Genomic DNA, 57,671 nt, shown 5'->3' on the forward strand with positions numbered 1-57,671 from the left:
GCTAGAGATGGGCTTTTTTGTATAAGCATGGATTTTAATCGTTGATGTTGAGGGTAAAGGAATGGCAAAGTTTTTAAATAGCAGTGGTACAACTTATCACTTAGAAGAATTGATTAAAAATGCTTCTGACCGCTTGATTATTATTAGCCCGTATTTAAAGCTAAATGAGCGTATTAAAGAGCTATTAGAAGACCGTAATCGTCTTAAAATTGATATACGTATTGTTTATGGCAAAAATGATTTACACCCTGAAGAAATAAATTGGCTTAAAAACCTAACATTTATTCGTACCAGCTTTTGTAAGAATCTACATGCTAAATGCTACCTCAATGAAAATGAATGCATTATTACTAGCTTGAACCTGTATGAGTTTAGCCAAGTGAATAATAATGAGATGGGTGTGCTGATTTACCGTAACGAAGACGCGAAGCTCTATGCTGATACTTACGAGGAAGCCCAACGTATTATTCGTATCAGTGATGAAGTGCGCATGTCGCTTGAAAAAGTAACTGAATCTGATAGTAGTGTTGATAATAAAGCCACTGCCAGTAATACAACCGTTAGCCATAATACTAATACAACGGTTAAACCTGCGGCAGAAACGGCAACACCTAATTACTCGAAGCTGACAACTGCAAAACTTGCTAAAGAGTTGGGCTTTAAGACCCAAGAGTTAAATGATAAATTGCTAGCAGCTGGCTATGTACAAGAGCAAGAAGGAGAGTTTACATTAACAGATGCTGGACGTGCCGCTGGCGGTATAAGTAAAAAAGGAAAGTTTGGTGAGTTTTGCTTGTGGGATTCAGGAATGGTGATTTAATTACTCTGCTAACAATACATTCATTCAGTTAGTGATAAATGGAATAAGCGCATTACAATCCGTCACAAGACATTCATAACCAGTTTGTTAATATAAAGTGAGTTTTTACTGATGTGCTTAGCGCTATTTTGATACTTGAGCATATCGATGATAATAATAGAGCGCATGGATACTTTATAGCATTAGATACTTTGTGGTATTAATGGGTATTAACGCTCATCACAAACATAAATAAGGAATTAAGTATGGCAAATTTACGTCTGGGTGATACTGCACCAAATTTTGACGCGACAACCACTGATGGTGATATCAATTTCCACGAATGGGCAGGGGACAGTTGGGTTGTTTTCTTCTCACATCCTGCAGATTATACGCCAGTATGTACCACTGAGCTTGGTCGTACCGCAGCACTAGGCGGTGAGTTCCAGAAGCGCAATGTTAAACCAATTGCGCTATCGGTTGATGGTTTAGAAGATCATAAAGGTTGGGTAAGTGACATTGAAGAAACCCAAGGTACTGCTGTCAATTTCCCTATCATTGCAGACCCTGAGCGCAAGGTTGCAGATCTTTATGACATGATTCATCCAAATGCTGACAATACAGCGACGGTCAGAAGTGTGTTTATTATTGATCCTAAGAAAAAAGTACGCTTAACACTGACTTATCCAGCCAGCTGTGGCCGTAACTTTGATGAGATTATTCGTGTGATTGATGCGATGCAATTGTCTGATGAATATAACGTAGCAACGCCTGTTGATTGGAAAGATGGCGACGACGTTATCATTCCTCCAAGCGTGAAAAACGAAGATATCGCTGCTAATTATCCTAAAGGTCATACCGAAATTAAGCCTTATTTACGTACCACACCTGCGCCTAACAAATAAGTTAAGCATATCTGATAGTTGTAATAGATGAAAAGTGAAAAGCCCTATAACGGAATGTTATGGGGCTTTTTGTTATTCAAACTCTCATCAGAACAGCGAGCTCAATAAGGTTTTGCTATGATGAGCAGAGTAGGCTATAACTGTTATATAGCGTGTTGATATTCTGAGCCATACGCTATATGCAATAACCATAATAAAGCCTATCAGCGCTAAGTCGCTTTGAGTCCAACTTACAAGGAGTTTGCCATGAAAAAACTATACGTTACCCGTACTGCGCCCAATCCACGTAAAGCCCTTATTTTATTAGCGTCAAAAGGTATCGACGTTGACGATATGGATGATGTCGATGTGGTCGATATAGATTTTGCTACTAATGAGCAGATGTCTGATGAGTTTACCAAGATAAATCCGATGCAGACAGTGCCAGTATTAAAATTGGATGATGGCACCATACTAAATGATTCGCAGGCCGTGTGCGAGTATCTCGACCGTGTTTATGGCGAGCGTTCGGTGATGGGTAATGATGTGGTACAGCGGGCGCAAGTATGTTCTATGCGCCGTATTGCTGAGTTTGAGGTGCTGTATAATTTTATGCTGGCGTTTCAGCACAGTCATCCCTCCAAAGCGCAGCGGGTTGAACAAGTACCAGAATTTGTCGCACCATCTATCGCGCGCGCTGTTAAAGCATTGCCCTATTTTGAAACTATGTTAGATGGTCACGATTACTTAGTTGGCGACCAGTTAAGTTTTGCTGATATTGTGCTGTATTTAGGTTTGGACTTTGGCAAAATACTCAAGGTTAACCCGAATGAGCAGGGCGAAAATCTGGCGCGGTTTTATCAAATGATGAACGAGCGTTTTAGTATTAAAAATATGGCAAAGGCCAAGCCTGCTCATGAAAGTGAGTAAAAACGGTATGGTGTTATAAATTTAACAGCAAATTTAGCAATAAATAACGCCGATAGCCTTGGTTCGCTAATATCATTGTTAGCGACCCGAGGCTTTTTTAATCCACAGCTTAAATGAGAAATCAAACGATAATAGTTACTATTGATATATAGAATTACACACTTCGTTACAAAACCTACCATCATCGGCGCTATAGTGGTCAAATTATGAACACTTTACAAAAATAGATATAATCACTCCTTGTATAGGCAACAGTGAATTATGAAAAAGTTTAATCATAAGGTATGACGCTCATGACATCATCTTTTACCACGCTATCTTCTATCCGCTCATTCTCTAGGTTTGCCTTAGTGCCAAGTATTTTAGCAGCAAGTTTGGCCTTGGGTGCTTGTCAAAAAGACCCTGCGCCTACTGGCGGTGACGCACCAGACAACACTGAAGCGGGCACAGTAACTGATGCCACATTAAACCCCGATACGGCATCTGACACAGCTAATGATACGAAACTGACTGCAGAGCAAGAGATGATTAAAGATTTAGCGCGTTATCGCTGGACATTATTGGATATCGATGACAAAAGTGGTGGACCTGTCATAACGACGCTTGTGGATATCAAGGAGCAAGTCACGCTGCTGTTTAATCAAAATCAAGGTCAAAACACGCTGAACTATAGTGTGGGCTGCAACACAATAAGTGCCGTGTATCAGTTGCAAGGTCAGACGCTAACGACCGAAGAGAGCATGAGCACTAAAATGCTCTGCGAAGATCTCAATAAAGCAGAAAATCGTTTAAATACCTTGATGCAAGGTAGCAGTCAGCTGAGTTTGACTGAAGGTGAAAACCCAGTGCTTACACAAGTGACCAGTAATGCGATTACGTTGACTTGGGAAGGTAAGCTTACTTCACAAGCCAAATATAACAGTAAGGGTGAAACCGTATTTTGGGCGGTAAATGCTAAGAAAGTAGCGTGTGCTGATGATAGCTCAGAGATGTGTTTACAAGTGAAGCCCATCACTTATGATGACCAAGGTATTAAAGTGAGTGAAGGAGAATGGGCAGCATTTACTGGTGAAATTGATGGCTATCAGCATGACGGCATGCATGACGAAGTATTGCGTCTCCAGCGTTATGAGTTAGATGGTAACGAAAGCGCAGAAAGCGAAGAATATGCTTATGTGTTGGATGCGGTGATTGAGAGTGCGGTAGCAGAGTAACTTAGTTAGTTGCTTATACTATATAGTCAGTTCAATATAAAAGAGATACGTTCAAAATAACGTTCTGCTGAGATAAATTTTCCTCGCTTGCTGTGCGCTTCGCACTCCAGAGGCTTCGAAAAATTTATCTCAGCAGCACTGCATTCTTTTTAAATCGAATCCGCCATAGTAAAAACATAGCATAAATAGTCAGATAGTTTAAATAAATAACACGCGCCGTTTGGACGCGTGTTTTTTTATGGTGATTTGCTTTATGACTATATGTTTTTATTCTAACGCAAATTGCCTAAATCTTCTTCGGTTAAACGCCAGCGCCCTTTTTTCTTAGAAGCACCGCGTCCACGCATGGCACTATTTAAAATTAATTTGTTCATTGAATGGCTTGAGTGCGCATGACAAATGGCGCAGGCAAGACCATCAGCGGCGTCTTGTTGCGGAACCACGTCTAAAGACAGTATGCGGCAGACCATTTCTTGGACTTGCTCTTTTGCTGCTGCCCCATAACCACAAACCGCTTGTTTAATTTGGCGAGCGGTATATTCGGATACTTCTAAATCAAGAGCGACCATGGCAGCAATCGCTGCACCGCGTGCTTGCCCAAGCTTCAGCGCTGAGTCTGGGTTTTCTGCCATAAATACCTGCTCGATAGCGGTGTAAATAGGCTCATCGGCATATTTTAGATGATGCTGGGTGATACGGGTCAAGCCATTAAAAATACGCTTGAGGCGTTCAGGCATCTCTTTGGTATCCGTACGAATAGTGCCGGCATCAATATATGTCAGCTTGTCGCCCGTTTGTTGAACAATGCCATAACCGGTCATGCGCGAACCCGGATCAATCCCGATAATAATTGCCATAGTATTCCGTCTTGCTTACATTTTGTTTTATGGCTTAAAAATCAGCCTTAAGTTTGATAGTATAGCAATCAATCCCCATATACATCATATGTTAGCCATTTTAATTTTCATGGCGCTCAATTTTTTAGATTTTATCTTATAGGACGACACTTTATGGGTCAGATAGTTGGTATTGCCATCGTTTGGTTTATTATCGAGATGCTACTGTGGTATTTGCTTGCTCAATTTATGAGCGGTTGGTGGGTGTTTATGTGGTTTATCATCGCCGCCGTCATCGGTATCTCACTGATGCGTAAAGGGATGGCAGCACTCAATCCAATGGCACAGCAGATGAAAGCGGGCGGTATGATGAATCCTGCGATGCGTCCGCAAGAATCAACCATGATTAAAAGTGTCGCCATGGCAGCTGCCGGTATTTTGCTGCTGATTCCGGGCGTGCTGAGTGATTTATTGGCGTTATTGGTGATATTGCCGCCTGTGCAGAAAAAGCTTAAAGACTTTGCTAATAACTACGTCATGAACAATCAGCAAAAAATGATGGAGATGATGGCGAAACAGATGGGCGGCGGACAAAATCCGTTCGGTGGTGCTGGCGGCATGGGTGGTCAAAACCCATTTGGCGGTGCAGGTGGTATGAATAACCAAAACCCGTTTGGTCAGCAACAGCAAAACCCATTCGGCGATGTGTTTAAACAGCATACCACCGTTGATGGTACCGCAAAAACCATTCCGAAAGATGTGAAAAAAATTACCAAATCTGCCAATGATGAATAGCTCATTTATTGATAATTAGGTAGATAATAAGACATAAAAAAAGCCCCTTTCGTCAATGACAAAAGGGGCTTTTTGAGCGTTAAAACTATTTTTTATAAAAGTAATATTTATAAATAAAATAGCTAATAACTGAATGAAACAACCGAAGTGCCGCCGCAAGATGGTAACCCATGAACCGTGAAGTTCAGGGCGGATGCGTCACTGCCTCTGCAGGTTTCCTGAGACACCGCAAGCGGTGCAGGCATACACAATGAAGCAATAGGTACCACATCCTGGTAAAGCATTATCGGCTCAGGGAATAAACATCTACTAGCCAACACTTCAGAATATAATTATCTTAACCAATGATTTGAGTGATTGCAAGTACGATTTACAGATTACTACGTAGGTTAAGGTCTTAGCATTATTGTTGTCGAGTTTTAAGCACTTTTTCTAGCCAATAAAAACGCTCAAAACCTTTAATTACGGGCTTAAAGGGGCGTTTTTTCAGCTATTTGGAGATGTGTGGTAATATAGAGGGCTTTAAACATCCTAATATAGCATTATAGGCGTTCATTCACTTGAGGAGCGGTAATCCATGACCCATAACCAGCAACAATCAGAATTTATCGACGATAGTCAGGCCCAGCTCAATAATAAGCAGGATAGCGAGCAAAATAAAAAAGTGCCGCATGTCTTAATGATATTAGATGGTTTTGGGCATCGTGAAGACGACAAGGATAATGCGATTGCTGCCGCCGATATGCCAAACTTGGATAAGATTTATCAGCAATATCCGCATGGATTGATATCGGCTTCAGGAGAAGATGTCGGTCTGCCAGACGGACAGTTTGGTAACTCAGAAGTTGGCCATATGAATTTGGGCGCGGGCCGCGTGCTGTATCAAGACTCAACCCGTATCTCAAGTGAAGTGGCCAATCGTGAGTTTTATAAAAACGAAGCCTTGGTCAATGCAGTGAAAGCAGCAAACGAGCTTGGCGGAAACGTACATATTATGGGATTGTTGTCAGATGGTGGCGTCCACTCGCATCAAGACCATATCGAAGCAATGTGCCATTCAGCGTTGGTACATGGTGCCAAAAATGTCTTTGTCCATTGCTTCTTAGACGGCCGTGATACGCCGCCAAAATCTGCTGATAAGTATATCAATCGCTTACGGGAGCATATTGGGAAACTCAACGCCCATTACGAAGGCGGGCGCGTCCAGATTGCCAGTATCATCGGGCGCTACTATGCGATGGATCGTGACAATCGCTGGGATCGCGTGCAAAAAGCCTATGAGCTTATCACCGAAGGTAAAGCCGATCGCTTAGCGACGCGTGCAGATGGCGCGGTACAAGCGGCGTACAAAGCACGTGAAACTGATGAGTTTATCAATCCAACGATTGTCATTGGTCGCGATGAAGTGCCATATACCGTCGATGATAATGATGCGCTTATCTTTATGAACTTCCGCGCTGACCGTGCCCGTGAGCTTGCGCAAGCATTCGTGCTACCAGATCATGAGTTTTCAGGTTTTGCCCGTCATAAACAGCCAAGGCTTGCCGCTTTTGTGATGTTGACCAAATATTCTGACGTTTTAGCAGCCAATCCAAAAACCAGCATTGCTTATTATCCAACCTCATTGACCAATACGCTTGGCGAGTATTTGCAGAATAAAGGTAAAACCCAGTTGCGTATCGCTGAAACCGAAAAGTATGCGCATGTGACGTTTTTCTTTAGTGGTGGCCGTGAGGAAGAGTATAAAGGCGAGACGCGGATTTTAGTGCCCTCTCCTGATGTTGCCACTTATGATTTAAAGCCAGAAATGAGTGCCCCTGAGGTGACGGATGAGCTGGTGGCTGCCATTGAGTCTGGTAAATATGATGTGTTGGTGGTCAACTATGCCAATGGTGATATGGTTGGGCATACAGGTATCTTTGACGCGGCAGTTAAAGCGGTAGAGGCGTTAGATGTCTGTATTGGTCGCGTAGAGACCGCGGTACGAGCAGCTGGCGGTAATATGCTTATCACGGCTGACCATGGTAACTGTGAGCAGATGCAAGATTATGAAAGCGGGCAGGTACATACGCAGCATACCACCGAACACGTGCCATTGATTTATATTGGCGAGCAGTCAGTAACAGTACGTAGTGGCGGTAAGCTGAGTGATATTGCGCCAACTATTTTGGCGTTGATGGATATTGAGCAGCCAGATGAGATGACCGGTGAAAATTTATTGGTTCCAGCATCATAATACGGTCACGTAGTATTAATGTTTAAGGCTAGTGCTTAATGGCTAATGCTTAATAGTAAGGCTTTAACAGTTTATTAATACGGCTAAGCATTTTAAAAGAGGGAAGGATATTTATTATCCTTCTCTTTTTTTATGTGCTTTTTTAGATTTTTTCTGCTGCTTTGTCTTTAATGCATTTTGGCCGATACATTTTGCCTAAATTATTTGCAATACTATCCTAGTTTAAGGTAGCCGCTTGGTGTTATTTTAACGGACATTGTTGATTAATAACTCTATAATTTATTCATCACCCTATAATCATAAATAACCATATAATAATCTGATAGATCTAACAAAGTTATAAAAATAATAACCAAACCAAAATAACCAAAGCAAATTTTTTAAGGGGTTTCTTTTATGCGTCCTATTAGCTGTTTATCCTTATTGATGTTTAAAAGATTGGAAAACCCAATGCTGACACTATTTATGAGCGCTCGGTTTATGAATTCTCAATCTTTCGGCTTTAAATCTATTAGCTCGCAGGTATTAAAGCCAGCTATTCTTACAAGCTTACTGGGTTTAAGCGTTGTGATAATGCCTGCCCAAGCGGCTATAAACAATAACGGTAAAATCAATAATAATAAAAACCCTACTTCAAGTTTGCAATTAATCAGTCTTAATGCCGATGATGTGCCATTGGACAACGGTGCAGACGATTTTTCAGATATTGCAGATATGCTCGAATCAGCCGATCAAGTTGATGACTCAATAGATGCTGTCGCTGATGAGAGTGCATTGGATAATGGCTCAGATGCGATTAATACTGATATTCCCGATGAGGTGGCGCAGGTGTCATTAAATGCCATTTCGCCTGAAACCCTAAAAACCTTTGTTGCTGTCGTTGATTTGGTACGCCGTGAATATGTTGATGCGGTGAAGGATGAAGAGTTATTTAACAATGCTATGAGTGGCATGTTGACCAAGCTTGATAGCCATGCTGAGTTTTTGGATGCAGAGGCGTATGAGAATTTGCGCGCTTTTACCGAAGGAGATGTCGGTGATATCGGTATCAAAGTGCAATATCAGCCAAAAGAAGGTTATTGGGTGATTACGGAGGTGATTGATGGGTCACCTGCTGATAAAAAGGGCATTGCTGTTGGCGATTATTTGCATCAAGTCGATGAGTTTAAGCTTGGCGAAGAGGAAGAAAGTAATGATATCGAGCAACTCTTGACAGGGATTGCTGGTACGCAAGTGGATGTGGTGACGTCAAAAGCAGGTCGCCGTAAACACACCACGACTTTGCAGCGTAATAACAATCATCCGCAGATTATTGAAACTCGATTTGTTGATGGTATGGCGATTATTAGATTGCCCGCCTTTCAAAACAACAGCCGTGAGAAATTACTACAAAGTTTGATTGATTTAGATGCGCCCGTCACCGGAGTATTATTAGATATGCGCGACAATCCAGGCGGTGTACTGGCGTCAGCTGTAAGCGTTGCTAGCTTGTTTATGACCGATACCGATGTGGTACAAGTAAAAGGTCGTCAAAGTGACTCGCGCACGCTATCGACGCAAGGTGCCGCGTTATTAGAAGCGTTGCCCGTCGTGGTTTTGCAAAACCGTTATTCAGCATCTGCCGCCGAGGTATTAGCCAGCAGTTTGCAAGCGCAGAAGCGCGCCACTATTTTGGGCGAGGTCAGTTATGGTAAAGGCTCAGTACAGTCCGTTATCCCGCTGAATGATGAGCAGGCGGTCAAGCTGACGGTTGCCAACTATATGACCGCATTGGGTAAAAAGATAGATGGGGTTGGGGTAGAGCCTGATGTGACGTTGTTGGGTAATGAGAGCACATGGGAGCAACAGGGGCTTGATTTACTCAGACAGCAAGCACTGCCTTCGGGTATTCGCTTTGTACGTAAGGCACAGGCAGACAGCGGTGCTAAGCAAGATAAGTCTATTAAAGACGAAGCGATTAAAAAGAAAGTCACTCAAAACAATACGGTCATCGACCATGTGATTGATAAACCGACTGCTAAAGACAAACGTTAATTTAAGTAGAGTTTAAATCAAGGCATCGCTTTAACAGTCGCTATTATTTATGATTCAGATTGATCTTCGGCAATCTCTAGCTTGGTCATGCGATAGCGTAAAGAGCGGAAGGTCGTACCCAATAATTCAGCCGCTTGGGTCTTATTCCAGTTGGTTTGCTTAAGCGCGGTAATAATCAGCCGTCTTTCTTGTTCTTGCAGATAATGCTCTAAGCCTTGGGCAGGTAAGTGACCAGCGGTAACATCTTCTTTATGCACTGACTTACTTAGACTGTCTTGCTTATCAGCTTGACTGTTTATTGACGCATCTAAACTACTAGCCACCGATTTATCAGCAGTTTTTTCGGAATTTTCTGCTAAGCGCGGGCTCGCTGGGCTTGTATTCATGGAAGGATAATGCTGAGTAGTGGTTCGATAAGGATGTATATTAGCTTTTGCTTGTTGCGTGCTGTCTGTTTCTACCTTACTTTTTATGGCATTATCTTGTATTGAGTCAGCTACCGAGCTTTCACTTTTATTTGAAACAGAGGCGTTCGAGATTGTTGCTTTATTGGTACTGATATTTTGACAGGCAGAGGTTATCACTTCTTGGTGGCTATCAATATTAGGTAGACCTAGATGACTGGCATCGATAGTCGACGTTTCTGCCAAGGTTACCGCGCGCTCAAGGACGTTACGCAACTCACGAACGTTACCAGCAAAGTCATGATCTTGCAGGCGCGCACAAGCGTTATCCGTCAGTGTTGGCGGCGATTCTAATTGCCATTCATCGGCGATTAGTGCCAAAAAGTGCTTAGCCAATACAGGGATATCATCACGCCGCGCGTTGAGCGTTGGCAGTTTAAGCTCAATCACATTAATACGATAATACAAATCTTGGCGAAAATTACCCGCCTGTACCAGCTGATTTAAATCCTTATGGGTCGCCGATAAAATACGAATATCGACCGGTACTTCTTTGGTATCACCGATTGCGCGCACGGTTTTCTCTTGAATAGCGCGCAGTAATTTAACTTGCATCGCTAGTGGCAAGTCGGCGACCTCATCCAAAAATAGCGTGCCGCCATTGGCTTGTTGAAACAGTCCTTGCTTATCGGCAACAGCGCCGGTAAAGCTGCCTTTTTTATGACCAAAAAATTCTGACTCCATCAGCTCTGACGGTATTGCCCCGCAGTTGACCGGCACAAAGCTACCATCGCGGCGCGGGCTTAAGTCATGAATCAAGCGCGCCACCACTTCTTTACCTGTACCTGAAGCCCCTGATAAAAAAACCGGTGCTTGTGAGCGCGCCAATTTTAAAATGGTATTTTTTAGCGGATGCATGACAGCAGAATCGCCAATCAAACGGCTATCGAGCATTTGCTGCTCAGGTGAACGCTCAGGCGTTGACTTGGACACATTATCTTGATGGATAACCTTAAGGGCGCTTTCAACCAATTGACGCAGGCGGGGCAGCTCAAGCGGTTTATTCACGAAATCAAAAGCGCCTAGCTTTAACGCTTCAATCGCCAAATCCATACTGCCGTGTGCCGTAATCACTGCAATGGGCGTCGTTGAGCTGCCGCTAATATGCTTAACCAATTCTAATCCTGAACCGTCAGGTAATTTTAAATCGGTTAGACAAAAATCATAGTCATTTTCTTGCCAATAGGATTTGGCTTGCGACAAAGTATAGGCCACATCACTTTTGATGCCCATCTTGGTCAACGTGATTTGCATCAAGCGGCATAAATCTACTTCGTCATCAACGACTAGCGCGGTTGTGGTCATACATCATCTCATTGTTTTCAAGTACTTCATTGTCTTCAAGTACTACAAGGGTGTTAAAAAGGTATTAAAAAATCATCGTATCAAAGTTTATAGTGCATAAGTATCAAGGTTTATAGCGCATAAATAGTAGCGTTTATGAGACATTTATAGGTTTTCAATTATTAGGCAAACGCTTCCTATATGCTTTCATCTGTACTTTCATCGACGTCATGCTGGATGGCAGGGGCAATCAAACGGAAGCAGGTTTTTTTATGTTCCGGAATATAAAGCAGGCGCGCATGATTGGCCTCACAAAATGCTTGCGATAAGTATAATCCCAAACCTGTGCCAGCTTTATCGGTGGTAAAAAACGGATTAAACAAATGGGTTAAATCCACATCACTAACGCCTGTACCATCATCCAACACATCAATTATAACATCGTTATCAGCACAATAAATCTCGATTTCCACAATAGCATGAGGGTTAGCATAGCTGCTATGACGTAAACCATTGTTAATTAAATTGATAAGAATTTGTTCTAACTGGTGCGTGTCAAACGAGATTGTCGGCTGCGTATGGCTGCGTAAAAAAACATCGTGACCTTGAAAGTAATTGTCTAAAAATGTTGGCATCCAATCCGCAAGGGCAATCATTTGCTGGTTGGCAATCTGCTGACGAGACAGCTTTAAGACATCTTCAATAATGCGATTGACGCGCTTGGTCTGCGTAAATATCATTTTATAAAGCTCATGGTTGCCAGCCATCTTGTCATTGGTACTTGTGTCGTTATCTGCTGTCTGACTTTCTTCGATATCTTCTATTAATAATTGGCTGGCTTGGGAGATTGCTGCTAAGGGATTTCTTATTTCATGGGCAATACTAGCGGTAAGCTGTCCTAAAGAGGCCAATTTTAATTGCTGCGCGCTGGCTTGTTCACGGCGTAAATCTTCTAATATGATTAGCTTGCTGTCATCTTTTAAAGGGATAATCTCGACACGCAGCTTACCGACGACTGAAGCATTGGCCACGGCTGGTAACTCATAAATAAAAGTGCGAGATTGACCAGCCTCTACCGATAAGCAGGCTTCGAGTAGTTGCAGATGTTGTGCGCGCAGCTGCTGCTGAAAATCAGATACAGGTTGATTTTCATTATAGTGTGAGGTTTTTTTCGCCGTCTCGCTTGGCGTATTTTTTAGCATCTGACTGGTATCGACCGCTTCTGTCGCCGCTAGTGGGGAAGGGTTTGGAATACTGAGCAGTTGATGGGCGGCAAGGTTTGCCAACACAACATGCTTAGAGTCGATGACGATAACGCCATTGACCATTTGCGTGATGACTTCTTGATTAATGACGTTTAAGCGTTCGACTTCTTTTGCGTGGCTTGCCGCTACTTTTTCAAGCTGGACCAAACGCTGTGAGATTGACCAACTTAAGCCTCCAACAGCTAAAAAGCTGGCAGACATCAGTAGCGCGTCACCCAAATTTGCCAAACTCATACTGTTGGCAATGGCATAAAAAAACTGCTGATAGATAACAAAAATAATCGCAAGCAAAGTAATAATAAGCGCTTGCGAGCTATGTAAAAGCATAAAGCTGGCGGCGACTACCACCATATATAGCATGGTCAACTGCAAATCGGGCGCGCCAGCGGTATAAAGTAATAAGCTTAAAATGATGACATCTACTACTAAACCAAAAGCCAGCTGTCGCCGTAGATGCTTGGTCACCACATAAAATAAACCAAGTAAAATCAGGCTCAGCAGGACATAAAAGCTGAGCGCGGTTTGCTGCAAAAAGCTTGGTAATGATGAGCCATCGCTAGAGCGAGCCGTGATATAGACCATCAGCATAGAAAACAGGCTGAGAATAAATCGATAGCTGCTATAGATCAAACCTAATCTGCGTAGCTGTGGCAACGGCAAGGTATCGTCGCGCTGCAAATAATCCGTGATAGCGGTTATAACGCTAGGAGCAGATTTCTTATGCTGCTCATGTTGCCCATGTTGCTTAGACTTTGACGATGGCACAGGCTTTGAAGGTTTCATAGGCTTTAAAGTTTTCACTGGCTCTAAAGCCTTTATAAGTTGAGAATAATAGAAGGAGAGGTACTTACTATGCTTAATAACTTATGCTTAGTAATTTACGGTTGAATAAGACCATGACGAATGGCCAGATGGGTCAATTTCACATCGCTATCGACGCCGACTTTTTCATAAATGCGATAGCGATAAGTGTTGATGGTTTTTACACTGACAAACAACTGATCAGCGATTTGCTGCGGACTTTGGCAGTTGACTACCATCATAGCGACTTGTTTTTCACGGTCACTTAATAAGTCAAAAGGCGAGCTGGCGTTATCAGATAAAAGCACGTCAGCCAATTGCTCGGCGACGTCTTGGCTAAAATAGCGCCCACCTTGATAGATTTTTTTGACCGCGCGTATCATCTCATCAAGCGGCGTACCTTTGGTGATATAACCATTAACGCCCGCTTTGATGAGCATCGAAGGATAAGGCTGCGCTGACATACTGCTGACGGCCAATATCTTGATACCCATATCTAACTGAACCAAGCGTTTGGTTGCTTCAAGCCCGCCAATATTGGGCATATTGACATCCAGCAATATTACATCAGGGCGTAGCTGTTTTGCCATTTTAATCGCCATATCGCCGCTATCTGCCTCGCCGACGACTTCGATATCGGCACTATCTGCCAACATACGGCTAATGCCCATCCGCACCAAATCATGATCATCTACTACTAATACTCGAATCATAGTTATACTCTTTTCTATCTGTCAGAATAAAGGGCGCACTGCTAATGTTAAGCTGTTTAGCGTGTCTTATTTTGGAGTGTTTTATTGAATTGCTTTATTGTATTGATTTATTGAAATACTCTAAAAATTCGCTACTATAAGTATATCAATTAACAAAGACACTGATATTATGCGTCATAGTTTAATATTAACTTTGCAATTAAGAGGTTATAAGCCTAAATGTAAGTCTATATTGCGCCAGTGTTAATAAATATTGCTGTAATATAAAGTAAATGTAGTAAAGTTTGAATGTGGCTAAAAAATGACATCTAATTGATTTAGTAGATTAAACTTAAATGCAAACCATGATACACTAAAAATACAAAAACTCTATGTGAGTATCTACAAACACATCCATAAACGCTACGTACGTGGTTGCTGTTAGTGAGTATGTAACTGACTCTCTAACTAATGGCAACGCGGCAGCAGGAGGCATAATGAAGCAACTACCATTAACCAAACAGCAATTAATCGCTGCTCTGATTTCATTGAGTTTGGGCAGTGTTGCACAAGCCGCACTTACAATTAATGGTGGTTCTAGCTCAGAGTCTAGCGCTCGTGTGAGCTGGGGCGGTGCCGATAGCCTGTCTGAAGCTCGCAGCATCATGTATAAAGCCAATAATAGTAATAATGGCTCGGCGATTAAAAAAGTAGATAACGGTCACGGTACCACCAATATTACCAATACCCGCACGTTTGGTAATAGTAATAACAGCTTTAACAATACGACTAACGCCAACAGCTATAACACCACCTATCGTGGCAGTTTTGGCAGCAGTAGTATGATTCCAATCAGCACCGATTCGCGCAGTGTTGCGGTCATCGATGCTGAAACGGGCGAATCTATCTACGAAAAAGACGCTGATATTGCTCGTCCAATGGCCAGTATCACCAAAGTCATGACCGCGATGGTGGTATTGGATGCTGGTCTCGACATGCGTGAAGAGCTTACCCTTGACCCAGAAGATTTCGTCGGTCCTAAACGCGCCAGCTCGAACCTTAAATCGGGCGACCGCCTAAACCGTGCTGAGATGTTACTGATGGCATTAATGAAATCAGAAAATCCTGCGGCAAAAAGTCTAGCGCGTAATTATCCAGGCGGTTATAGTGCCTTTATCCGTGCGATGAATCGCAAAGCGCAAGACTTGGGTATGACTACTGCTTTCTTCGGTGATCCAACGGGTCTTGATAAGCGTAACGTTGCTTCGTCAAATGATTTGGTAAAAATGGTGCGTGCTGCTGGTAATTACGATGTCATTCGTCGTTTTTCGACCACTAAAAGCTACGACTTTTATGTCTCTAACTTTTCAAGCGGCAACCGTACTTATAAAGCCAACAACACCAGCAGCTTAGTGCGTGATGGTAGCTATCCGATTGGTATCTCAAAAACAGGCTTTATCAATGAAGCTGGTCGTTGTGTGGTGATGGAAACTCGCGTTAATAATCGCCCTGCAATTATTGTGATTTTAGGCGCAAACAGCTCAGCGACACGTTGGGGCGATGCTAAAAATATTCTAAACAGCTTGGCGACTCGCCGTACGGTGTAAGCTTGCTGTTTTAGTATTTATAAAAAAAAGGCTGTTATGCGATATAACAGCCTTTTTATTGTGTTGAATTTAGGGCGTCTTTTAGGAAAAATCATATGACTCAAGCATCGACTGTTACGCGAGCTCCCAAACTATACTTACTGACTAATGACGATGAGTTTGCAGTTTTGTATGCCAAGCTAGAAGCAGCATTCGCGACAGGGTTGATAGCGTTATTGCAAATACGCCGTAAAAAGACTTTACAGCTGCCTGATGGCGCCGCAAAACTCTATGATGAAGCGCTGCAAATAGTCCGTTTGGCAAAAACCTATGATGTTCCAGTGATCATCAATGATGATATAAAACTTGCCGAAAAACTTGGTGTTGGGGTGCATTTAGGTCAACAAGATGGCGATATTAACGATGCCAAACGTCAACTTGCGCCCAAACAGATTATTGGTCGTACTTGTCATGGTGATGTGGAACTGGTCAAAGAAGCCAAAAAAGAGGGCGCAAGCTATGCGGCGATGGGGGCGGTTTTTGCCTCAAACACCAAGCCTAATGCCAATATTATCTCACGCCAAGAGCTTATTGATGGCTGTCAGCAAGGGATTGATATATGTGTGATTGGAGGCTTAAGCGCAGAAAATATCGTTGAGCTGGCAGGTTTGCCGATTGCTTATGTGGCGGTTGTTGGGGATATTATGGACTTACCCGTGCAACAAATCGCTGCGCGTTGTCAGCAATGGCAGCAGGCGCTCGATACTTGGCGTACGCCTGCTGGATAAAAAGTTAGTTTGATAGTAGCGATTTAGGGTTATTTAGCGTGTTCCATACAAAGAGTCGCGTAAGGTAATGCTTTTAAGCGTTGTTCTTCAATTTTCTCGCCGCAGACTTCACATTCACCATAAGTGCCGTTTTCAATACGGCTTAGTGCATTTTCAACATAGACTAAACTTTGACGTGCTTCGCCCATTAAGTTTGTGCGCATATCGTTTTGACGATAAGAGATGGCTTGATCTTCCCAATGTTCATTGAGGTCGTCTTGTGGGTTTTGGATATGATCCTCGATTTTATTGATACGAGTCTCATATTCTTCCTTGAGTTTTAATAGTTCTTGTTTGGCCGTTTTAAGGTCGATACTCATTGGGTTCTCCTAATGGGTTATTTTTATTGTTGGGGTCATTAATTATTACTAGCAGTTTATTATCACTAACTGCTTTATCATAAACAGCCTAACGATTGAGTACCACCACGAAATGTTACTGATTTTTATTGAAATTTCGCCCATTTTTTATCGTCTAAGCTTACTGGGTGAAATTTATGCAGGTTCTTTATGAGCATCTGCTAGAAAACTGCTAGAATACACCGCCGCAAATTCTTGTTGGGTTGTCTTTATAACACCACAAGTAACAACAGCCAAAGAGCAACCCATTAGATAATTTGAATAATATTATTTAGACATTAATAAAAAGCCACACGGCAGATTAACCATAGATGATGCATAGGAGCAGGTAATGAATTTTTTGCGTATGAGTGAGCTGAGCTTAACCGATAAAGTGGTATTGATTCGTGAAGACTTAAATGTGCCTATTAAAGACGGTAAAGTCAGCAGTGACGCTCGCCTGCAAGCCAGTTTGCCTACCATTAAAATGGCGCTAGAAAAAGGCGCGGCGGTGATTGTCTGCTCACACCTTGGTCGTCCGACTGAAGGCAACCCTGAAGCCATATATTCGCTAGCACCGGTCGCTGAGTATCTAAGCGATAAATTAGCCGCACAACTATCAAAGCCAGTAAGCTTAAACACTGACTATTTGACTGCAGGCGTGACAATCAACGCCGGCGAAGTCGTACTGCTAGAAAACGTGCGCTTTAATAAAGGCGAGAAGAAAAACGATGCCGATTTGGCGCAGAAATACGCTGAGTTGTGCGACGTATTTGTCATGGATGCCTTTGGTACTGCCCACCGTGCGCAAGCATCAACGGAAGGCGTTACCCAAGCCATGCACCAAGCAGGCAAAGTAGCTTGCGCCGGACCTTTATTGGCAGCAGAGCTTGATGCGTTGAGCTTAGCACTTGAAACGCCTGCACAGCCGATGCTAGCAATCGTTGGTGGCTCGAAAGTATCGACTAAGCTTGAAGTACTGCACAGCTTGGCTGAAGTATGCTCACAGATTATCGTTGGTGGCGGTATTGCTAACACTTTCCTAGCAGCACAAGGTCATAGCGTTGGCGCTTCTTTATATGAGGCAGACTTGGTGGATACTGCTCGTGACATCATGAGTAAAACTGAAATTTTATTACCTGAGTATGTAGTCGTTGCTGATAAAAACGACATCAACTTTGATGACTTTACCGGCTCATTACAACAAGCTACTGCAACTATCAAGTCTGTCGATGCGATTGGCGACAATGATATGATCTTAGACATCGCACCAGCAAGTGCTAAGCAATTGGCTGATGCTATCATCAAGGCAAAAACCATCTTATGGAATGGTCCGGTCGGCGTTTTTGAAGTCGATGCTTTCGGTCATGGCACCCAAATCGTAGCAAATGCTGTTAAAGACAGCCAAGGTTTCTCGATTGCTGGTGGCGGCGATACCTTAGCGGCGATTGATAAATATCAGGTGGCTGATGGTGTTAGCTATATGTCAACAGGCGGCGGCGCGTTCTTGGAATTTGTAGAAGGTAAGGTGCTACCTGCTGTTGCTGCCTTACAAATCCAGGAATAGCGCTTAACGATACTTCAGCAGTTGAGTAACAGTAGACGTACAACTTATCGTGAGCATCTAGGTTAGGCTATAAAAAGTTAGGCCATATAAATAATAAAGTATAAGGTGACCACTATGGTTGGCTTTCAATTGATGCTTAACCTGTCAATATGAAAGCAAGAAGTAAGAGTGGTCACTGATTATTATTAAGTGGTAATTATTTGTTTCTATACTGAAAATTGTTATTGCATGTCTAATTTGCACTCTATAAAATAGCGCAAATCATGTATTTGGCATGCTTTATTTACGAGAGGTTTATTATGTTAAAACGTCATTTATTACTTGCTAGCGTACTTGCTGGTACTTTTGCAATCACTGCATGTAGCCAAGAAACACAAGATAAAACGGCAGCTGCCGCTGATTCTGCTGCTGAAGATACTGCTGCTAACACTGATGCTGCCGCTGCTGAAACAGAAGCCGCTGCTGCTGAAGCTGAAGTTGCTGCCCAAAACGCTGGTACTGAAGTTGCCGAAGGCGCTGAAACTGCCGGTGCTGCTGCGACTGATGCACTAGCAAATACTGGCGAAGCGGTTGTGGTAGGCGCCAATGAAGCCGTGTCCGCTACTGCTGGCGTGGTTGCCGATGGCGCAGCTGCTGTTGAAGATAAAGCCAGTGAAAATGCAGTAGAAGCAGAGCAACAGTACTAAAGAGCAACAGTACTAATTAGTAGTTTTAATTTTAAGCATTGGTTGTCAATACTAATTGCTTTATAAGCCCTCAAAATATTTAAAAAGCTTTGGTAATAGCCAAGGCTTTTTTGTATTTAAAACATTTATCTAGCACAGCCAAATCAAAGACATAAGGTATTTGGTTTTATACATATTTTTAATAAACCTGTATAGGCGATAAGTCCTACCAAATAGATTCATAAAAACCGACCGTATTTTTTATAAATTAAGCAAAGAAATAAATAGTCGGCTAAGCGCTACGAAGCGGTGACAATTTTTGCTATAATCACGGCGTAATAATTACGATAAAAAACACCGGTTTTTCGCTGGTCTGGCTATATAAAGCTAGGATTTTAGGGCAATTGTTGCAACATCGTATTTTTAAGAATGATTTCTTAATATCATATTCAAAATTTAATCAGAGAGCGTCTTATGGCTTTAATATCGTTACGTCAACTTCTAGATCATGCCGCCGAGCACAGCTACGGTGTTCCTGCCTTTAACGTCAATAACTTAGAGCAGATGCGTGCAATCATGATGGCGGCCGACGCCTGTGACTCACCTGTCATCGTTCAAGCCAGTGCCGGCGCCCGTAGTTATGCAGGTTCTGCGTTTTTACGTCATCTGATTATTGCTGCGATTGAAGAGTGGCCACATATTCCTGTAGTGATGCATCAAGATCATGGTATGTCACCTGCTATTTGCCAGCGCTCAATTCAGCAGGGCTTTTCATCAGTGATGATGGATGGCTCGCTTGGTGAAGACGGCAAAACGCCAATGGACTATGATTATAATGCCAGCGTGACCCGCGAAGTGGTCAAAATGGCACACGCGTGCGGTGTTTCAGTAGAAGGTGAAATTGGTTGCTTGGGCAGTCTTGAGACAGGAATGGCAGGCGAAGAGGACGGCTCTGGCGCAGAAGGCGTACTTGATCACGAGCAGCTATTGACCAGCGCTGATGAAGCTGAACAGTTTGTTAAAGATACTAATGTGGATGCGTTAGCGATTGCTATCGGTACCAGTCATGGTGCGTATAAATTTACCCGTCCACCGACAGGCGATATCTTATCCATTGAGCGCGTAAAAGAGATTCATGCCCGTATCCCGAACACCCATTTGGTCATGCATGGCTCGTCGTCAGTACCGCAAGAGTGGCTAAAAGTCATTAATGAAAATGGCGGTGATATCGGTGAGACTTATGGTGTACCGGTTGAGCAAATCGTTGAAGCGATTAAGCATGGTGTACGTAAGGTAAATATCGATACTGATTTGCGTTTGGCATCAACGGGCGCTATCCGTAAATTCCTTGCGGAAAACCCAAGTGAATTTGATCCACGTAAATACTTTAAAGCCTCTATGGTTGCGATGTCAGATATCTGTACCAATCGCTTTGAAGCTTTTGGTTCTGCTGGTCAAGCACATAAGATCCGCCCAATCAGCCTTGAAGGTATGGTCGATTTTTATAAATAAGCGTTGCCAATAAGATATGCTCATTTAGTCATAGCGGCGCAGCGTATTTTTAGCACAGTTTCTATATTTAAGCTTGGTACTTATGTACTGTACGTCGGTTCTATAAAAGGTGGTAGATGATGATTGGATTGATTAGCGGACAGGTGCAGTATTTGATGGCGCCGACTGCCTGTGTCATGACCACCTCTGGCGTAGGCTACGATATAGAGCTGCCGCTACCGTCGTTTTGCCAGTTGCGCCTCAATGAGCAGGCGAGCATTTGGACGCATTTCCATGTGCGCGAAGATGCGCAGCTGCTTTATGGCTTTATCGATCGTAAAGAGCGTGATGTCTTTCGTCAATTGATTAGGATTAACGGCGTTGGGGCAAAAATGGCATTGGCTATGCTGTCTGCGATGTCAGCTGCTGAGCTAAAAATGCACGTCGAGCAAGAGTCGGAGGCGGCATTGACGCGGATTCCTGGTATCGGTAAAAAGACAGCGCAGCGTTTATTGATTGAGCTAAAAGACAAGCTAAAAAATATCGAGGTTGATAGTAGTAATTTAGAGTTTGCGATTCAGCCTGCGCCCATTTCTGCTGAAGGTAGTATCATCGCTGAGGTGGAAGGTGCGTTAATTAGCTTGGGTTATAAAGAAAGAGAGGCGCAGCAGGCGATTAAAGCCGCTAAGAGTAATGGCGCTACCTTTGCAGATACGCAAAGCTTACTAAAAGCCACCTTGCAACAGCTATCTGGCTTTTAAGTAATGTGAGCGCGTTATTCTATAGTATCAATAAGTCTTCAACAGATAAGCGACATTCATTGTCGCTTATTTTCGTTTTAGGCTGTGTTTTTTTGACTAGCTGCTTTATGATGTTTTGCATGACTTATACGCAGCGTTTGGTTATGCTGTTTATTACCTAGTCTTTTAAAAATAATTATTTTAATAAAATGATAAAACCTATGATGCAAGATCGTTTGATTAATCCGTTAGAAGGGGCAGGTGATGCGCCTGACTCTAATATTCGACCAGCATTATTGGCTGAATATATCGGTCAGCCGGTGGTGCGTGAGCAGATGGAAGTGTTCATTAGCGCTGCCAGAGGCCGTAACGAGCCTTTGGATCATACCCTTATCTTTGGTCCACCGGGCTTAGGGAAGACAACCCTTGCCAATATCATTGCTCGTGAGATGGGCGGCAATCTGCGCTCAACGTCAGGGCCAGTGCTTGAGCGTCCAGGTGATTTAGCCGCCATGCTGACCAATTTAGAAGAAGGTGATGTACTCTTTATCGATGAAATCCATCGCTTGAGCTCTGTTATTGAAGAAATCCTTTATCCAGCAATGGAGGATTTTCAGCTCGATATCATGATTGGTGAAGGGCCGGCAGCACGTTCTATCAAGCTTGATTTACCGCCGTTTACCTTGGTAGCAGCCACCACACGAGCAGGGCTGTTGACCTCGCCATTACGTGATCGTTTTGGGATTGTGCAGCGCTTAGAGTTTTATAATATCGCTGATTTGACGACGATTGTTAGCCGTGCCGCGCGTTTGATGCGAGTGCCAATGAGTGAAGATGGTGCGGTAGAGATTGCTCGCCGTGCGCGTGGTACGCCAAGGATTGCCAATCGATTATTACGCCGTGTGCGTGATTATGCGCAAGTGAGAGGCGATGGTAGTATCAATGGCGCGATAGCTGGTAGTGCGCTCGATATGCTGGCCGTAGATAGACGTGGGCTTGATCATTTAGACAGACGTTATATCGAGATATTGCAAGAGCGTTTTGATGGTGGTCCAGCAGGGGTTGAAGCAGTAGCAGCAGCCATGGCTGAGGATCGCGGTACGTTAGAGGATGTGATTGAGCCGTATTTGATTCAGCAAGGCTATGTACTGCGTACGGCGCGTGGTCGGGTATTGACGCAAATGGCGATTGATCAGATGTTATAGAATAGTCAATTCAAAACGCACGAGGTATATCTTTAATAACATTGTGCAGGTATAAATTTTTCTCGCTTGCTGTGTGCTTTGCACTCCAGAGGCTTCGAAAAATTCATACCTGCAGCCTCGCATTTGCTTCAAAATAAATGAACCATATTAAAACTAAAAAAGCGCCTACCTTGAATCTATCAATTAAAGGTAGGCGCTTTTTTATACTTATTCTTATAAGCTTATTAATTAGTGGGTAAAGCCTCAGGCCATATCTTGCCGGGATTTAAAATATTCTTAGGGTCAAGCGCTGACTTAATCGCCTGCATCAGCACTAATGCATTACCGTGCTCTTGTTGCATATATTTCTGCTTACCTTGTCCAATACCATGCTCACCGGTACAAGTGCCATCCATCTCAATAGCACGGCTGGCAAGGCGGCTGATAATACCGTCAGCTGTGGCGACTTCTTCAGGGTTGTTGGTATCGACCAATAATAAAACATGAAAATTACCGTCGCCCACGTGACCGACAATAGGTCCAACCATGCCAGATGCTTCGATGTCTTTTGCTGTCTCACTGACGCATTCTGCCAAGCGTGAAATGGGCACGCAGGCGTCAGTCGATAAGGCGCTTGCCTCAGGTCGTAGGGCACAGCTAGCATGATAGGCATTATGCCGTGCTTGCCACAAACGTTTGCGCTCAGCTTCGTTGGTATCCCAAGCAAAGTCCGTACCGCCGAATTCTTCGATGATATCGGTAAAGATTTGCGCTTGCTCAGCCACACCAGCTTCTGTGCCATGAAACTCTACAAATAGCGTAGGTGTCTCAGTTAAATCAAGATTAGCGTATTGATTACAGGCTTTTATTTGCATCGCATCGAGCAGCTCAATACGGGCAATGGGCAAGCACATTTGAATGGTCAACATCACCGCTTGACAAGCATCCTCAATCGTTGGGAAGTGACAGATGCCGCTACCAATACATTCGCTAATACCAAATAACTTGAGCGTGACTTCGGTGACGATACCAAGCGTACCTTCTGAACCGATCAGCAATCGCGTCAAATCATAACCAGCAGCAGACTTTTTAGCACGGGTGCCGGTGCGGACAATATCTCCACTTGCGGTAACGACTTCAAGGGCGAGTACCACATCTTTCATGGTGCCATAGCGGACAGCATTGGTACCTGACGCGCGAGTAGCGACCATACCGCCGATACTGGCATTGGCACCGGGATCTATGGGAAAGAACAAGCCGGTATCACGTAAATAATGGTTAAGTTGCTCACGTGTGACACCGGGTTGTACGGTAACGGTCAGGTCTTCATTATTAACCTGCAATATCGCATCCATGGCATGCATATCAATACATAGCCCGCCATAAGGCGCATTTAATTGACCTTCTAAGGATGAACCAATACCAAAGGCAATCACTGGCATCTGATACTGATTGCAAATCTCAACCGCAGCAGCAACCTCGTGTTTATCCTGTACCGTCAATACCGCGTCGGGTGGCTGATTGGCAAGCCACGTCATGGTATGACCATGCTGCTCACGTATTGTTGTATTGGTGCTCAGTTGTTTGCCAAAGCATGTTTGCAAAGCGGCAATAGCATCACTATGATTTGGTTTGACTGAATCATGAGACTGAGAAGGTGATGTAGATGATATGGTCGACATAGGTAAATTCTCCATATAAGACGTACTTTAACTAAGTAAATTAGATGGCAAATAAGATAAAAGTTTAAGCTCTAATTCCTTTTGATTGTNNACAATCAAAAGGAATTAGAGCTTATTAGATTAAAATTTAACTTTTATAACTATTAACGGGTATTTTTTGTCGTTAAAAAATCAGCAATCTAAGCTAGAACCCGCCAAATAACGACAATCATAGCCAATAAATAAAAGATAGGCGCAAACCAACCGACTTGTGTGGCGATGGCAATAAACACGGCAAAACCTGACAGCGCTAGCCAATCACGGCGACGATCATTGAGCATATCAGCGCGAATTTGTTGTATCTCTCGTAGCTGACTGTCTTGGCGCGACCCTTGTGAGGCAAGGCTTTGTAGACCTTGGTCTAGCAGCTTAGGAATATCGGTGGTTGATAATAAAATCTCTGGCAACTGCTGGCGTAAGTGTTGCAAATTACGCATCGGATCGAGCTGCTCTTTAATCCAGCCGCTTAAAATGGGCTTGGCGAGTGACCAGATATCAAGGTCAGGATATAAATCACGACCCAGTCCTTCGACATGCACCAAGGTTTTGAGTAGCAGCATTAATTGCGGTGGAATACTCATATGGTGGCGACGGGCGATATCTAAAATCTGCATCAACACACCAGCAAAGTCGATATCATTAATGGATTTTTGTAGCATTGGACCGACAGTGCGTTTCATATCGCGCATCAAGGCATGCTTATCGGTATTGGGCGGTATCCAACCAGCACGGCTGACGATATCAACCATCGCCGTAAAGTTATTATTCATTACCGCCAAAAGCATGCGCGCGACAATAAGTTGGTCGTCTTTTGATAGCGTACCCATAATGGCACAATCAAGGCCGATATAGCGTGGCTCATGACCCAAGTCAACCGCTGCCATATTTGCAGTGAGCGTTTTAACCGGCGGCGTTTCTACAAAGACATTACCCGGATGCATATCGGCATGGAAAAAGTTATCGCGAAATACTTGGGTGAAAAATATCGTTAAGCCTTTTTCTGCCAGTGCTGCACGGTCATAACCAAGCTTATCAAACACCTCAACCTGCGAGATAGGAACGCCTTGGATACGCTCCATGACCATGACGTTTTTGGCCGCATCATAAACTTCAGGCACATACATCAGTGCTGAACCCAAGAAGTTATTACGCATCTGCGTGGTATTGTCTGCCTCTAAGGTCAAATCCAATTCATTAAGCATGACTTGGCGATAGTCTTCGACAATATCAACGATATGGATGGCACGCGCCGCTTCGATACGCGCCGATGCCCAATTGGCAAGCTCACGTAATAGTTCAAAGTCAGCAACGATGGTGGTGCGTATATCAGGGCGAACGACCTTTACCACTACCTCACGTCCATCGTGCAGAGCCGCCGTATGTACTTGGGCGATAGAGGCTGCTGCTAACGGTTTAACGTCAAAGCGGGCAAATAGCGTTGCGATAGATTGACCCAAACCATGTTTCGGGTCTTGGATTTGGGCAATGGCAACGTCAGAGTCGAAAGGCTTGACTTTGTCTTGCAGTTGCACCAATTGCTCGATAATCTCAGGCGGCACCAAATCGCGACGCGTCGAGAGCAGTTGTCCCAGTTTCAAAAATAACGTACCCATATCTTCAAGCGCATATTTTATGGCATTAGGCTGATGTTTTTTACCCCAAGCAGCTGGATGCAAGCGAATTAAACGCGCTAAAGGTTGCAGCTGCGGCGCTTCTTCGACAGACAAATGGGTATCAATGCGATAAGCGGCGGCAATACGCCAAAGTTCAAGCAAGCGGGCGCGATGGGATAGTAGCATGGGATATAGGTACTCTAAAAATTCGAAAATAGGCTAGATATTGTATTTTTCATAACAGTAGATGTTTATAGAGAGCATTTAAACAATTTTAGCATCTACGTATTATTAGCTATTATTGCTTAAACGTGCTTGCTCATCTTTGATAGCAGCAAGCTTAGCTTCTTCTCGCTCAATATCAGCACGCAGCTTTAATAACTGCTGTTTTAGATCATTGACTTCGGCGGCTTCCATCGGGTCAGAAGCAACATTACCGGCTACATCATTGGCCCAGTCGCTGACATCATTAAAGGCGCGTTTGGCACTATGACGCCAGCTGCCTTTTAGCTGTGAGATGAGAAGATGCAGTTGGCTGGCCATCGGTTTACCAATAAAGGGCTCAAGCTGTCCGGCGACATCAGGGTCAAAACCTGCGACCAGTTGTTTAAGTTGCATCAGCACTTTGTAATCACCGGCGATAGGCAAGTTGCCCTCAGTGCCGCGCATCAGGTTGAGCAGCTGCGCAGGATTATCAACGGTAATGATGCAGTCTGGACGACTATGGCCAAGACGCGCACGCTCTAGACTGGCTTTTTGGCGCTCATTCATATTGCCGCTTGGCTCAAAGACACTCTCAGTCATGACCGGCTCAAAGCGCAAACGCTCATCGGTAAATAAGACGTCCAAATTCACCTCAGGCGTGCCCATATTTAGACGCAGCACTTTGCCCGCAAGCGGTGCCAGACCAGCTTTGGTAATCTCATCGCTGGCAATGGCGATATTAATCAGCTTTTCGGCACCCGCCAAAAGTAATACAGTCAGCATAAGGCTCTCGCATGTTTGGTTGAGCGCCATAAGCGTGGCGCATATTTCAAGATTGGCTGTTATGACGATCATTAAACGCCTGCCTAATAGCAGCCGTTTTTACATTATGAATAAGCTTGTATAGCCAGCTTTTATCACTAGATATTAAGCATAAATAACGTGTTTATGCTTTAAAGCCGCGATGGACCGCGACGATACCAGCAGTCAAGTTATGATAATCGCAATTTTCAAAGCCTGCTTGTTGCATCATCTGCTTAAGTGTCTGCTGATCAGGATGCATACGAATCGATTCTGCCAAGTATTGATAGCTTTCAGCATCATTGGCAATCAGCTTGCCCATAATTGGCAAAGCAGTAAATGAATACAAATCATAAGCTTTTGATAAAGGCTCAAAGACAGGTTTTGAGAATTCTAAAATCAGTAAACGCCCGCCTGGCTTTAGCACGCGATACATAGATTTTAGGGCCGCGTCTTTGTCTGTGACATTACGCAGACCAAAGCTGATAGTCACTAAATCAAAGCTTTCATCATCGAATGGTGCCAATGTTTCAGCGTTTGCTAAGACAAAATCAACGTTATTACAGCCAGCATTGATTAAGCGCTCACGACCGACTTCTAACATCGCTGCGTTGATGTCTGATAACACCACATGACCATTGCGACCGACTTCACGGCTGAATACTTTAGCCAAATCGCCCGTACCGCCAGCGATATCGAGCACCTGCTGGCCGGCACGTACACCTGATAAGCTAATCGCATAACGCTTCCATAAACGATGAATACCAAATGACATTAAGTCATTCATAATGTCGTATTTTTTGGCGACTGAGGTAAAGACATCAGCAACGCGCGCTTGTTTTTCAGCTTTATTGACCGTTTTATAACCAAAATGCGTTTGCTCATTACCATCAGTATCAGGCGTATGCGGGTTATTGATGTCATCACGTTGGTTAAATAGCGTTTGTTTGGCGGTTTGTGCTTGCGCAGCAGTAGGGTTGGCGCTGTTGTTTAATGTGGCGTTAGCGTTAGTGGTATGGTTTGGCATAGTCGTTTGTTGACCTTGTGGGGTTCCGGTTGGTAAGTCTTGCACTTGGGTGAAGTCATTATTGTTGTTATCGACTGCGGCATTTTCATTAAGCGTCGTATTAGAAACATGGTTTTGACGCGCTTTTACTTGCGCGGTGATATTTTGATTGTTAGTGATACTGTCTTTGACCAATTTATCTTGCAGGTGTCCATGAGAAGTCGCATCAGTTGCAGCATTGTTATTTGAATGATCAGTCATACGTTTATCCTATTATTCGTTTTTATGATGGCGTATTTTAGCGCTGTTTAAGCCTCATTTGAGCATTGTTGACTCATTATCTAAGTATAGTTTAATCAGTAACAGCGCCGTGAGCCACGTGCATTATTTGACCCTATCATACACCAAACGTTGCTGGCTTACCGCCATTATCCGTGTTGTGAACTTCGTCAATAATCTCAAGCTCACGCTCACAAAACGGTTCGATAAAGCTGCTGACGCTTTTTAGCGGTTTCATGGCTTTAAAGCCTGCATCAATAAAGTCGTAAAGCGGTTGGAAGTTATAGCGGTACGCGGCGCCTTTCGCCATTGCAAAGGCTTTTTTGAGCATAAAGGAGTTCAGATCTTTATCGGTACGATAGCAAACTTCCTTTAGGTTGTTAATTTGCACGCGGCGCTCATCTGCCTCATCGACAGCGCGATAGGCGGCAAGCATATTCTCTTCATTAACCGCTAAATCTTGAGCAAGCAGCCACTCAGCCAAATGCAAATCAAGCTCAATGGCTAAGATAGACGCTTGAATGCCCATGCTACCAGCTTCTAAAGAAGACTCTTTGGCAAGGCGCTCAAGTTTTTTGGCTTTAGGAAGGATGCGTCCTAATTGCTCTGCCAATACTTTAAATTCATCACCACCATACAGTTGGGTTAAGAAATAATCTGCCATTAATTGGTTTTTTGGTTGTTCAAATAGCGCGCTGTGCGTACGCTTAATACGCGCTTGTTGCCATGCTTGCACTTCTTTAAGTTTCGTGTTTAAGGCAGCATCTTCATGGTGTGGCAGCGCCCAAAAACGGTTTAAGTGCTGTTGTAAATTGGCTAAAGCAGTCATGGCAGGTAATCCTATAAAAAGTAAAAATAACAATCAATCAAATTGATGGTAAAAGGGCTGAGAGGGTACTAAATTTTATACTTATAGGCAGCTATTAAAGCATGCTCGCAAGATTTTGTTCACCTTAAAAGAAAATACCGCAGAATACAAATGCCAAACTGTTACATAGCAGGGTTATTTACTAAATTTACGCAATGCTATGATTAACTAAAATGGTGATTTTAAGCGCTGTGATAAGTGTTGTAATCAGTATTGTAATCAATGTTATAAAAACAAAGCACTTATAACATAGCTATGTAAATATGAAATGGCTAGGCAAAGAAAATCATTCATACAGAACATCCATAAAAATTGTATAACGCCGCATAACAAAGCATAAAACATTATCTAATAATAAAGCGAGTATGGACATGAGCAAAAAAAATGATACGACTGAGGACCAAGCGCCACAAACTGTGAGTGACCAATTTAGTAAGCAAGTCATCGAGCAGCGCTTAACACCCAATCCGTTAAATCTCTTTTCTATGGACAAAGATACGCTGCGATTGGCATTGGTCACCGCCCAGTTTGCTCTGCGTGCTACACGGCAGCAAACACCGCCAACTATTAATAAACCAACAGGATTATTGGTGCTGGTCAACGGTATGGAGCAAGCAGGCAAGGGCACAGCCGTCACCCAGCTGCGGCAATGGGTCGACCCGCGTTTACTGAAAGTCGAGGCAACCATTGGTGATTGTCCCTTAGAGCATCAGCCGATTTGGCAGGCACATACCAAGGCGCTGCCGCGTCATGGCGATGTCATGGTTTATTTTGGCAACTGGTATGCTGATTTGCTCTATAACGTCATGCGTATGGCAACCCTAGATGAAGATAATAAGGTTAAAAAAAGTAAGGATAAGAATAATAACCAGCTGAAAGATAAAGCGTTGCCTATCACTGAATGGCAAGACTATTTAAAACAAGCGCTGACTAAGTTACAAGCCTTTGAACAAGACCTTGCTGCTAATCAAACCAAGCTGCTTAAATGCTGGTTTCATGTCGATATCGAAACCTTGCAGGCGCGGCTTAATGACGACAAGGCTGATCCAGAGTTTTTATATCAAATTGATTGGAAAAACAAAAAGGTCGTCGAAACTTTTAATGAAGTGGCAACGGCGCTATTACGCCAGCAGGGAGATTGGATTATTATCGATGGTGATGACAAATCACAAGCAGCCATGCATTTTTGTCATCAAGTGTTGCAAGCGATGCAAACAGCGTTAGCAAGCAGTCGTATAGAGGAAAGCGAACAGCTAGAAAATGTTAAAAAATTCGAGCCAGTAAAAGTCCCTAAAATTTTGATAAATATCGACGATACCGAGGTAGATAAGTCTGAGTACCATGAAGCGCTTGCCGATAAACAAGCGCGCCTTGCTGAGTTGCTACGTGCGCGTAAGGGTCGGCATGTGGTCTTTGCCTTTGAAGGTATGGATGCGGCTGGCAAGGGTGGCGCTATTAAAAGACTGGTTGCGCCGCTCGACCCACGCGAGTATCAGATTTATAATATTGGCGCGCCGATGCTGTATGAATTACAACACCCTTATCTATGGCGATTTTGGACCAAGCTGCCCAATGAGCAGATCGATCGTATCAGCCGTATCGCTATCTTTGACCGTACATGGTATGGGCGCGTATTGGTCGAACGTATTGAGGGTTTTGCGACTGATGCAGAATGGCAGCGCGCTTATGATGAAATCAATCGCTTTGAGGCAGATTTGGTAGCGGCTGGCACGATAGTTATCAAATACTGGCTTGCCATCGATAAGAAAGAGCAGCTTAAGCGCTTTGAGGCGCGCGAAGAGACCCCGCATAAGCAATTTAAATTGACCGATGATGATTGGCGCAATCGTGATAACTGGGCAGATTATGTGCAATCGGCAGCTGATATGCTGGCACGTACAAATACAGAGGACGCTCCTTGGTGTGTCATCGCCACCAATGAAAAGCGGCAAGCGCGCCTAGATGTATTAGACCATGCCATTGAGCAGCTATCTTTAGCACTGCCTGATAACTGATTAAAAGGTTTGAGAATTGATTATATTTTGGCTCAGCCAAATTATAAAATATAACAACAAATTTTCACTAAATTGATAGGTTTTATAGCGCTTACATTCACAGTTACAAATCTCGCAATATCATCATGCATTCTGTGTCTATATTTAATATAATAGGCACATTATAAATTCTGCTTTCTACAAAATAGCTCAGCAGTCGGATACTGTATTTGTCATATAAATGCTTTAATCATTACTCATATATTTGTCATAACCAACGCTATCACTATAAAAACCTAAGCCGCAAGCTGCTGTAATCGGATGATTTGGCAATACTACTTGCGGCTTTATGGCATTTTGTGTGATGGTTTTTTACCTGATATTTTTATCATAGGCAAACTAAGCTAGATATTAGTGCTAGGTATGAGTAGAAAATAATGGTAAACAGACGAGATCGTCTGAGTGATGGATCAATAAGGTATTGCAGGCTAGTTATTCAAACCAATTTTCAAACCGGTGGTTTAAAGCCGTGGTTTAAAACAGTATTTCAACAAACAAGTTCAAAAAACAGTATTTCAAAAAACAGTATTTCAAAAACACGTTGCGTACACGCTATCATAATATTGGGTGGTGAAAACAACACCGTTCATAGCGCCGCAATGTCATCAATCACATATAATTTCAATCAGCTTACGCAGGACGTATCAACGTATGGGTATTAGCAGCAGTTCTACAGGACCAACCAAAGCAGTCGGTTCTATGAGAATCAATCTATTTTTTGCCATTTTACTGATTGCGATGACCGCTTACTTTTTATGGTGGGGTCTAGATTACACCATGCATCAGCAGACGACGCTATTTATCGTAGCGACGGCTTTTGGTGTGTTTATGGCATTCAATATCGGTGGTAATGACGTCGCCAACTCCTTTGGTACCTCAGTGGGTGCGGGGACGTTGACCATTCCGCAAGCCTTGGGTATCGCAGCGATATTTGAAGTGTCGGGCGCGGTGTTGGCAGGCGGTGAAGTCACCGATACCATCCGTAGCGGTATTGTCGACCTAGATGGTCTGTCGGTCACGCCCAACCAGTTTATTTATGTCATGCTCTCAGCGCTTATCGCTGCTGCATTTTGGTTGTTGTTTGCGACCAAAAAAGGTCTGCCCGTTTCAACCACTCATGCCATTATCGGCGGTGTGGTTGGTAGCTCCATTGTATTAGGCATCTCGTTAGGTGGCACCGAAATGGCGTTATCTACGGTGAATTGGGGCACGATTGGAACGATTGCTATCTCTTGGGTCATATCACCATTACTCGGCGGCGTCTTCTCCTACCTGTTATATGGCCAAATTAAGAAAAATATCATTGAATATAATGATAGAACAGAAGCACACATTGCGACGCTAAAGGGCGATAAAAAAACCTTAAAGCAAAATCACAAAGAGTATTTGGATGGTCTGACCGAATCAGAACAACTGGCTTATACCTCAGCGATGTTACGTGATCAAGAAATCTATAAAGATGATGATTGCGACGTTGAAGATTTAGAAACCGATTATTACAAGCAGCTTTATGAAATTGAAAACGAGCGCAGCAACCTCGATACCCTAAAAGCATTAAAGCAATGGGTACCTATTATTGCGGCTGCTGGCGGCGCGGTCATGGCCTCTTTGGTTATCTTTAAAGGCTTAAAGAATGTCAATAATGGCATGACAACGCTGCAAGGCTTTTTAATCATGGGCATGATTGCAGCGCTAGTATGGCTTGCGACCTATATCTATACCAAGAGTATCCGCGGTAAGCATAAGGAGGATTTGACCAAAGCGACATTTATTATGTTTAGCTGGATGCAAGTCTTTACCGCGTCAGCCTTTGCCTTTAGTCATGGCTCAAACGATATCGCCAACGCCGTCGGTCCTTTTGCCGCGATTATGGATGTTATCCGTACCAATAGCATTGCTACTGAAGCGGCAGTACCACCTGCAGTTATGCTAACCTTTGGTGTGGCGCTAATCGTTGGTCTTTGGTTTATCGGTAAAGAAGTCATTCAAACCGTTGGTACCAATCTGGCAAAAATGCATCCCGCTTCGGGCTTTTCCGCGGAACTGGCTGCTGCTGCTGTGGTGATGGGCGCTTCAACCATGGGGCTACCAGTATCGAGTACGCATACCTTAGTTGGTGCGGTACTTGGCATCGGTATCGTCAATAGAGACACCAACTGGGCACTGATGAAGCCTATCGGTTTGGCATGGATAATTACCCTTCCTGCCGCCGCTTCAATGTCAGCTATCAGCTATATTTTCTTAAGTAATATTTTTTAAGATAAAGTTTTTTAAATGACACTTTTAAAGTAGTATTTTTAAAGCCATGTTTTTAGAGTATTGTTCTTAAAGAAGTATTCTTAAGGTGGTTTTTTAAATTAAAGCCGTATGAGTTTTTAACAAGATTTTAACGGTGAGACTTTACTACTTTATTTAACAGCATAAAAAACGCTTATCAGCATCATGCCGATAAGCGTTTTTTTATATCAAAATGAAAATTAGTTTAATCAAAATGAGTTCTATTCGGTGCCAAACTGTTTACGTTTTTTGGCAAAGAAGCGGTCTAAGCGATCCATGGCATCTTCTAAATCGTGCAGGTTGGGTAAAAATACCAAGCGGAAATGGTCGGGTGCATCCCAGTTAAAGCCGGTACCTTGTACCAGTAAGACGTTTTCTTCTACCAATAAATCCATCATAAACGCCATATCATCTTCGATAGGGTAGACGGCAGGATCCATTTTTGGAAAGCAATAAAACGCCCCTTGCGGCATGGTGCAAGAAATCCCTTTAATGGCGTTTAAGCGTGAGACCGCCATTTCGCGCTGCTTATAGAGACGGCCTTTTTTAGAGGTCAAATCTTTCATACTTTGATAACCGCCCATCGCGGTTTGAATGGCATATTGCCCTTGGACGTTTGAACATAGGCGCATAGACGCCAGCATATCCAAACCTTCAATAAAGTCAGCAGCGTGGTGTTTTTTACCAGAAACCATCATCCAACCAGCGCGGAAACCTGCGATACGATGCGACTTTGATAGACCGTTGTAAGACAGCACAAGCACATCATCGGTCAAGGTGCTCATCGGTGTATGTTCCATATCATCATAGAGAATACGGTCATAAATCTCATCGGCCATGATGATTAAATCATGCTCTTTTGCGACTTCGATAATCTGCAGCAGCAATTCGTCGCTATACAGTGCACCCGTTGGGTTATTGGGATTAATAACCACGATGCCTTTGGTTTTAGAAGTGATTTTAGATTTGATGTCTTCGATATCAGGATGCCAATTGTCGTCTTCATTACAGCGATAATGCACGGCTGTACCGCCTGCTAAGTTGGCGGCTGCCGTCCAAAGTGGGTAATCAGGCATTGGCACCAGGACTTCATCGCCATCATTCATGAGCGCCTGCATGGTCATGACAATCAGCTCAGAGACGCCATTACCCAAATACACATCACGCACATCGACAGCAGATAGCAGGCCTTTTGATTGATAATATTGCAAGACCGCTTTACGAGCCGCAAAAATCCCTTGTGAGTCTGAATAACCCGTCGCTTCTGGCAGGTTCATCGCCACATCACGCAAAATCTCATGCGGTGCTTCAAGACCGAACGGGGCAGGGTTACCAATATTAAGCTTTAAAATGCGCTTACCTTCGGCTTCCATTTTATTAGCCGTCTGCAGCAGAGGACCGCGAATATCGTAGCAAACGTTTTGTAATTTATCGGATTTTTTTATTGTGTTCATAGAGTGCCCACTCATAGGGTTGTTTTGTGAATGTGGTGCTGCTTGATTTGTCATTGGTTGAGCGTTGCTAACTTGCTTGCTAGGTGCTGCGTTTTTATTATGAGCATTTATGCTTTGAGTTAAATCTGCGTTGCTAGCAATATTACTATCGATGTCTATATCACTATTAGCTGCACTTTGCAGCTCACCACGGAGTAGGTAACCTTCGCTACAGCCTAAGATACGCGCTAAGGTCGGCAGCTTCGATGATACGATGCCATTGGTGCCGCGCTCCCAGTTAGAAATAGCACCGCGACTGACCTTTGCGCCTGCTGCGGTCATCGCTTGCGCCAATTGCTCGGCAGTCATGCCTTTATCGCGGCGCAGTTGTACCAATCGTTCGGCTTGCGTGCCTTTGTTCGCCTGCAACTCTTTGCTATCAGCCATCGTTATTTACACCTTTTATTAACCAATCAATGCGTTTGTAATGAAATATGACAATAGAATACTTAGCCATAAACCAGTACTAATGCAAGATATTATTGCAAATGAACTTTCAATGCAAGTATCAAGATGAATATCCGTAAAATTAATTTTAAAGTTATAAGTAAATGCAAGAATAACTTGCATTTAAGGTTGGATGAATAGCTTTTAGAATTTTTTAAACAAATTTGGTGCTAAATGGTGAGTGAAATAAGAAGTTATTAAACCAGTAATAATGAATTAAGAGTAAATAAGTAATGTGCTAATGCAATAAAATTACAACTTTACTCATTTAGGCGGCAAGATAATTTGTTATATTTTACTTCTCTATCTAAATAATTTTCCCAAGACCTTAAGATTTCAGCTGGCAAATTGCGCACCTTTATAATAACTACCTTGAATAGTCAGCTGGTAAGCAGCAGATAAAGGCTATCATTTTCATAAAAACGAACGATAACGTTTTGCGAGAAAATGACAAACAACAAACGAGATAGCCACTCATTTCATCCAAATATTCCATAAGGATAAACGATGCAAGACAATCAATTAAGCAAAGAAGAAATCAGCCAGTTGACCGAAGCGGACTGGAAAGAGCGCCTGAGTGCCGATGAGTATCATGTGATGCGTGAGAAGGGCACAGAGCGTCCATTTACTGGCGTTTATAACGACGTCAATGATAAAGGCATCTACCGCTGTAAAGGCTGCGGTGCCAGCTTGTTTGAGTCGGACAGTAAGTTTGATGCCGGTTGCGGCTGGCCAAGCTTCGATCAAGGTATCGATAATGGCGCCATCGATGAGCACGTCGACGACTCGCTAGGCATGCGCCGTACGGAAGTCACGTGCAGCAATTGCGGCGCGCATTTGGGTCACGTATTCCCTGATGGACCTCGTGAGACCACTGGCATGCGCTACTGCATCAACTCGTTATCTATCGATTTGGATAAAACTGAAGAATAAATGTCAATATAGTCAGTAGTTTGGCTCAAATCAGTATTTTAGCTAAAACTAGCATGATAAGAAGGAAGTACGTGGTGCTTCCTTTTTTCTTATAAGCCTGCAAATTTCTTATCAACCTGAAGACAATAAAACAATCAATTTAAGGATGAATGATGAGCACTATTTACGATTTTACCGCTGAGCGTATGGACGGCACCTCGCAAGCCTTTGCTGATTATAAAGGTAAGGTGCTATTAATCGTCAATACCGCCAGTAAATGTGGCTTTACCCCGCAATTTGAAGGGTTGGAAGCGTTGTATCAACAATATAAAGACCAAGGCTTGGTCGTGATTGGTTTCCCTTGTAACCAGTTCGGCGCTCAAGACCCCGGCACTAACGATGAGATTGGTGCGTTTTGTCAAAAGAACTATGGTGTCAGCTTTCCGATGATGGCTAAGGTTGATGTCAATGGCGATGAGGCCCATCCGATTTTTGCATGGCTAAAAAACCAAAAGGGCGGGCTGCTGACAGACGGCATCAAATGGAACTTTACTAAATTTTTAATTGGGTCAGATGGACAAGTTATTGACCGTTATGCGCCAACCACCAAGCCTGAAGCGCTTAAATCCGATATTGAGCAAGCGCTAGCAGGGAAATAGCCGATAAGCTGAAAAAAATCATTGGTTTTGTATAAAATATAAAACCAATGAAAACAGAGGCTTGCCCGTAAAATTAATAAATTCAGCAAAAATAGTTAAGAAAAGGGTAAATACTGTTTGACAGCCATGTGTAAATCTATATAATACACACCCACAGCAAGGGGCTTTATTGATAAAGCAAGTTGCTGTCGGAAACGCTCATTGAGACGTTTCAAAATTAGCCATAGCGTGACAACTATAGTTAATAAAAGCTTTAGAAAATCCTATTTAAACGATTTTCTTTTGCGAAGCTAAAAAGCACTGCTTTTTGATATGCTTCTCAGGGTGATTAGCTCAGTTGGTAGAGCGTCTGCCTTACACGCAGAATGTCGGCGGTTCGAATCCGTCATCACCCACCACTCTTTTAGCGAGTGCGTCCTGTTGATAAGGACAAGATGCTAAAAACGACCTAAGCAGCGGTAGTTCAGTTGGTTAGAATACCGGCCTGTCACGCCGGGGGTCNNCGTCCGCTGCGCCATATTTAAAACTTAGTTTTAATACAAAAGTTTCAACCTCAAGTATTCGTTTACTTGAGGTTTTTTTGTGTCTGAATTTCCGCTTAAAGCCTTTATCCGTAAGGGTTGGTTATTCTTTCTTTATCAACCCTTAAGAAGTAGTCCACTCTTTAATAATGTATTTTCTATAAGTCTACATACATGCACTCTGCTTCTTGAAAATCGGTGACCAAGTACTCAGTGACCAAACGGTGACCATTTTGTGACCAAAGTTGTTAAAGCTTGCTGCTGGCAACTGATCCCCAAATTTTATGCTTATCGATAAGTTCAGGAGCTTAAAGGATCAGCCTCAAACTAAGTTTGAGGTAAAGATGGAAACCTTTCTACCCATTCACCGATAACCATTTTCTCAGTTTCAATACAAAATGGTATGGCCCACAATATCAATTCTTCTGCTAAATAAAAACACTCCAAAGGTGTTTCGAACTGATGATGTTTAGGATAAATAAGCATCATATCTCCACAACCATCCAAATACTTATGACCATAAGCAAATAATTGATAAATATCCGACTGACTGATATTAAAGTTGTTATCACTGTCACTGAAGCTTATTAACTTCCATTTGGTATCAAGTACATGGTAATTTTTTCTTTCTTTACTGATTAATAGATCAGGCTTTAATTGAAAGCGCGATTTTAAACCTTTTTGGTCATTCACCATGTGCTTATTAGAAGCCTGTGTTGTTAGTTGCCAGGGCGACTTGATATCTCGTCGTAAGCATTTTGCCACATACTTCTCGAACAAAATCTCCATTGGGAATAACAATGCAATACCTCGATGCTCTCCCTTTTGAAAGTTTGGATTAAGCTTTTCAAGTATTAGTTGGCACCATGGCTTTATCGCTCGGTAGGATTGCAATATTTTGATGTCTGACCATTTAGGCATTGAGTTTAAAGGCTCTCTAAGACTCGTTATAGGCTGTAAGATGTGTGATAGCTCATTAGCCAGTCGCCAGTTCTCAGAACTTCTACAGTGCTGCTGTACGTAATCCAATGCCGTTTTAATTAATTGATTCTCAAGTCGATTTGGATGATAGACATCATGACGAATATGAAAAAGATGAGCTCGACCAACCGTTTGCCTTTGTTGAACTACAATATCAAGCTGGCCACGAATAAATCTACTTTCTTCTTCGATTCTTTGATAGTCAAATCTGAGCCCAGACGCTACCAGCTCCTTTAGCAAATATAAAAACTGGTAGTATATCCACTCATGAATAGGTAAGTTCATTCGATTGAGACTGGCAGATTGAGCCTCTTTATAGGATAGGTTTAATACGGAGCTTAGTATTTTGCATAATACGGCTCTGCTCTTATCTGGCTCCTGTAAACCTAATCCTGTTTTTGGTAGTATCTCAATACCTTCGCCGCAAGGACTTTCTAAATAACCTACATAAGAGTGCAGCTGCAAGTATTGTGGACGCTTATAAGTAATAAACCGTCCATAGCTCTCTTTTTCACTTAATCCCACTAACCAATCAAAAGTTTCCTGCTCTATAATAGCCAAGTCTAAGCTAGGAAATACTGTCTGATCTGTTGTCAGCTGAGCATACTCTCTGACTTGAATCATGCTTGGCCATCCGAAGATTTAGACTTAGGCAGGATTAATATCTTCTTATAGGATTCGGGGTTATTAAAAGCAGTCTCATTGATATAGTAACGACGATCGTTTAGACCCTTTATAGTACTATGGAATAACTCACTAACTTTTGGCAGAATACTTTCTGTTTGAATAAATTTTTCATTATGAGGTTTACTAGGGTCATTCAACACCCAACCAATACGCTCCCAATCTGAAAAGAAGTATTCTTGCAGTAAAGGAATAATACGTCTCTTGAAAATACTACCTAGTTCCTTTTCCTGTTCTTCGTCTGAATCCAAGTCTTTCAAAGACCAAAAATATGAGTGCCCTATTGTATGTTCACGATCTAACAGTACTTCAATACGCTGATTCATTACTGTCAATATTTTAAATACAGGAATGCCATGAACTTCTATATCATCCAAAAGTTCAGGCTTAGGTAGTAGCTCAATAAAATCAAAACGGCGACGTAATGCTAAATCCAACTGTGCGAGTGATTTATCAGCGGTATTCATAGTTCCTAGTACGTAAAGATTTGAGGGCACTGAGAATGGTAATTTTGAATAAGGAAGTATCACTTCGCGTGCATCTGTACCATCCTTACGCTTATCAGGCTCAAGTAATGTAATAAGCTCACCGAAGATACGAGATATATTGCCACGGTTTATCTCATCAATGATAATCAAATGCGGTAACTCGCTAGAATTAGTAGTAGGCTCTGAAGTTAATAGTTGCTGAAGCTTTGACCTATTGATCGTTTTATCATGCAATTGATAAATAGCCATTTGAGAAAGCGACTTATCAAATAATCGCTCTTTTGGCAAACTAGGACTATAAATACGTAGCCATCTAACACTTCTTAATTGGTGATAACCGTAAAGCTCGCTGTTTTCTAGAAACTCATAGTCACTAGTAATCTCAGCGATTGCACGAAACTTATGATTACCATCAGATACAACTACTATATCTCCAATCTTTGCAGAATTTTTAAAAGTATTGACTGCAGTCGCTCTATATGTATTAGATTTATCTTCTGCAGAAAAATCATCTGAATGTTCTAGCTTATAAACTACATCATTACGATTATTACAATTTGAAAAGTTTATGTCATCTCCCCAGCCTAGAAGTATATAATTATTATCGATACATTCATTAAATACTTCATTTTCATCTGAGATATTAGTATTTCCTAAAGAAAGCTTCCATATATTCTTACCTTCAATATTGACTGTTTGCGTAGAGCCCGTCTGTTCTGTTGTTCTAGCATTAGTACATAATTGCTTGAAAATACCATCAACCACTTCATAGCTAATGTTTGAATTCTTATCGTTTCCTTCTACAACTACAGGTCTAATTCCTTCAACGAAATCCTCATAAGAAAAACTTTGATGGAATGTCGTGAAAGCAATACGTCCTTTTGCCGTTAACTCATCATACTTAGCTTTTATAAGCTCTCTTCTCTCTGGCCCATCTAGGTATTCATCATTTAAATCATCATACCAATCGGGAGCAACGCACTGTACAGCAAATTCTGCAGTGTGATAGGTCTTACCTGTACCTGGAGGTCCGTATATTATACGATTTAAGCTTGGAGTCCCTGTTTTAGCTTTTTTAAAGTCATCATTACCTACCATGCTATCAACTCCATTCATAAAGTTTTCTGTAGAGGCTTCATCATAAATTTGCCAAAAAGGTTTATTAGAAATTTCTTTTACCCTCTTTAGAGTACGCTCGTAGTCTTCCCAGTTAAAATTAGGGACTTTAACTCCGTGAAGTGATAGCCAACGCCTCATATAGCTATCTATAGGAAGATAATCACTAGGAAAAACAAGGTATAGACAAAGCGTAATTAGAACAAATCCTGTATCGGGTATGGCTAGGGCTTCCTTAAAAGTCTCACTTTGTATCTTTGAGTCTCTAGCTTGATGAAACAGCTTCCATAAAATATCTCCTATTTCAGCTGTACGCAGTTGAGGATCTTCTGGGAACACGTACTTTTTACTATCTCTAAAAAATGGAATGCCATTGAAATCTGCAGGAGTAATAGCGTCTGAACGCATTACATGGAAAAGATCAACTAACAGATCATGTTTGGATTTGTTTCTTGTAATTAGTAAAAAAAACGTGAAGGGATCCATCATATTTACTGCTTGGGAATCGTTCTTATTTTCAAGCCTTCTTAAAGGACTAACTCCGTTCCTTCTAAGTATATCTAATAATCTTTCCTGATTATTCTCATAATCTGCTATCCAATTCGCAATTGCTTCAAATGCAGGCATCCACGTATATTTCTCACCGCTTAGTCTTGTAAACATTAAATACTTATCCATGTTGAAAATTTTAAAGTTTAAAAATAAAAATTTTTACGGCACTAACCCAGTGGGAGATCGCTCAAGTATTTGAGACTATATCAATGCCACTAAAGGCATATACATAATAGGAGCGACACCATGAGTAAGTCTACACAAGCAAAGCCAACTTCCAACCAAGGCAACGGTGGGAATTGGCCAACTAAGAACGGTTCAAGCAATTCGTCAGGATCAAATCGCGGAAATGCAAAGCCTAAATAAATTCAAACATAATTAATTTGGAGAGGCAGATGCGGTAGCAAGCCACATCTGCTTTCAAAAATATGAGATATTCAAGCAACAAAGATTTTAATCATCATATAAAGCGCCTAATAAAGCAAGGCTGGTTATTTAGAAAGAAACGAAAACACAATCAGATCGTTGCACCATGCGGACAGTCTGTTACTTTTTCTAAAACGCCGAGCGATCATAGAGCTCTTAAAAATTTTATCAACGATATTAGACATACAAAAGAAGGTTATGCACAATGAGAACTACAAGCATTAAGACAAGCCCTTATTTTTTCCCTGCTGAAGTAGTAAGAGCTATTGCTAGAGCAATTGACAGCAAGAATGATAGTGAATCGTTAGATAACAAATGTCATGATCTATATCTAAGTAAGAATGAGCTTGACCAGCTTATCAATATACATATACATAAAGTTATCGAACGAGTTGAGCTAAAAAAATCAGTTGAGAACGAGCTTAAAGCTTTAATTGCTCAGATGTTTGATGATTATCTAAAGATAGTAGCAACCTATAATCTATCAGAGCAGCATAGAGATGATATTGGACCTTGGATAATTGAAGCATTTTTTTGCCCTTATTTAATTAATATTGTCTCTTTTTTAGGAACAAGAACAAGACCTTTTGAAAAATCTGACTACATTGAGCTAATCAATGATAACTCTACAGGCTTGGAGCTTACTTTCAAAATTATTGAAAAACGTGTTAAAGGTTGGAATGCTTTTTATACCAGTTTATCTAAGGGCGATAAAGATAAGATTACGGCATGGCGTCGCGGTGATGATCTACCCAGTTATGGCAGTTTGCTAGCGATTCTCAATCCTAAGCACCATGATATATCAAAGAATATTCTGGTTTTCTTAATAACGGCTCGTGCTATTGCGTACTTTAAAAAACACAATGATTTTGAATTATTGACCCAATATTTAAAACCGCCTACATCTTTTAAAGCTCTGATGGTTCAATTCGAGGACTTACTATTAGCACTACATGAAAGAGATATGCAATATGTAGCCACTCTATATCAGAATAAAGATGAGCAATTTCTTCATCGACCTTCTACTATTATTTTAGAGCTTCTGACTTATAGTCTAAGCAGTTTTTCGAAGGATGAAATAGAGAAAGCTAAAGAGTATTTTGTTAAGACATTTGAGCTTAGCCTTTATCGGTCAGGACACTTATGCGAGCAGATTATCGAAGTCGGTTTCGTGATTGCTAGCTGGCAAGAGAGACCTGATATGAACTTAATATCAAAGCTAAAAAGTGTCCAAAACCTATATGGCTACACTCTACCTACGATATTGACTGAGGATACCAAACGTAAGAAGGAAAACCTAGTTGAAGACTGGGAAATCAATATGTGGCGAAGCAATGCGCAAAGGGTGTTCAATAAATTTAAGGTTGAACTACCAGAAAAATATAAAGTGAGCTCAGCTGTTCTACCTATACATTTAAACGCAAAAGAACTAGCACTTGACCTTAAAAAACCTAATAAAAAAGTGAAACTGAATGACAACGATAAGCTCCATAGAGATAAAAATAAGAAAAAGCAAATAACGACACAGCTCATTTGGAATACGTTACGAAAGGATCTAGATGCTATTAATCAACTCTTAAAAGCTGGTGCTGACATCAACATCCTCTCTGATAATAACGAATCAGCTTTATTAGTTGCTTTACAGCACATGAATTTAACTGAGCTTCATGAACCAGACGATAGGTTTTATCAAACGCTCAAAGATTTAGAACACGTGCCAAAAACGATTAATGCAATGACCTCTAAAAAGCATCTTTTACCGTTATTAAGTGCGGTGCAGACAGGACGATACGATATCGTTGAACATATTCTCTACCTAGGAGCAGATATCAACCAAAAAGGCGGTAGTGGTCATTTAGACGCATTAACTACGTGTATATCTTTAATTGGAATGATTAAAGACTCAAAACTGCTACTCAAAAAGTTTTCTATGATCACTAAAGATCCAGAAACAGCAATAGCTAGAATGAGCGACTTTGAATTTTCTGCCTTTATTAGAGAGACACAAGGTAGCCTTGGTCTTAATAGACAAGAAGTTACGAGCCATCTTGTTCAAAGTACGAAAAGTCCGGATGCAATAGCTATTCTTAAAGAGCTATCTGAAGTTTTTAAAGAACAAACTCAGACAAACTACGAGTTATTTGATTTGAGAGAAATGCGCAAAATAGCAAAGCTACTAATTGATGGAGGTGCAAATCCTAGCGCTAGATATGATTGGAGTGGCATCGACGGATACACTCCATTCTTACTAGCCTGCGAGCTTAATGAGGATGAACTGGTCACTCATATGCTAAATAACGCTACTGAAGACTCAAAAAATGACATTATTAATACGGTATATAGGAATCGTAGAAATGGTCAAGCTGTGAGCTATGAGAAAATCTGTCAGCACTTTAAAACTGATGATGTAATGGATATTGTAGACAGGAGTTTAACTTTAGTGAGTAGTTATAAAGTAAATTAACTTCACTAGTGTAATCTTTTAATATAACCTGATAGCCATAGGAAGATATCCTTGCTTTCAGGTTATATTAGATCAAATATACGCATAGCAATCTATGGCACACATTCAATGAGAGTAGTATTCCCATCATTATATATTTTAAGTTTAGGCTCCATCATTTCGGTTCCATAGTCATAGACTATAAATTTAGGCTGAAATCTATCTACAGCTTGACCAATATACACACACGCTGCATTCGAAGCACAAACTAGTAAATGCACTTTTTCTATACCATGTATTTGGTTCAAATTGGTAAAAATATCCTTAAGCCTACTAGCTAGTTTTTCACCTTCAAGTGGATGTGCTATGGCACCATTACCGTATCCATAACTTTCAGGAGGGTATATGCTTATTACTGGGAGCTTGTCTTGGGCTTGTTGATTCAGATGGTTGATTGTTGAATCAATCATCGCAGCGGGAAAAGTTAATTTAATGCTAACAATAACTTCTGAGTGCTTTGACTCAATCTCTGGCTCATCAATAATAAATGCATCTTCTCTAGGCTGTACTCCAGGCCACATCCAACTACTAGCATCTCTGTAACGCAGCATTGGCATTAATTTCGACTTATTACCGAATTTCGCACCAAAACCTATTAAAGCAAAAGTTGGACCTAAAACGAACACAGCTGTGCTACTACCCTTAGTCCATGCTTTTATTTGATTAACACAGTTTTCTATATGCTCAGAACATCTTCTATGAAACTCATAAGAGTTCTGCATTGAATCACTTACACCCCATTCCAGAGGAGTTAAATCGTGTTTAGCTCTACAATTGACTACGCTCAATGATTTTGAAATTGATATAGGGTTTGGCACTTCTATGCTTTGTCCATTTACGCTCCACGGAATAAAATATATTGGAACAGGGGTATAACTCAATGCATTGAGAAGGTTGTTGCATAGCTGAATATGTATGGTTCGCATAGCTTGTAATTTAGGTGCGGGATAATCTAAACTTGCTATTCGATCTACTAACCTATGATGAACATCACACAACAACAGAACATTGCTTGGTTCATCAGCAAGATTCTTTGATAAGTATATTACCCCTCTAGGGCCACTCTCAGAAGCTGCAATGTTATGAGCCATATACCCGAAGTTACCTCTGTGCCCTGATAATGAATCAAAATCCAATCTTGAACCACAGCCAGAAAACATGCACCTACCATGGCTATCTTCCATAACAATGCGTTTAGTCAATTGACTAAACTTGTTTCCTCTTCCTGTAACTTTCTCTCGACCTAAACTCCAACGTTTGAATAATTTAGTAGTTTCCTTGGCATTGAGCTTCTTAGAGCCAATTCTAGTTTCATCCCATAGACTCTTAAAGCTTTCTTGTGACTGAAAATCTTCCAAACTAAATTCTTTCTTCTCGGAAACCTTTAATCTCACATCTACTATGTAGCTATCACTTATATATGAAACCAACTTCTCATTATCGTCATGCTGAAGAGAAAACCTAAAAACATCAATCAATTCACCGCCATTGAACAGTAATGTCATTAAATTATGATAGCTTGCGTCTGAGAGGAAGCCAATATTGTCCCATTGAACTCCTGCCTTCTTAATATGATTAATATATTGTTTGGCTGTGTCAAGATTGTTAAATATAGCCTTATTTAAGGCTTGATCATGTGAGGTCTGAGTTCCCGCAGATAGATTATTTGTAGTCATTATTTAATTGTCCAATTCAGTAGAAAAAGGTAAATAGCCTAGAAAAATAGTAGAGTTTCGAGAATAGGTAATCCAAAAGCCAATATAGCTTGTTCCAACAATGACGTATAAAATACGTTCCGATAAATATATAGAGCTAGTGAATTGACTGGCTAAATCATTTAAGTCGGTATTAGATGGATGAGGTTTTGGCTCAGGGTGTGTATGCCATAATCCTAGTAGACCACCATAACCCTTAGTTTCTTTCCAATATTTCTTAAGAGCTTTGTCGTGAGATGTGGAACGAAAGAAAGTGGTTCGAGTACGTCTATCTCTGAACATTGGCGTCGTTAAATCGTCTACCAGTATCGTCTGACTGTCTGGATAGTATCTGCCCAATAATATCCCGCCAGCTTCCTTGGATTTTGCTTGTGACTGTCTAAAGTAGAACCACGTGGCTATGACAGATTCTGCTATTGCGCCATCGTATGCTTTATCATTTTCCTTCCACACGATGCGGTTGTTTAAGTACTGCAACATGAGCAACCTACCGTTTTTATAGCATCTAAAGACTGTAGATAGTAGCCACCATTTTGTAGAGCCAACTCTTGGTGTTTAGTGGCTTTCAAATCATAGTCGGTTGGTAACTTATTGGTAGCGCACCACGACTGCAACCCTGTTTTATTCTCAATTACATATTCAGCTATGATTACAGCCGTCTTCATAGCATGTACTGAACCATATGCCGTGAATGCTCCAGCGCATCCAGTGATATTTTTCGACAAAACTATACCTAAAGGATTACTAAACAAACTAGTCCTTATATAATTTGAAGAATTGCCATCGTCATCGTAGTAAAGACACTTCAAGCAACCATCCTCATTACTTCTGAATCCTAGAACATGACCACCCAATCCGTAAGCCTCTAGCCAACCAGATACAACATGGACATTCGCCTCATAAGTATATAAGCGTCGGCACACCTCAAGCTCTGTTGGAGGATGACCAGTAGCTAATACTATGGAATGAATTTCAGATAGCTGTTCATTGTTTTGGCTATTGAGCCAGTTTAGGATATTAGCTTTATAGGCTACTACTTCTAACTCAGGTATGTTTTGCTGCAGACGGTTTTTGAGAGCACTAACCTTAGACTGATTTACATCTTGTATTCCAAGGTAATGCCGCATAACGTTGTCAGTTTTCATATCATCATAATCAACTAGTATTAGCTTATCGATATCTGACTCAGCTAGTGTTTCTGCAACTCTTGATCCAACTGAACCGCAGCCAGCTATCACGACGGTCTTTTTACTTGAAAATTGAGAATCAATACCAGTACGATTCAGTAAGTACTCACGCCAGCCACGCTGCAATGTTTGCACCTTAAAACTACGATACTTATTTGAAGTCATATCCTGATAGTAGGAAATGACCAAGTATGTATGCATTTTAGGTGTGGGTACCTCTAAGAGGATAATTTTAAAATTACTTTTCTTGTGTAAGCTATCCAACTGATTTTTACTGAATTTTGATATTTGTTTCTTCCACCAATTTTCATCAAATGATTCGAAAAGATCAGGAATAACAAAATCTTCGATACAAGGTAACGATATCTTAGTGATTTTTACAGCAGTATAAGGGCTAGAGCTAGGTGGATTTCGGCTAGCTCCGTCGACTAAGTATTTGATGTGATGACACTGAGGTGTATTACGTTGTTTCGTAAAATTAATACACCATGCATATAAACTGTCAGACTGATTGGGATTGTGTGTCGCAACAATAACAGGTGCGTCTGATACGACTGTCTGATTATAACCATCGATTTCTTCGTATAAAGCATCCCTATTTCCAGCACTGTAGGATTCAAGAGCGTTCGTCAGAATACCTATAGCCGTATCTACAGCATATTTAAAAAGACCAGATAAGTCAGCGCTATCAAACATTTCACCTTGATGATCTGTGACACATATTAATCCGTCATTACCCACATGATCCAGTGCTGTCAAATTGCACTGAGAAACAGATACTGTAGGCAATGATAGCCAACGCTTTTGATCAGCATATTTGACTGATAAAGGGACTGTCTGACGATTAACATCTAAATCAAAGTCAATAGTTATAAAACCATCTTTTTTATCATAGCTCTTAATGTTCTTACCATTAAGAGATTGAATATGATTTTTAAAGCTTTGTCGTACATCATCGCTAATTGTCATAACATTACCTATGCTGATGATCCAGTACTGACATATGGCGCTTCATTACTTTTTTTAGCTTTATCGCTTTTCGCTACTTCTGGAAAGTCATCACCAAAACTTTTTCTCAATGTCTTACTGGCTTCATGCGCATCTGGCTCATCGACAGCTGACTGTAAATTATCCCTTAGTGTCTCAAAATGCTCCTTGATGGTAACCATATCGTCGTCGTTGACAGATTTTAGTAAGTCACCACCAGGTGTTATAGGCAGATTAATGCTGAGACGACCAGAGTAATCAAAATTATTTAAGATAGTTTTGACCAAACTCAGTAGAACTTCCTCATCATTTTTAACTTCTAATTCGGGTTCCAACCAATGATACGCTGCCATAGTCAATCCAATACTATGAATACCCACGTATTTATGATTACGCCATCTTTTTAAATAGCGTACACATCTACGAAACTGTTTGCGTTGCTCAGAACCGTTATCCTCATAGGTATCATTACCTTTATATAAGCCATTGATTATTGAATTGATACCCTCAGGATCCGCTGCCTGCCAAACTCGCTTATCTTCAGCTAACCCTTTTCTACCTTTAGCTAGATAATATATATCATCGTATGTGTTGCTAGATTTAGCATAGATTGGCAAATCAACATGATAATCTGGTTTGCCCTCCTTTATATATGTCACTGTCACACATGAACGGCTCACTTCTACTGTCCGGTTATTGTGTTTTATACAATCTGCGACTAACTCTTTCAATTCGACTGGTTTATAGTCCTCTTTGTGGCAGTCCAGAAGTACACCAACATCGATATCATAATCACCATCTCTTATAGGCTTAATACCTGTATTTAAAGCGTAGCTTCCTTGGTTGAAGCTTCTTTCATACTGAGGATAGCCTTCGTCTTTTTTCTCTTTCAACCTACTTTTAAGCTGCTCGATTATTAGGTCACGTTTATCACGTAAAAAGCTATTTTCTTCGTAAGTGCCTAATCTAATAGCACTATGGAATCCCAAAAACTGCGTCTGTAAATCTGCCATATTCTACCTCTCAATAATTGTTAAGTTTTAATAACTGTAGAATATAGCAAACTCTAGCTGCCCTTAGTAGATTATAGTCTGAATAGACGACATACCATGTCGTCTGACTGATGAATCACATAAAAAGAGGCACTTATGTTTATATATTAAATATTGACTAATTATTGGTAAAATAGGTAATTTCGCTTAATAGCACATACACAATGCCTTTTAAGCATCATCTCTGTACAATGGCTACAAAATTTTTGGTACTTAAAACTATGAACTTTGAACAAACCTTTAAAAATATTGACGACATTCTCTTTAAAGACTCTGGGGCTGACAGTGAGCTTGACTATATTGGTCAGACTTCTTGGATACTATTTTTACGCTATCTAGAAGATTTAGAAGAAGAGAAAGCAGAAGAAGCTGCTTTGATGGGTGAAGAATATAGCTATATTATGGATGAGAAATTTCGCTGGCATAACTGGGCGATGCCTAAAGATGAAAATGGCAAGCTAGATAACCACACAGCAATGACTGGTCTTGATTTAGTAGGCTTCGTTAATAATGAGCTTTTTCCGTATCTAGCGAAATTCAATGAGAATGAAGCTGATATTAATACGATTGAATACAAAATAGGTGAAATCTATTCTGAGCTAAAAAATAAAATTCAGTCAGGTTACAACCTACGTGAAATTATAGAATATGTAGATGATTTCCAGTTTCGTTCTAGTAAAGATAAGCATGAGTTGAGCCACCTTTACGAGACTAAAATCAAAAACATGGGTAATGCTGGTCGAAATGGTGGTCAGTACTATACACCGCGTCCGCTTATTCGAGCCATGATAGAGGTAGTCAATCCAGTAATAGGTGAAACCGTCTATGATGGTGCAGCAGGCTCAGGTGGGTTCTTATGTGAAGCATTCGATTATATATCTGACCGCATGGAAAAAAGCACTAAAAACTTGCAAACACTTCAAAATAGTACTTTTTATGCCAGAGAAAAGAAAAACTTAGCTTATGTAATCGGTGTCATGAATATGATATTACATGGCATTGAAGCGCCTAATATCATTCATACAAATACGCTAAGTATTGATCTTAAAGAAATTAAAGATGCTGACCGTTATAACGTTATCCTTGCCAATCCGCCTTTTGGTGGTAAAGAACGTCATGAAATCCAAACCAACTTTAATATCAAGACTGGCGAAACGGCTTATCTATTCTTACAACACTTTATTCGTAGTTTAAAAGCCAATGGTCGTGCTGCCATCGTTATTAAAAATACATTTTTGAGCAATACTGATAATGCTTCAATAGCTCTGCGTAAGCACCTTTTAGACACTTGCGACCTACATACTATACTAGATATGCCTGGTGGTACCTTTTTGGGAGCTGGTGTCAAAACAGTAGTGCTGTTCTTTACTAAAGGAACAGCAACTAAGAAAACTTGGTTCTATCAGCTAAATCCTGGTCGCAATATGGGTAAAAAAAATCCATTAAATGATGAAGATTTAGTTGAGTTTATACAACTACAAAAGACTAAACCTGAGACTGAAAAGTCATGGATACTAAATGTAGATGATATACCTACTGATACTTATGATTTAAGTGCTAAAAACTCTAATACACATATAGGAAAACCCCTAAAAAATACTGAAATAATTTTGGCTGAAATGAAGGCTTTAGATACTGATATTGAAAAACAAATTATTTATATTAACAATCTACTTCAGTCGGATATAAGCCAGTTATTTGATGAACAAAACAAACACTGGAAACAGAGTAAGTTTAGCGAATTATTTAGATTAAAAAGTGGAGATGGCTTGACAGCTAAAAATATGGTTAATGGCGACTATCCCGTTTATGGCGGCAACGGGATAGCGGGTTATCATAACGAATATAATATTGAAGGTCCTGTAGTGATTATAGGTAGGGTTGGAGCACTGTGTGGTAATGTAAGACTCGTTGAGGAAAGGTTTTGGTTGACTGATAATGCTTTTAAAATCTCTAATGATTTAAAGAGTTTTGATTTAGGGTTTCTAACTTATGCTCTTAATTATGTCAATTTAAGAACATATGCAAGACAAGCAGCTCAACCAGTAATATCTAACTCATCTTTAAAAGATATTATTATCTCATATCCTAGTAATATAGATGAGCAAAAAGAAATAAAATCTCAGCTTGACCTATTTGAAGAGCATAAACAAATACTAGATAAACTTTATTCTAGGAAATTATTACAATTAGAAGAACTTAAAAAATCAGTAATGCAAAATGCCTTTGTAGGCAAATTACCAAAAGACTAGCTTGAGTGAAGATTTTTAAATATATTTAATCATAATTTCGACTTTACACCTCGAGGCAGAGAAATAACTCTAAAGGCTGGCAAGCAATGAATGAAGCTCAAACAAGATTAGATTTGATAGACCCTATGCTCAAAGAAGCAGGATGGGGTGTAATTGATGGCAGTCGGATCAGAGTGGAGTTCCCTATTACTGATGGTAAGCTTATAGGTCATGGAAAACGAGGTAAGAGTCTATCAGCTGATTATGTCCTAGAGTATAAAAATCGTAGATTGGCGACTATAGAGGCTAAAGCCAAACGCTATTACTATACCGAAGGTGTGGCTCAAGCAAAAAACTATGCCAATAAGCTAAATATACGCTTCACTTATGCCACCAATGGTTTAAAAATATATTCTATTGATATGCTTGAAGGAACAGAGGGTGACGTCTCAAAGTTTCCGACTCCCAATGAGCTATGGGAAATGACTTATCCCACTCCTCAAGATAATGAAACCTATAAATTAGAAATTCTTGACTGGAAAAAGCGTTTTGACGATGTTTCTTTTGCTAAGTTCATGGGGAAATACTCACCTCGATATTATCAACGCAATGCCATTCAGGCTGTGTTAGATGCCATAGCAGAGGGACAAGATAGACTGCTATTAACAATGGCTACGGGTACAGGTAAAACGGCGGTTGCCTTTCATATTTGCTGGAAGCTTTTCCATGCAAAATGGAACCTAAAGCGTGACGCTACACGTATTCCCAGAATTTTATTTTTAGCAGATAGAAATATCTTAGCTGATCAGGCTTTTAATAGTTTCAGTGATTTCGAAAAAATAGACGATAATATGTTGGTGCGTATTAGACCTAAGGAAGTGCGTAAAACTGGTAAAGCACCTACTAATGGCAGTATATTTTTCACAATATTTCAATCATTCCTATCGGGTGAAACTGGGCTATCTGATGAGGAGTTAGAAATACAAGAAGAACAATCCAACGAGCTTTCGGACGTACTATCAAATACAGATATAGTCACAAAGCAAGAAGTTCAGAAGGGTTTTTTTGGTCAATACCCTTCAGACTTCTTTGATTTTATTGTCATTGATGAGTGTCACCGCGGCGGCGCTAATGATGAAAGTAGCTGGCGTGGCATTATGGAGCATTTTAGTGAAGCTGTTCAGCTTGGTTTAACAGCAACGCCCAGGCGAGATGTGAACGCTGATACTTACGAATATTTTGGCGAGCCGTTATATACTTATGCATTAAAAGAAGGCATTAATGATGGGTTCTTATCTCCATTCAGAGTACATCAAATTAGTACTACTATAGACAACTATACCTACACAGCAGGCGATACAATCACAGGTGGTGAGATTGATGAAAGTAAAGAGTACACAGAAGATGATATCAATCGTCACATTGAAATTAAGCAACGTGAAGAATACCGTGTTAAAAAGTTTCTAAGCCTGATTAATCAAAATCATAGAACGCTTGTATTTTGCTCAATACAACGTCATGCAGCACTTATAAGAGATTTGATCAATCAACATTCAGACTCAAAACATCCTGACTACTGCCACCGTGTCACTGCCGATGATGGCGCGCTCGGTGAGCAGCACTTAAAAGACTTTCAAGATGATGAAAAGTCTAATCCAGTAATTTTAACAACCTCTAAAAAGCTAAGTACTGGTGTCGATGCACCTGAAATACGTAATATAGTTTTATTGCGACCTGTTAAATCCATGGTTGAGTTTAAACAAATCATTGGTCGCGGTACGAGACTGGCAGAAGGTAAAGACTATTTTACAGTTTACGACTTTGTAAAAGCTCATGAGCATTTTAAAGATCCTGAATGGGATGGTGAACCCGAACCACCAGATGATACTGGGGGTGGTGGCCATACAGTCTGCCAAACTTGTAACCAGCGACCTTGTGCTTGTGATAAAGAAGAAGTCACTTGTGAAGAATGCGGTAATGACCCCTGTGTATGTGAGAAACCTGGTAGTAAGGTTATAGAGGTTATATTGAGTGACGGTCGTGTTAGACAAATAGACAGTATGGTGCATACGACATTTTTTGATGCAGAGGGCAAACCTATATCATCTGAGGAATTTGTGCAGAAGCTATATGGTGAAATACCAAAGCTATTTGGTAATGAAGATGATTTACGTAAGATTTGGTCTATGCCATCTACTCGTAGACAGTTACTCGAAAAACTATCTGATATGGGCTTTACTATAGCGCAACTAGAAGACCTGCAAAAAGTAATACATGCAGAAAATAGTGATCTCTTCGATGTACTCAGCTATATTGCTTATCATAAAGATGTACAGCCACGTAAGACACGGGCATCAAATGCAAAGCAAAGATTGCATGATTACAGTGCTAAGCAGCAAGAGTTCATCACATTCGTTTTAGATCAGTATATTAAAGAAGGTGTATCAGAGCTGGATGATAAAAAACTACCAGAGTTACTTAACCTACAATATGGATCTGTTTCTGATGCTAAAACAGCATTAGGTGATGTTAGCTACATTCGCAATATGTTTGTAGGTTTCCAGGAAAGAATTTATCTGTAATTGAGATTTAGATTGGATAAGAAAAAACCAAATAACCGATAGATTATTTGGTTTTTTTATTACTCTTAAATCTCATCTGCCAACTGTAAGCTGCCCGCCAGAAAAACTGATACATGATTCGCAGTACCAAGATGATTGTTTTCTGATGTAAGGTATATCCGCTGGCACATCAAGTTGATACGGCCGTCCACAGTACTCACAGTGCACATCATCTAAGTAAGCCTGGCACTCCGCTAATACGCCAAACAAAATATGATAATCGAGATGGTATTGTTTGCAGAGTATTTCTATATGCTCTACATACCGCCCATCATGGCCGTATGCCCAATAGTCTTCACATAGTTGTATGTCGGACTGATCTGCATTAGCGCTAAAAATAAGTTTTAAGCTCATGGTTATCTCCAAACCAATTAATTAACGTTAATCACAACGAATAAGAAATCTCGTAATGATTCATAATGGCCAAAAATTTGGTCTCAAGATTTGTTAAGGTATAACGATTCAGCGCTAATCCTTCATTTAGCTCACGTTGCACCCATATCCTAACCGCTTCATCATTATAGAAAATAGGGTTAACGCCTAGCATCTTTGCTAACTGTGAACCCTGTTGTATTTGCAGGTTTACCATAAGCTTGGTAGATAGCGATATCGCTTCGGCGCTTAACCAAATTGAAGCATGCGGCGGTTTAATAAATGTGTTCATGTATAATCTCCTGTAGATTAATATTTATTCCTGTTAGTCGTAATGACTTTCTACAGATTAAATTATACATACATTTTGAGCTATTGCAACTTAAAATAACCTTCTATAGGTCTTTTTATTACTTAATAGAACCTTTAACTTATTTGACAACTATAGTTTGCTGCGTATTATTTGGCGTAATAACTGATAAGCGCAGTATTATCTTGTGTTCTAAAAGGAGGAAAGTTTATTGTTCTTCCTTAACTATCTCATAAAGGTCGCCCACTTCAATATCCAAATATAAACATAGCTTCTCTACAACTTCTAGATCCACTCTTGTCGCTTCTTCGTTATACATACGTGTAATTGTGCCTCTATTTACATCCGTGTCCCTAGACACATCAGCAATCTTTAACCTTTTCTCACCCATAATTCTAGATAAATTACACTTCACCATAACCTCCTCCATAATAAAATAACCTACTGTAGATAAAAATGTCTTGCAAAAGATTATTTTTAGTGTAAATTATGTTCTATAGCAGGTCATAAAGCTATCAGATAATAACACTTTAATCTTTAGTAAGGATTTTACTATGAGTTATACCTATTTAACAACCGAAGAGCTGTCACAACGCATTAAATATGACAGCAAGACTATACGCAATCAACTTAAGGATGCAGTATTCATTGAGGGCGTTCATTACATCAAACCATTTGGAGGTAGAAAAATCCTTTTTATATGGCAAAAGATTGAAGAGTTGATGCTAACAGGCTACGACGATACCATTCCATTTGCAGCGGGAGCGTAATCATGGCGAGTATCAATAGCCGTAATGGCAACCTGTATGTAGATTTTCGATACATAGGTCAACGTTGTAGAGAGCAAACCTTACTGGCAGACACTAAGCCTAATCGAAAGCGTCTAGAAAATTTCGTTAGCAAAATGGAAGCAGACATTCAATTAGGTAGTTTTCGATATGAAAACTATTTTCCGCAAAGTAAAAAGCTTGAGCAGTTTCAAAGCTTAGAGCTTATGAGGTCAACGAATAGTCATAAGGACTCAAGCTCAGGCTTTGATAGTTTTAGCAAAGTTTGGTTAGAGGAAAAAAAGCCGGAATGGCGGGACTCTCAAATAAGTAATGTGGAAGATATATTTAGAATTTACCTAATTCCTCATTTTAGCAATTTACCGCTAAATACCATTAGCAAAGCCAAAATCATGACTTTTCGAGGCAAGTTAGTCAAAGATGGTAATAACGGACGAACTTTATCAGCGTCTCGCATTAATCATATCATGACGCCATTACGTATGGTGCTGACCGAAGCCTCTGAGCGTTTTGATTTTGACAGCCCTTGGAAGAATATAAAACCACTCAGTGAGCCTAAAAGTAATGTCAGTCCTTTTACTCTAGAAGATGTCATGCTGATTATCAATAACGTGAGAGCAGATTATAAGCCTTACTATATCGTACGATTTTTTACAGGTATGCGTACAGGTGAGATTGATGGCTTGCCTTGGAAAAATATAGATTTTGAGCGCCGACAAATCATCGTTGATCAAGCAGTAGTTAATGGTGTAATAGGCGAAACTAAAACCTCAGGTTCGAATCGTATCATTCAGATGAACCAACTGGTTTATGATGCATTAGTTGGTCAGCAGAAACTAACTAAACATCAAAGTGAGTTCGTGTTCTGCACAAAAGCGGGTACTCCTTTGAATCATCGTAATGTGACAAAGCGAGTTTGGTATCCGTTACTACGATATTTAGAGCTTGATAAGCGAAATCCTTACCAAAGTAGACATACGGCCGCGACGCTTTGGCTTGCTGCTGGTGAGTCGCCTGAATGGATTGCTGCGCAAATGGGTCATAGCAACACAAAAATGCTATTCACAGTGTATTCTCGCTATGTGCCAAACCTAACTCGTCAAGACGGAAGTGCTTTAGATAAGCTACTGATAGCACGAGGAATATTACAAAACATATGAAAAACCCTATATTTAACAAAAAGACATCCAAACAGGTGTCTTTTTTTTGTTTTATCGCTGGATGCTTTATATAAATGGAGCTACAGTTAAGGAAATAGTTTGTAATGGTTATAGAACAATGGCTGATGAAGATAATCGCTCTAAAAATATCGAAGAATGGCTACAAAAAAACATTGTTGATTTTTCTGATCCTAATAGCGATGAAGCTTCATCCTTACTAATTGAGCTAAGGTTCTTGAAAAACACTTTGCCTGTACAATTTAAATCTGCTTTTAACAGTGAGTATAACGCCTTAACTGAATGGATAAAAACAGCTGAGGTTGATAGCTCTCTAATGGAATCAAAAAAGTCACAAATATATGAAAACGGCATTGATCATAAAGTGTTTTTAAAAAATATTAAAGAGCATCAGCTTTATTTGAAAGAGCTTTATCTTATTACCTTTTTAGTCCATCGAGCAGACTCATGTAAGGTAAACACTATTCGTGCTCTTTATTTTTTCTTATGTTTAAGGATGATTGAGCTAACGGATTATGACAGTCGAGTTGAGACGACACTTGATGAATGCCGGTTTTTAACCAACAAAACTCGCGAATTTTTAATTCAGTTTTTACCGGATATAAATGAATACAGCTCTATACAGGAATTATTAAGCGCATTTGAGTCAATTCAGTCAGAAAACCTATATGAAGAATGGTTGCAATCAGACGACAATGAACTAGAAGAGTTTGTAGAAAAAATTCGTAGAAAACTGCATAAAGATGAAAAGGATCAAGAATGGACTGATAACGAGCTCGTTAATCATCGATTATCTAAGCACATTTATGAATTTTTTTTACCACTCGAAAATATATTACTTAAAAAATCAGGAATTACTCGGAACGTCTCTCGGTCGGGAAAGCCTGCTGTCATATCGTCTGATATTTTTGTTGATGAAATCACAGGAGATAGTACCTCAACTGTTTACAGTGTAAATATCATGCCAAATGATAATCAGACGTTAGAAACTTT

The 57,671-nt window shown here is 41.0% G+C and carries 43 protein-coding genes, 2 tRNA genes and 1 other RNA gene (1 of these 46 running past the window's edge); 26 read left to right on the top strand and 20 right to left on the bottom strand.

The window, feature by feature from the left end; all coding sequences use genetic code 11:
- The first annotated feature begins 61 nt into the window (after window positions 1-61).
- The 4 genes from B3Q63_RS02505 (at window position 62) to B3Q63_RS02520 (ending at window position 3,827) form a co-directional block, all read left to right on the top strand.
- Window positions 62-820, top strand: a complete 759-nt coding sequence (locus B3Q63_RS02505) for a phospholipase D family protein (RefSeq protein WP_296173374.1) — start codon at window positions 62-64, stop codon at window positions 818-820.
- A 245-nt stretch (window positions 821-1,065) separates the two neighbouring features.
- Window positions 1,066-1,704 carry a peroxiredoxin gene (locus B3Q63_RS02510; protein WP_290187650.1) on the top strand — a complete coding sequence of 213 codons (639 nt, stop codon included), beginning with the start codon at window positions 1,066-1,068 and terminating at the stop codon, window positions 1,702-1,704.
- 246 nt (window positions 1,705-1,950) lie between these two features.
- A complete protein-coding gene (locus B3Q63_RS02515) occupies window positions 1,951-2,613 on the top strand; it encodes a glutathione S-transferase family protein (RefSeq protein WP_296173381.1) in 663 nt (220 codons plus the stop codon).
- Between the two features lie 293 nt (window positions 2,614-2,906).
- Window positions 2,907-3,827 (top strand): META domain-containing protein, encoded by a 921-nt coding sequence (locus tag B3Q63_RS02520; protein ID WP_296173383.1) that lies wholly within the window; start codon window positions 2,907-2,909, stop codon window positions 3,825-3,827.
- Between the two features lie 272 nt (window positions 3,828-4,099).
- Here B3Q63_RS02520 and ruvC read toward each other — a convergent pair whose 3' ends face one another.
- Window positions 4,100-4,684, bottom strand: coding sequence for a crossover junction endodeoxyribonuclease RuvC (gene ruvC / locus B3Q63_RS02525; protein ID WP_045446965.1), 585 nt, complete (start codon window positions 4,682-4,684; stop codon window positions 4,100-4,102).
- A gap of 153 nt (window positions 4,685-4,837) precedes the next feature.
- Between ruvC and B3Q63_RS02530 the strand changes: the two genes are divergently transcribed.
- Window positions 4,838-5,458, top strand: coding sequence for an FxsA family protein (locus B3Q63_RS02530; protein ID WP_201562955.1), 621 nt, complete (start codon window positions 4,838-4,840; stop codon window positions 5,456-5,458).
- Window positions 5,459-5,593: 135 nt separating this feature from the next.
- Here B3Q63_RS02530 and ssrS read toward each other — a convergent pair.
- A non-coding RNA gene (ssrS, locus tag B3Q63_RS02535) (6S RNA) lies at window positions 5,594-5,789 on the bottom strand.
- 246 nt (window positions 5,790-6,035) lie between these two features.
- Here ssrS and gpmI point away from each other — a divergent pair.
- Both gpmI and B3Q63_RS02545 read left to right on the top strand, forming a co-directional pair.
- The gene (gpmI, locus tag B3Q63_RS02540; protein WP_201562953.1) at window positions 6,036-7,694 is read left to right on the top strand and encodes a 2,3-bisphosphoglycerate-independent phosphoglycerate mutase; all 1,659 of its coding nucleotides are present in this window, start codon (window positions 6,036-6,038) and stop codon (window positions 7,692-7,694) included.
- Window positions 7,695-8,174: 480 nt separating this feature from the next.
- Window positions 8,175-9,728, top strand: a complete 1,554-nt coding sequence (locus B3Q63_RS02545; RefSeq protein WP_296173394.1) for a S41 family peptidase — start codon at window positions 8,175-8,177, stop codon at window positions 9,726-9,728.
- A gap of 47 nt (window positions 9,729-9,775) precedes the next feature.
- Here the strand turns inward: B3Q63_RS02545 and B3Q63_RS02550 are convergent, their stop codons facing one another.
- The 3 genes from B3Q63_RS02550 to B3Q63_RS02560 all read right to left on the bottom strand — a co-directional run bounded on the left by B3Q63_RS02550 (window position 9,776) and on the right by B3Q63_RS02560 (window position 14,255).
- Window positions 9,776-11,497, bottom strand: coding sequence for a sigma-54-dependent transcriptional regulator (locus B3Q63_RS02550; RefSeq protein ID WP_296173397.1), 1,722 nt, complete (start codon window positions 11,495-11,497; stop codon window positions 9,776-9,778).
- Window positions 11,498-11,673: 176 nt separating this feature from the next.
- On the bottom strand, window positions 11,674-13,542 hold the full coding sequence (locus B3Q63_RS02555) for a sensor histidine kinase (protein WP_296173398.1): 1,869 nt from the start codon (window positions 13,540-13,542) through the stop codon (window positions 11,674-11,676).
- A 77-nt stretch (window positions 13,543-13,619) separates the two neighbouring features.
- On the bottom strand, window positions 13,620-14,255 hold the full coding sequence (locus B3Q63_RS02560) for a response regulator (RefSeq protein ID WP_149488971.1): 636 nt from the start codon (window positions 14,253-14,255) through the stop codon (window positions 13,620-13,622).
- A 476-nt stretch (window positions 14,256-14,731) separates the two neighbouring features.
- Between B3Q63_RS02560 and B3Q63_RS02565 the strand changes: the two genes are divergently transcribed.
- Both B3Q63_RS02565 and B3Q63_RS02570 read left to right on the top strand, forming a co-directional pair.
- On the top strand, window positions 14,732-15,841 hold the full coding sequence (locus tag B3Q63_RS02565; protein ID WP_296173405.1) for a serine hydrolase: 1,110 nt from the start codon (window positions 14,732-14,734) through the stop codon (window positions 15,839-15,841).
- Window positions 15,842-15,936: 95 nt separating this feature from the next.
- Entirely contained in the window at window positions 15,937-16,608 is a 672-nt protein-coding gene (locus B3Q63_RS02570) for a thiamine phosphate synthase (RefSeq protein WP_296173409.1), read from the top strand.
- A 29-nt stretch (window positions 16,609-16,637) separates the two neighbouring features.
- Here the strand turns inward: B3Q63_RS02570 and B3Q63_RS02575 are convergent, their stop codons facing one another.
- Window positions 16,638-16,967: a TraR/DksA family transcriptional regulator gene (locus B3Q63_RS02575; protein WP_201618858.1), complete on the bottom strand. Its 330-nt coding sequence runs from the start codon at window positions 16,965-16,967 to the stop codon at window positions 16,638-16,640.
- Between the two features lie 370 nt (window positions 16,968-17,337).
- Here B3Q63_RS02575 and B3Q63_RS02580 point away from each other — a divergent pair, with 370 nt between their 5' ends.
- The 5 genes from B3Q63_RS02580 to ruvB all read left to right on the top strand — a co-directional run bounded on the left by B3Q63_RS02580 (window position 17,338) and on the right by ruvB (window position 22,653).
- Window positions 17,338-18,552, top strand: coding sequence for a phosphoglycerate kinase (locus B3Q63_RS02580; RefSeq protein WP_296173414.1), 1,215 nt, complete (start codon window positions 17,338-17,340; stop codon window positions 18,550-18,552).
- Window positions 18,553-18,851: 299 nt separating this feature from the next.
- Complete coding sequence (locus tag B3Q63_RS02585) at window positions 18,852-19,238, top strand: hypothetical protein (protein ID WP_201624924.1); 387 nt, start codon at window positions 18,852-18,854, stop codon at window positions 19,236-19,238.
- A 453-nt stretch (window positions 19,239-19,691) separates the two neighbouring features.
- Entirely contained in the window at window positions 19,692-20,729 is a 1,038-nt protein-coding gene (gene fba / locus B3Q63_RS02590; protein WP_296173418.1) for a class II fructose-bisphosphate aldolase, read from the top strand.
- Window positions 20,730-20,848: 119 nt separating this feature from the next.
- Window positions 20,849-21,469, top strand: coding sequence for a Holliday junction branch migration protein RuvA (ruvA, locus tag B3Q63_RS02595; RefSeq protein WP_296173421.1), 621 nt, complete (start codon window positions 20,849-20,851; stop codon window positions 21,467-21,469).
- A gap of 203 nt (window positions 21,470-21,672) precedes the next feature.
- The gene (ruvB, locus tag B3Q63_RS02600) at window positions 21,673-22,653 is read left to right on the top strand and encodes a Holliday junction branch migration DNA helicase RuvB (RefSeq protein ID WP_201563046.1); all 981 of its coding nucleotides are present in this window, start codon (window positions 21,673-21,675) and stop codon (window positions 22,651-22,653) included.
- Window positions 22,654-22,877: 224 nt separating this feature from the next.
- Here the strand turns inward: ruvB and B3Q63_RS02605 are convergent, their stop codons facing one another.
- The 5 genes from B3Q63_RS02605 to B3Q63_RS02625 all read right to left on the bottom strand — a co-directional run bounded on the left by B3Q63_RS02605 (window position 22,878) and on the right by B3Q63_RS02625 (window position 29,085).
- Window positions 22,878-24,314 (bottom strand): FAD-binding oxidoreductase, encoded by a 1,437-nt coding sequence (locus B3Q63_RS02605; protein ID WP_296173424.1) that lies wholly within the window; start codon window positions 24,312-24,314, stop codon window positions 22,878-22,880.
- A gap of 179 nt (window positions 24,315-24,493) precedes the next feature.
- On the bottom strand, window positions 24,494-26,152 hold the full coding sequence (locus B3Q63_RS02610) for an ABC1 kinase family protein (protein WP_296173426.1): 1,659 nt from the start codon (window positions 26,150-26,152) through the stop codon (window positions 24,494-24,496).
- 105 nt (window positions 26,153-26,257) lie between these two features.
- On the bottom strand, window positions 26,258-26,953 hold the full coding sequence (locus tag B3Q63_RS02615; RefSeq protein WP_296173428.1) for a ubiquinone biosynthesis accessory factor UbiJ: 696 nt from the start codon (window positions 26,951-26,953) through the stop codon (window positions 26,258-26,260).
- Between the two features lie 163 nt (window positions 26,954-27,116).
- Window positions 27,117-28,238 carry a bifunctional demethylmenaquinone methyltransferase/2-methoxy-6-polyprenyl-1,4-benzoquinol methylase UbiE gene (gene ubiE, locus B3Q63_RS02620; protein WP_296173431.1) on the bottom strand — a complete coding sequence of 374 codons (1,122 nt, stop codon included), beginning with the start codon at window positions 28,236-28,238 and terminating at the stop codon, window positions 27,117-27,119.
- Between the two features lie 136 nt (window positions 28,239-28,374).
- Complete coding sequence (locus tag B3Q63_RS02625; RefSeq protein ID WP_201562927.1) at window positions 28,375-29,085, bottom strand: FFLEELY motif protein; 711 nt, start codon at window positions 29,083-29,085, stop codon at window positions 28,375-28,377.
- Between the two features lie 410 nt (window positions 29,086-29,495).
- Here B3Q63_RS02625 and B3Q63_RS02630 point away from each other — a divergent pair, with 410 nt between their 5' ends.
- Complete coding sequence (locus B3Q63_RS02630) at window positions 29,496-31,139, top strand: ATPase (RefSeq protein ID WP_296173435.1); 1,644 nt, start codon at window positions 29,496-29,498, stop codon at window positions 31,137-31,139.
- A 690-nt stretch (window positions 31,140-31,829) separates the two neighbouring features.
- The gene (locus B3Q63_RS02635; protein ID WP_201562921.1) at window positions 31,830-33,437 is read left to right on the top strand and encodes an inorganic phosphate transporter; all 1,608 of its coding nucleotides are present in this window, start codon (window positions 31,830-31,832) and stop codon (window positions 33,435-33,437) included.
- Between the two features lie 239 nt (window positions 33,438-33,676).
- On the opposite strand, the gene B3Q63_RS02640 is transcribed toward B3Q63_RS02635, so the two are convergent.
- Window positions 33,677-35,335, bottom strand: coding sequence for an aminotransferase class I/II-fold pyridoxal phosphate-dependent enzyme (locus B3Q63_RS02640; protein ID WP_296173439.1), 1,659 nt, complete (start codon window positions 35,333-35,335; stop codon window positions 33,677-33,679).
- A 567-nt stretch (window positions 35,336-35,902) separates the two neighbouring features.
- Between B3Q63_RS02640 and msrB the strand changes: the two genes are divergently transcribed.
- The 4 genes from msrB (at window position 35,903) to B3Q63_RS02660 (ending at window position 37,483) form a co-directional block, all read left to right on the top strand.
- Window positions 35,903-36,328 (top strand): peptide-methionine (R)-S-oxide reductase MsrB, encoded by a 426-nt coding sequence (msrB, locus tag B3Q63_RS02645; protein WP_201562918.1) that lies wholly within the window; start codon window positions 35,903-35,905, stop codon window positions 36,326-36,328.
- Between the two features lie 152 nt (window positions 36,329-36,480).
- Window positions 36,481-36,966 (top strand): glutathione peroxidase, encoded by a 486-nt coding sequence (locus B3Q63_RS02650; RefSeq protein ID WP_296173444.1) that lies wholly within the window; start codon window positions 36,481-36,483, stop codon window positions 36,964-36,966.
- 322 nt (window positions 36,967-37,288) lie between these two features.
- Window positions 37,289-37,364, top strand: a tRNA-Val gene (locus B3Q63_RS02655).
- A 54-nt stretch (window positions 37,365-37,418) separates the two neighbouring features.
- Window positions 37,419-37,483: transfer RNA gene (locus B3Q63_RS02660), tRNA-Asp, on the top strand.
- Window positions 37,484-37,814: 331 nt separating this feature from the next.
- Here B3Q63_RS02660 and B3Q63_RS02665 read toward each other — a convergent pair.
- Both B3Q63_RS02665 and B3Q63_RS02670 read right to left on the bottom strand, forming a co-directional pair.
- A complete protein-coding gene (locus B3Q63_RS02665; RefSeq protein ID WP_296173447.1) occupies window positions 37,815-39,092 on the bottom strand; it encodes an McrC family protein in 1,278 nt (425 codons plus the stop codon).
- The gene (locus tag B3Q63_RS02670) at window positions 39,089-41,383 is read right to left on the bottom strand and encodes an AAA family ATPase (RefSeq protein WP_296173449.1); all 2,295 of its coding nucleotides are present in this window, start codon (window positions 41,381-41,383) and stop codon (window positions 39,089-39,091) included. Before B3Q63_RS02670 ends, B3Q63_RS02665 begins: the two co-directional genes overlap by 4 nt.
- Before the next feature lie 556 nt (window positions 41,384-41,939).
- Here B3Q63_RS02670 and B3Q63_RS02675 point away from each other — a divergent pair.
- On the top strand, window positions 41,940-44,198 hold the full coding sequence (locus tag B3Q63_RS02675; RefSeq protein WP_296173452.1) for an ankyrin repeat domain-containing protein: 2,259 nt from the start codon (window positions 41,940-41,942) through the stop codon (window positions 44,196-44,198).
- A gap of 92 nt (window positions 44,199-44,290) precedes the next feature.
- On the opposite strand, the gene B3Q63_RS02680 is transcribed toward B3Q63_RS02675, so the two are convergent.
- From B3Q63_RS02680 to B3Q63_RS02695, 4 genes are read right to left on the bottom strand one after another with little or no spacing between them, the layout of a single operon-like run.
- The gene (locus B3Q63_RS02680; RefSeq protein ID WP_296173454.1) at window positions 44,291-45,913 is read right to left on the bottom strand and encodes an SAVED domain-containing protein; all 1,623 of its coding nucleotides are present in this window, start codon (window positions 45,911-45,913) and stop codon (window positions 44,291-44,293) included.
- A 3-nt stretch (window positions 45,914-45,916) separates the two neighbouring features.
- The gene (locus B3Q63_RS02685; protein WP_296173456.1) at window positions 45,917-46,432 is read right to left on the bottom strand and encodes a Mov34/MPN/PAD-1 family protein; all 516 of its coding nucleotides are present in this window, start codon (window positions 46,430-46,432) and stop codon (window positions 45,917-45,919) included.
- On the bottom strand, window positions 46,417-48,108 hold the full coding sequence (locus B3Q63_RS02690) for a ThiF family adenylyltransferase (protein ID WP_296173458.1): 1,692 nt from the start codon (window positions 48,106-48,108) through the stop codon (window positions 46,417-46,419). Before B3Q63_RS02690 ends, B3Q63_RS02685 begins: the two co-directional genes overlap by 16 nt.
- An 8-nt stretch (window positions 48,109-48,116) precedes the next feature.
- Window positions 48,117-49,139 carry a nucleotidyltransferase domain-containing protein gene (locus B3Q63_RS02695; protein WP_296173460.1) on the bottom strand — a complete coding sequence of 341 codons (1,023 nt, stop codon included), beginning with the start codon at window positions 49,137-49,139 and terminating at the stop codon, window positions 48,117-48,119.
- Window positions 49,140-49,399: 260 nt separating this feature from the next.
- Between B3Q63_RS02695 and B3Q63_RS02700 the strand changes: the two genes are divergently transcribed.
- Together B3Q63_RS02700 and hsdR are read left to right on the top strand one after the other, a co-directional pair.
- Window positions 49,400-51,430: an N-6 DNA methylase gene (locus tag B3Q63_RS02700; RefSeq protein WP_296173462.1), complete on the top strand. Its 2,031-nt coding sequence runs from the start codon at window positions 49,400-49,402 to the stop codon at window positions 51,428-51,430.
- A gap of 86 nt (window positions 51,431-51,516) precedes the next feature.
- Entirely contained in the window at window positions 51,517-53,991 is a 2,475-nt protein-coding gene (hsdR, locus tag B3Q63_RS02705) for an EcoAI/FtnUII family type I restriction enzme subunit R (RefSeq protein WP_296173464.1), read from the top strand.
- Between the two features lie 424 nt (window positions 53,992-54,415).
- On the opposite strand, the gene B3Q63_RS02710 is transcribed toward hsdR, so the two are convergent.
- Window positions 54,416-54,694, bottom strand: coding sequence for a hypothetical protein (locus B3Q63_RS02710; protein ID WP_296173466.1), 279 nt, complete (start codon window positions 54,692-54,694; stop codon window positions 54,416-54,418).
- A gap of 226 nt (window positions 54,695-54,920) precedes the next feature.
- Window positions 54,921-55,130, bottom strand: a complete 210-nt coding sequence (locus tag B3Q63_RS02715) for a helix-turn-helix domain-containing protein (RefSeq protein WP_020442990.1) — start codon at window positions 55,128-55,130, stop codon at window positions 54,921-54,923.
- A 136-nt stretch (window positions 55,131-55,266) separates the two neighbouring features.
- Here B3Q63_RS02715 and B3Q63_RS02720 point away from each other — a divergent pair, with 136 nt between their 5' ends.
- From B3Q63_RS02720 to B3Q63_RS02730, 3 genes are all read left to right on the top strand, one after another.
- Window positions 55,267-55,482, top strand: a complete 216-nt coding sequence (locus tag B3Q63_RS02720) for a hypothetical protein (protein ID WP_020442991.1) — start codon at window positions 55,267-55,269, stop codon at window positions 55,480-55,482.
- 2 nt (window positions 55,483-55,484) lie between these two features.
- The gene (locus B3Q63_RS02725; protein WP_296173477.1) at window positions 55,485-56,660 is read left to right on the top strand and encodes an Arm DNA-binding domain-containing protein; all 1,176 of its coding nucleotides are present in this window, start codon (window positions 55,485-55,487) and stop codon (window positions 56,658-56,660) included.
- 118 nt (window positions 56,661-56,778) lie between these two features.
- Window positions 56,779-57,671, top strand: the start of a protein-coding gene (locus tag B3Q63_RS02730) for a hypothetical protein (protein ID WP_296173479.1). The gene runs 1,684 nt beyond the window's last position; only the first 893 of its 2,577 coding nucleotides appear in the window; its start codon is at window positions 56,779-56,781; the stop codon falls past the right edge of the window.

The sequence above is a fragment of the Psychrobacter sp. UBA2769 genome (assembly GCF_002352555.1).
GTDB lineage: Bacteria > Pseudomonadota > Gammaproteobacteria > Pseudomonadales > Moraxellaceae > Psychrobacter > Psychrobacter maritimus.

Excerpts from the sequence above, each read along its gene's own strand:
- B3Q63_RS02665 (WP_296173447.1), bottom strand. The coding sequence starts at position 39,092 with ATGATTCAAGTCAGAGAGTATGCTCAGCTGACAACAGATCAGACAGTA.
- B3Q63_RS02530 (WP_201562955.1), top strand. The coding sequence starts at position 4,838 with ATGGGTCAGATAGTTGGTATTGCCATCGTTTGGTTTATTATCGAGATG.
- B3Q63_RS02515 (WP_296173381.1), top strand. The coding sequence starts at position 1,951 with ATGAAAAAACTATACGTTACCCGTACTGCGCCCAATCCACGTAAAGCC.
- B3Q63_RS02550 (WP_296173397.1), bottom strand. The coding sequence starts at position 11,497 with ATGACCACAACCGCGCTAGTCGTTGATGACGAAGTAGATTTATGCCGC.
- B3Q63_RS02650 (WP_296173444.1), top strand. The coding sequence starts at position 36,481 with ATGAGCACTATTTACGATTTTACCGCTGAGCGTATGGACGGCACCTCG.
- B3Q63_RS02675 (WP_296173452.1), top strand. The coding sequence starts at position 41,940 with ATGAGAACTACAAGCATTAAGACAAGCCCTTATTTTTTCCCTGCTGAA.
- B3Q63_RS02690 (WP_296173458.1), bottom strand. The coding sequence starts at position 48,108 with ATGACAATTAGCGATGATGTACGACAAAGCTTTAAAAATCATATTCAA.
- B3Q63_RS02615 (WP_296173428.1), bottom strand. The coding sequence starts at position 26,953 with ATGCTGACTGTATTACTTTTGGCGGGTGCCGAAAAGCTGATTAATATC.
- B3Q63_RS02695 (WP_296173460.1), bottom strand. The coding sequence starts at position 49,139 with ATGGCAGATTTACAGACGCAGTTTTTGGGATTCCATAGTGCTATTAGA.
- B3Q63_RS02625 (WP_201562927.1), bottom strand. The coding sequence starts at position 29,085 with ATGACTGCTTTAGCCAATTTACAACAGCACTTAAACCGTTTTTGGGCG.
- B3Q63_RS02505 (WP_296173374.1), top strand. The coding sequence starts at position 62 with ATGGCAAAGTTTTTAAATAGCAGTGGTACAACTTATCACTTAGAAGAA.
- ubiE (WP_296173431.1), bottom strand. The coding sequence starts at position 28,238 with ATGACTGATCATTCAAATAACAATGCTGCAACTGATGCGACTTCTCAT.
- B3Q63_RS02570 (WP_296173409.1), top strand. The coding sequence starts at position 15,937 with ATGACTCAAGCATCGACTGTTACGCGAGCTCCCAAACTATACTTACTG.
- ruvA (WP_296173421.1), top strand. The coding sequence starts at position 20,849 with ATGATTGGATTGATTAGCGGACAGGTGCAGTATTTGATGGCGCCGACT.
- B3Q63_RS02670 (WP_296173449.1), bottom strand. The coding sequence starts at position 41,383 with ATGCCTGCATTTGAAGCAATTGCGAATTGGATAGCAGATTATGAGAAT.
- ruvC (WP_045446965.1), bottom strand. The coding sequence starts at position 4,684 with ATGGCAATTATTATCGGGATTGATCCGGGTTCGCGCATGACCGGTTAT.
- fba (WP_296173418.1), top strand. The coding sequence starts at position 19,692 with ATGGCTTTAATATCGTTACGTCAACTTCTAGATCATGCCGCCGAGCAC.
- B3Q63_RS02610 (WP_296173426.1), bottom strand. The coding sequence starts at position 26,152 with ATGCTACTATCCCATCGCGCCCGCTTGCTTGAACTTTGGCGTATTGCC.
- B3Q63_RS02640 (WP_296173439.1), bottom strand. The coding sequence starts at position 35,335 with ATGGCTGATAGCAAAGAGTTGCAGGCGAACAAAGGCACGCAAGCCGAA.
- B3Q63_RS02545 (WP_296173394.1), top strand. The coding sequence starts at position 8,175 with ATGAATTCTCAATCTTTCGGCTTTAAATCTATTAGCTCGCAGGTATTA.
- B3Q63_RS02710 (WP_296173466.1), bottom strand. The coding sequence starts at position 54,694 with ATGAACACATTTATTAAACCGCCGCATGCTTCAATTTGGTTAAGCGCC.
- B3Q63_RS02510 (WP_290187650.1), top strand. The coding sequence starts at position 1,066 with ATGGCAAATTTACGTCTGGGTGATACTGCACCAAATTTTGACGCGACA.
- B3Q63_RS02585 (WP_201624924.1), top strand. The coding sequence starts at position 18,852 with ATGTTAAAACGTCATTTATTACTTGCTAGCGTACTTGCTGGTACTTTT.
- B3Q63_RS02565 (WP_296173405.1), top strand. The coding sequence starts at position 14,732 with ATGAAGCAACTACCATTAACCAAACAGCAATTAATCGCTGCTCTGATT.
- ruvB (WP_201563046.1), top strand. The coding sequence starts at position 21,673 with ATGCAAGATCGTTTGATTAATCCGTTAGAAGGGGCAGGTGATGCGCCT.
- B3Q63_RS02700 (WP_296173462.1), top strand. The coding sequence starts at position 49,400 with ATGAACTTTGAACAAACCTTTAAAAATATTGACGACATTCTCTTTAAA.
- B3Q63_RS02575 (WP_201618858.1), bottom strand. The coding sequence starts at position 16,967 with ATGAGTATCGACCTTAAAACGGCCAAACAAGAACTATTAAAACTCAAG.
- B3Q63_RS02520 (WP_296173383.1), top strand. The coding sequence starts at position 2,907 with ATGACATCATCTTTTACCACGCTATCTTCTATCCGCTCATTCTCTAGG.
- B3Q63_RS02605 (WP_296173424.1), bottom strand. The coding sequence starts at position 24,314 with ATGTCGACCATATCATCTACATCACCTTCTCAGTCTCATGATTCAGTC.
- B3Q63_RS02685 (WP_296173456.1), bottom strand. The coding sequence starts at position 46,432 with ATGTTGCAGTACTTAAACAACCGCATCGTGTGGAAGGAAAATGATAAA.
- hsdR (WP_296173464.1), top strand. The coding sequence starts at position 51,517 with ATGAATGAAGCTCAAACAAGATTAGATTTGATAGACCCTATGCTCAAA.
- msrB (WP_201562918.1), top strand. The coding sequence starts at position 35,903 with ATGCAAGACAATCAATTAAGCAAAGAAGAAATCAGCCAGTTGACCGAA.
- B3Q63_RS02580 (WP_296173414.1), top strand. The coding sequence starts at position 17,338 with ATGAATTTTTTGCGTATGAGTGAGCTGAGCTTAACCGATAAAGTGGTA.
- B3Q63_RS02680 (WP_296173454.1), bottom strand. The coding sequence starts at position 45,913 with ATGACTACAAATAATCTATCTGCGGGAACTCAGACCTCACATGATCAA.
- gpmI (WP_201562953.1), top strand. The coding sequence starts at position 6,036 with ATGACCCATAACCAGCAACAATCAGAATTTATCGACGATAGTCAGGCC.
- B3Q63_RS02560 (WP_149488971.1), bottom strand. The coding sequence starts at position 14,255 with ATGATTCGAGTATTAGTAGTAGATGATCATGATTTGGTGCGGATGGGC.
- B3Q63_RS02715 (WP_020442990.1), bottom strand. The coding sequence starts at position 55,130 with ATGGTGAAGTGTAATTTATCTAGAATTATGGGTGAGAAAAGGTTAAAG.
- B3Q63_RS02720 (WP_020442991.1), top strand. The coding sequence starts at position 55,267 with ATGAGTTATACCTATTTAACAACCGAAGAGCTGTCACAACGCATTAAA.
- B3Q63_RS02725 (WP_296173477.1), top strand. The coding sequence starts at position 55,485 with ATGGCGAGTATCAATAGCCGTAATGGCAACCTGTATGTAGATTTTCGA.
- B3Q63_RS02635 (WP_201562921.1), top strand. The coding sequence starts at position 31,830 with ATGGGTATTAGCAGCAGTTCTACAGGACCAACCAAAGCAGTCGGTTCT.
- B3Q63_RS02630 (WP_296173435.1), top strand. The coding sequence starts at position 29,496 with ATGAGCAAAAAAAATGATACGACTGAGGACCAAGCGCCACAAACTGTG.